At 45.7% G+C, this 57671-nt stretch carries 52 protein-coding genes (2 of these 52 only partly in view); 28 read left to right on the top strand and 24 right to left on the bottom strand.

Going from position 1 to position 57671, the window contains the following annotated elements; all coding sequences use genetic code 11:
• From F8R13_RS05645 to F8R13_RS05620, 6 genes are all read right to left on the bottom strand, one after another.
• Positions 1–741 carry the 5' portion of a ChaN family lipoprotein gene (locus tag F8R13_RS05645; protein ID WP_152832452.1) on the bottom strand. 249 nt of this gene lie to the left of the window's left edge, so 741 of the gene's 990 nt are visible here — the first part of the coding sequence; it begins with the start codon at positions 739–741; the stop codon falls past the left edge of the window.
• 16 nt (positions 742–757) lie between these two features.
• Positions 758–1390 (bottom strand): YSC84-related protein, encoded by a 633-nt coding sequence (locus F8R13_RS05640; protein WP_253806359.1) that lies wholly within the window; start codon positions 1388–1390, stop codon positions 758–760.
• A 35-nt stretch (positions 1391–1425) separates the two neighbouring features.
• Positions 1426–2520 (bottom strand): DNA replication/repair protein RecF, encoded by a 1095-nt coding sequence (gene recF / locus F8R13_RS05635; protein ID WP_152832450.1) that lies wholly within the window; start codon positions 2518–2520, stop codon positions 1426–1428.
• Positions 2521–2634: 114 nt separating this feature from the next.
• Positions 2635–3741 carry a DNA polymerase III subunit beta gene (dnaN, locus tag F8R13_RS05630; protein ID WP_152832448.1) on the bottom strand — a complete coding sequence of 369 codons (1107 nt, stop codon included), beginning with the start codon at positions 3739–3741 and terminating at the stop codon, positions 2635–2637.
• A gap of 378 nt (positions 3742–4119) precedes the next feature.
• The gene (dnaA, locus tag F8R13_RS05625; protein ID WP_152832446.1) at positions 4120–5493 is read right to left on the bottom strand and encodes a chromosomal replication initiator protein DnaA; all 1374 of its coding nucleotides are present in this window, start codon (positions 5491–5493) and stop codon (positions 4120–4122) included.
• A 558-nt stretch (positions 5494–6051) separates the two neighbouring features.
• Positions 6052–6834, bottom strand: coding sequence for a sulfite exporter TauE/SafE family protein (locus tag F8R13_RS05620; protein WP_152832444.1), 783 nt, complete (start codon positions 6832–6834; stop codon positions 6052–6054).
• A gap of 122 nt (positions 6835–6956) precedes the next feature.
• Between F8R13_RS05620 and F8R13_RS05615 the strand changes: the two genes are divergently transcribed.
• From F8R13_RS05615 to F8R13_RS05585, 7 genes are all read left to right on the top strand, one after another.
• Positions 6957–7262, top strand: coding sequence for an MGMT family protein (locus F8R13_RS05615; protein WP_152832441.1), 306 nt, complete (start codon positions 6957–6959; stop codon positions 7260–7262).
• 195 nt (positions 7263–7457) lie between these two features.
• A complete protein-coding gene (gene rpmH, locus F8R13_RS05610) occupies positions 7458–7592 on the top strand; it encodes a 50S ribosomal protein L34 (RefSeq protein WP_024852172.1) in 135 nt (44 codons plus the stop codon).
• A gap of 10 nt (positions 7593–7602) precedes the next feature.
• On the top strand, positions 7603–8184 hold the full coding sequence (rnpA, locus tag F8R13_RS05605; RefSeq protein ID WP_152832439.1) for a ribonuclease P protein component: 582 nt from the start codon (positions 7603–7605) through the stop codon (positions 8182–8184).
• A gap of 69 nt (positions 8185–8253) precedes the next feature.
• Positions 8254–9912, top strand: coding sequence for a membrane protein insertase YidC (gene yidC, locus F8R13_RS05600; RefSeq protein ID WP_152832437.1), 1659 nt, complete (start codon positions 8254–8256; stop codon positions 9910–9912).
• Positions 9913–9924: 12 nt separating this feature from the next.
• Complete coding sequence (locus F8R13_RS05595; RefSeq protein WP_152832435.1) at positions 9925–10269, top strand: hypothetical protein; 345 nt, start codon at positions 9925–9927, stop codon at positions 10267–10269.
• A gap of 92 nt (positions 10270–10361) precedes the next feature.
• Positions 10362–11750 (top strand): tRNA uridine-5-carboxymethylaminomethyl(34) synthesis GTPase MnmE, encoded by a 1389-nt coding sequence (mnmE, locus tag F8R13_RS05590; protein WP_152832432.1) that lies wholly within the window; start codon positions 10362–10364, stop codon positions 11748–11750.
• A gap of 96 nt (positions 11751–11846) precedes the next feature.
• Complete coding sequence (locus F8R13_RS05585; protein WP_152832430.1) at positions 11847–12275, top strand: tautomerase family protein; 429 nt, start codon at positions 11847–11849, stop codon at positions 12273–12275.
• 10 nt (positions 12276–12285) lie between these two features.
• On the opposite strand, the gene F8R13_RS05580 is transcribed toward F8R13_RS05585, so the two are convergent.
• The 5 genes from F8R13_RS05580 to F8R13_RS05560 all read right to left on the bottom strand — a co-directional run bounded on the left by F8R13_RS05580 (position 12286) and on the right by F8R13_RS05560 (position 17497).
• The gene (locus F8R13_RS05580; RefSeq protein ID WP_152832428.1) at positions 12286–13071 is read right to left on the bottom strand and encodes a class III extradiol ring-cleavage dioxygenase; all 786 of its coding nucleotides are present in this window, start codon (positions 13069–13071) and stop codon (positions 12286–12288) included.
• Between the two features lie 255 nt (positions 13072–13326).
• Positions 13327–14199, bottom strand: a complete 873-nt coding sequence (locus F8R13_RS05575; protein WP_152832426.1) for a tetratricopeptide repeat protein — start codon at positions 14197–14199, stop codon at positions 13327–13329.
• Positions 14200–14303: 104 nt separating this feature from the next.
• Positions 14304–15521, bottom strand: coding sequence for an MFS transporter (locus F8R13_RS05570; RefSeq protein WP_152832424.1), 1218 nt, complete (start codon positions 15519–15521; stop codon positions 14304–14306).
• Between the two features lie 14 nt (positions 15522–15535).
• Positions 15536–16126, bottom strand: a complete 591-nt coding sequence (locus F8R13_RS05565) for an isochorismatase family protein (protein ID WP_152832422.1) — start codon at positions 16124–16126, stop codon at positions 15536–15538.
• A 30-nt stretch (positions 16127–16156) separates the two neighbouring features.
• Complete coding sequence (locus tag F8R13_RS05560) at positions 16157–17497, bottom strand: sodium:alanine symporter family protein (RefSeq protein WP_152832419.1); 1341 nt, start codon at positions 17495–17497, stop codon at positions 16157–16159.
• Between the two features lie 282 nt (positions 17498–17779).
• Here F8R13_RS05560 and F8R13_RS05555 point away from each other — a divergent pair, with 282 nt between their 5' ends.
• The gene (locus F8R13_RS05555) at positions 17780–19078 is read left to right on the top strand and encodes a GGDEF domain-containing protein (RefSeq protein ID WP_152832417.1); all 1299 of its coding nucleotides are present in this window, start codon (positions 17780–17782) and stop codon (positions 19076–19078) included.
• 52 nt (positions 19079–19130) lie between these two features.
• Here F8R13_RS05555 and F8R13_RS05550 read toward each other — a convergent pair whose 3' ends face one another.
• A complete protein-coding gene (locus F8R13_RS05550; protein ID WP_152832415.1) occupies positions 19131–19763 on the bottom strand; it encodes an NAD(P)H-dependent oxidoreductase in 633 nt (210 codons plus the stop codon).
• A 143-nt stretch (positions 19764–19906) separates the two neighbouring features.
• On the opposite strand from F8R13_RS05550, the gene F8R13_RS05545 reads away from it, so the two are divergent.
• A complete protein-coding gene (locus F8R13_RS05545) occupies positions 19907–20281 on the top strand; it encodes a helix-turn-helix domain-containing protein (RefSeq protein WP_152832413.1) in 375 nt (124 codons plus the stop codon).
• 30 nt (positions 20282–20311) lie between these two features.
• Here the strand turns inward: F8R13_RS05545 and F8R13_RS05540 are convergent, their stop codons facing one another.
• Both F8R13_RS05540 and F8R13_RS05535 read right to left on the bottom strand, forming a co-directional pair.
• The gene (locus F8R13_RS05540) at positions 20312–20896 is read right to left on the bottom strand and encodes a transglutaminase family protein (RefSeq protein ID WP_152832411.1); all 585 of its coding nucleotides are present in this window, start codon (positions 20894–20896) and stop codon (positions 20312–20314) included.
• 8 nt (positions 20897–20904) lie between these two features.
• Positions 20905–21555 (bottom strand): FMN-binding negative transcriptional regulator, encoded by a 651-nt coding sequence (locus F8R13_RS05535; RefSeq protein WP_216642601.1) that lies wholly within the window; start codon positions 21553–21555, stop codon positions 20905–20907.
• A 244-nt stretch (positions 21556–21799) separates the two neighbouring features.
• Here F8R13_RS05535 and F8R13_RS05530 point away from each other — a divergent pair, with 244 nt between their 5' ends.
• The 3 genes from F8R13_RS05530 to rlmD are packed head-to-tail and all read left to right on the top strand — an operon-like array spanning position 21800 to position 24423.
• Positions 21800–22714 carry an SPFH domain-containing protein gene (locus F8R13_RS05530; protein ID WP_152832409.1) on the top strand — a complete coding sequence of 305 codons (915 nt, stop codon included), beginning with the start codon at positions 21800–21802 and terminating at the stop codon, positions 22712–22714.
• Positions 22715–22722: 8 nt separating this feature from the next.
• Positions 22723–23184 (top strand): NfeD family protein, encoded by a 462-nt coding sequence (locus F8R13_RS05525; protein WP_152832407.1) that lies wholly within the window; start codon positions 22723–22725, stop codon positions 23182–23184.
• A gap of 6 nt (positions 23185–23190) precedes the next feature.
• Positions 23191–24423: a 23S rRNA (uracil(1939)-C(5))-methyltransferase RlmD gene (gene rlmD / locus F8R13_RS05520; RefSeq protein WP_152832405.1), complete on the top strand. Its 1233-nt coding sequence runs from the start codon at positions 23191–23193 to the stop codon at positions 24421–24423.
• A gap of 92 nt (positions 24424–24515) precedes the next feature.
• Here rlmD and cynS read toward each other — a convergent pair whose 3' ends face one another.
• Entirely contained in the window at positions 24516–24956 is a 441-nt protein-coding gene (cynS, locus tag F8R13_RS05515) for a cyanase (protein ID WP_152832403.1), read from the bottom strand.
• 374 nt (positions 24957–25330) lie between these two features.
• Here cynS and F8R13_RS05510 point away from each other — a divergent pair, with 374 nt between their 5' ends.
• Genes F8R13_RS05510 through F8R13_RS05500 form a run of 3 tightly spaced genes read left to right on the top strand, consistent with a single transcriptional unit; the run spans position 25331 to position 28394 of the window.
• The gene (locus F8R13_RS05510; RefSeq protein ID WP_152832401.1) at positions 25331–25867 is read left to right on the top strand and encodes an OsmC family protein; all 537 of its coding nucleotides are present in this window, start codon (positions 25331–25333) and stop codon (positions 25865–25867) included.
• A 48-nt stretch (positions 25868–25915) separates the two neighbouring features.
• Entirely contained in the window at positions 25916–26992 is a 1077-nt protein-coding gene (locus tag F8R13_RS05505; RefSeq protein WP_152832399.1) for an acyl-CoA dehydrogenase family protein, read from the top strand.
• Positions 26993–27026: 34 nt separating this feature from the next.
• The gene (locus F8R13_RS05500; protein WP_152832397.1) at positions 27027–28394 is read left to right on the top strand and encodes an FAD-dependent oxidoreductase; all 1368 of its coding nucleotides are present in this window, start codon (positions 27027–27029) and stop codon (positions 28392–28394) included.
• 92 nt (positions 28395–28486) lie between these two features.
• Here the strand turns inward: F8R13_RS05500 and F8R13_RS05495 are convergent, their stop codons facing one another.
• On the bottom strand, positions 28487–30184 hold the full coding sequence (locus tag F8R13_RS05495) for a sigma 54-interacting transcriptional regulator (RefSeq protein ID WP_152832394.1): 1698 nt from the start codon (positions 30182–30184) through the stop codon (positions 28487–28489).
• Between the two features lie 46 nt (positions 30185–30230).
• Between F8R13_RS05495 and F8R13_RS05490 the strand changes: the two genes are divergently transcribed.
• The gene (locus tag F8R13_RS05490; RefSeq protein ID WP_152832392.1) at positions 30231–30434 is read left to right on the top strand and encodes a hypothetical protein; all 204 of its coding nucleotides are present in this window, start codon (positions 30231–30233) and stop codon (positions 30432–30434) included.
• 104 nt (positions 30435–30538) lie between these two features.
• On the opposite strand, the gene F8R13_RS05485 is transcribed toward F8R13_RS05490, so the two are convergent.
• The 6 genes from F8R13_RS05485 to F8R13_RS05460 form a co-directional block, all read right to left on the bottom strand.
• Entirely contained in the window at positions 30539–31375 is an 837-nt protein-coding gene (locus F8R13_RS05485) for an ABC transporter permease (RefSeq protein ID WP_371414906.1), read from the bottom strand.
• Entirely contained in the window at positions 31372–32622 is a 1251-nt protein-coding gene (locus F8R13_RS05480; RefSeq protein ID WP_152832390.1) for an ABC transporter substrate-binding protein, read from the bottom strand. Before F8R13_RS05480 ends, F8R13_RS05485 begins: the two co-directional genes overlap by 4 nt.
• Positions 32623–32642: 20 nt before the next feature.
• On the bottom strand, positions 32643–33434 hold the full coding sequence (locus tag F8R13_RS05475; protein ID WP_152832388.1) for an ABC transporter ATP-binding protein: 792 nt from the start codon (positions 33432–33434) through the stop codon (positions 32643–32645).
• 314 nt (positions 33435–33748) lie between these two features.
• Positions 33749–34990 (bottom strand): hypothetical protein, encoded by a 1242-nt coding sequence (locus F8R13_RS05470; RefSeq protein ID WP_152832386.1) that lies wholly within the window; start codon positions 34988–34990, stop codon positions 33749–33751.
• Positions 34991–35239: 249 nt separating this feature from the next.
• Entirely contained in the window at positions 35240–35992 is a 753-nt protein-coding gene (locus F8R13_RS05465; protein WP_152832384.1) for a TSUP family transporter, read from the bottom strand.
• Positions 35992–37164, bottom strand: coding sequence for an SO_0444 family Cu/Zn efflux transporter (locus F8R13_RS05460; RefSeq protein ID WP_172967706.1), 1173 nt, complete (start codon positions 37162–37164; stop codon positions 35992–35994). Before F8R13_RS05460 ends, F8R13_RS05465 begins: the two co-directional genes overlap by 1 nt.
• Positions 37165–37319: 155 nt before the next feature.
• Here F8R13_RS05460 and F8R13_RS05455 point away from each other — a divergent pair, with 155 nt between their 5' ends.
• The 12 genes from F8R13_RS05455 (at position 37320) to queF (ending at position 52157) form a co-directional block, all read left to right on the top strand.
• A complete protein-coding gene (locus tag F8R13_RS05455; RefSeq protein WP_152832380.1) occupies positions 37320–37751 on the top strand; it encodes a hypothetical protein in 432 nt (143 codons plus the stop codon).
• Between the two features lie 102 nt (positions 37752–37853).
• On the top strand, positions 37854–39170 hold the full coding sequence (locus tag F8R13_RS05450; RefSeq protein WP_253806358.1) for an efflux RND transporter periplasmic adaptor subunit: 1317 nt from the start codon (positions 37854–37856) through the stop codon (positions 39168–39170).
• Positions 39171–39182: 12 nt separating this feature from the next.
• Positions 39183–42359: an efflux RND transporter permease subunit gene (locus F8R13_RS05445; RefSeq protein ID WP_152832379.1), complete on the top strand. Its 3177-nt coding sequence runs from the start codon at positions 39183–39185 to the stop codon at positions 42357–42359.
• Positions 42359–43696: a TolC family protein gene (locus F8R13_RS05440; protein WP_152832377.1), complete on the top strand. Its 1338-nt coding sequence runs from the start codon at positions 42359–42361 to the stop codon at positions 43694–43696. The genes F8R13_RS05445 and F8R13_RS05440 overlap by 1 nt, the downstream gene beginning before the upstream one ends.
• 149 nt (positions 43697–43845) lie before the next feature.
• Positions 43846–44778, top strand: coding sequence for a cation diffusion facilitator family transporter (locus tag F8R13_RS05435; protein ID WP_152832374.1), 933 nt, complete (start codon positions 43846–43848; stop codon positions 44776–44778).
• The gene (locus F8R13_RS05430) at positions 44778–45368 is read left to right on the top strand and encodes a YigZ family protein (protein WP_152832372.1); all 591 of its coding nucleotides are present in this window, start codon (positions 44778–44780) and stop codon (positions 45366–45368) included. Before F8R13_RS05435 ends, F8R13_RS05430 begins: the two co-directional genes overlap by 1 nt.
• An 82-nt stretch (positions 45369–45450) precedes the next feature.
• A complete protein-coding gene (locus tag F8R13_RS05425) occupies positions 45451–46350 on the top strand; it encodes a hypothetical protein (RefSeq protein WP_152832370.1) in 900 nt (299 codons plus the stop codon).
• Between the two features lie 73 nt (positions 46351–46423).
• Positions 46424–47359 carry a hypothetical protein gene (locus F8R13_RS05420; protein ID WP_152832368.1) on the top strand — a complete coding sequence of 312 codons (936 nt, stop codon included), beginning with the start codon at positions 46424–46426 and terminating at the stop codon, positions 47357–47359.
• Positions 47360–47389: 30 nt separating this feature from the next.
• Entirely contained in the window at positions 47390–48307 is a 918-nt protein-coding gene (locus tag F8R13_RS05415) for a hypothetical protein (protein WP_152832366.1), read from the top strand.
• Positions 48308–48678: 371 nt separating this feature from the next.
• Positions 48679–50211 (top strand): hypothetical protein, encoded by a 1533-nt coding sequence (locus tag F8R13_RS05410; RefSeq protein WP_216642600.1) that lies wholly within the window; start codon positions 48679–48681, stop codon positions 50209–50211.
• A gap of 108 nt (positions 50212–50319) precedes the next feature.
• On the top strand, positions 50320–51240 hold the full coding sequence (locus F8R13_RS05405; RefSeq protein WP_152832364.1) for a CHAD domain-containing protein: 921 nt from the start codon (positions 50320–50322) through the stop codon (positions 51238–51240).
• Positions 51241–51314: 74 nt separating this feature from the next.
• Positions 51315–52157, top strand: a complete 843-nt coding sequence (gene queF / locus F8R13_RS05400) for an NADPH-dependent 7-cyano-7-deazaguanine reductase QueF (protein ID WP_152832362.1) — start codon at positions 51315–51317, stop codon at positions 52155–52157.
• A gap of 33 nt (positions 52158–52190) precedes the next feature.
• On the opposite strand, the gene F8R13_RS05395 is transcribed toward queF, so the two are convergent.
• Positions 52191–56819, bottom strand: coding sequence for a transporter substrate-binding domain-containing protein (locus tag F8R13_RS05395; protein WP_152832360.1), 4629 nt, complete (start codon positions 56817–56819; stop codon positions 52191–52193).
• On the bottom strand, positions 56791–57671 hold the 3' portion of the coding sequence (locus F8R13_RS05390) for an HD domain-containing phosphohydrolase (protein ID WP_371414905.1). 175 nt of this gene lie beyond the right edge of the window; only the last 881 of its 1056 coding nucleotides appear in the window; the start codon falls outside the window, past its right edge; it ends in the stop codon at positions 56791–56793. The genes F8R13_RS05395 and F8R13_RS05390 overlap by 29 nt, the downstream gene beginning before the upstream one ends.

The raw sequence follows: 57671 nt of genomic DNA, 5'->3' as shown, positions 1-57671 counted from the left end.
GGTACCATTGGTATGAATGACCTGAGCACCGGGATTTGCCTTTAGTGCTTGGAGAATCGACTCCGCCATGGTGTTGTCACGTAGCAATTGCGCTTCGTAAGCCTTTTGATTTTGTGTATGGGGTTTTGCCATGGATTGAAATTGGGCGAATTTCTTTTGGTAGGCGGCATTGCTCATAAATGGCTGGCTGGCGATCTGTTCTTTCTCTTCTGCAGTGAGTTTTTTCAAGTAGGGCTTGCCTTGTCTGCCGACACAGCGTACGGCTTGGAAAGGCGCATTGGCAGCAATCACAGGCAGGAAGTGTTGTTTTGCGAATTCGATTAGCGGGCGATAACTGCCGCTGTAGTTCGACCAGGCGTCACTTTGGTTGATGAAGGTTTTTTCGCCGATTTCGCCATCAAGGTATCGATCAATGGCTTGCTGATGGTCTCGATTGAACTGTTCCATTGACAGCACTTGATTCGGACGTAAATCATAAAGTGCGGACTGAAGCTCTGACTCCAAAAGATGGGAAGCTTGGTTGCCGTGAAATTCGCCAATGAAAACCACATCGGTATGTTGGATTTTCTGAGCCAGTTGGTTAACGGAAATCAACGCGCCGGTTTGACTGTCAACCAAATCAAAACTGTACAGGGTTTTTAGCTTGGGATAAGTTTGAGAAGTCGCATCGTTGTTTGCATAGGCAGGGTTGAGGTTTAGAAACAGTGCCAGCAAAACACCAACCGAAAAACGACTTGGCATAACGTTATGCATAAGGTTATTTTGGCTCGAAGCTAAACTTCTGTCCGCCAAGCGTTGCTTGATACATCAAACCACCCTTGGCGATGGTGAAGGTTGCCATACCACGATAGTAGTCAGCATTTCCGGTAGCGTTGTTACTACCGCCGCTCGCACCTGCGGTCGTTCCAGTGGTTCCGGCAGAAGCAGAAGCGCCGGCTGTGATGGCAACGACCGAGGCCTCTCCACCGAATTCAAAGCCGTCTCTGGTGAAATCGTCATAAGCATCTTTGTTTTTAAAGAAGATGATTTCACTGAAGACCTGACCGCCTAATTGGAAGCCGACAGTGCCTTGAACCAGGGTGCTGTTACCCACCCAGTTGCCGTACTTATAAACGCGACCTTTGCCATAGGCGCCACCGACGATGAACCCGGCCTTTCCGACAGTAGGAAATACCGCATAGCCATAAGCATTTTTGAAGAAGGGTGCGGTGGCATCAACTGCTCTAAAGGATTTTAACGCTTCGGTGTAGCTGTCATCGGCATAGGCTTTGCCGACACTTAATGACGTCAGTAGTGAAAATAAAGAAATGGTTAAGATGTTGCGTAAAGACATAGCGTGCTCTCTGTTGTTCGCTTTGTGGTTTATCTTTTGATATAGCAAATTATTCATGAAAACCGCCTAAATAGCAAAGACAATCCCTGACATTAGTCTTGAAGCAGTTCTGAGAATTGTCCATTTTCAAGCTGCCAAACTTTGGCATTGTCAGCATCTAGTAGTGGAATCAAAGCCTTATCTGTGCTGGTAAGAAGGTGTTGGATATCCAATGCCTGTAGCAATTTGAGTAGTGTCTCGCGATGGTGAGCATCCAACTCAGCCGGCAAGTCGTCAATCAGCATGATGACGGCTTCGTTTGCGGTTTTTTCGTAAAGGCTCGCTTGAGCCAGTAACAGTGCACAAACGAACAGTTTTTGTTGGCCTCGAGACAGTTTCATCAACGCATCTTGCCCATTAAAACGGAACTTAATATCCGCACGATGGCAGCCGTATTGGGTATGACCTTGTTGCAAGTCCTTAGCGAAGTTCGATGCCAAGGCTTGTGCAAAGGTGCCTGCTGATTTCGGCCAACCAGTACGAAAGTGGCACTCGGGCAAAACGGTCAGCTCCGGCATCAGTGCCTGACAAAACTCGGTGAGATAAGGAGACAGGTCCTCAATATATTTCTCTCGAATTTGATCAATGTCATGAGCGGTTTCAATCAACTGTGCATTCCAAAGCTCAATCTGTTCTTTGGGCAAACGTGATTTTAGGCCATGATTACGTTGTTTGAGTGCTCTTTGATAGTGTCGCCAAGCATTGATGAAAGGTTGTGATTGATGGAAGCAGCCCCAGTCTAAGTATTGTCGTCGAGCCTTTGGCCCTTCTTCCAACAGTCGATGGCTTTCCGGGGTTAAGAGTTGTACCGGCAACTTACTGGCAAGCTCGGCTTGGGTTTGTATCGCCTCGCCGTCTACTTTAATAAACACTTTTTCTTCAGAACGGGATAACCCGATGGCATGAACTTGTTGTTGTTGCTCGACCTTGGCAAATAACGTCAATTCAGAGGTGTCATGCTGAATCAGTTGCTGTGGCTTGGCGGTACGAAAAGAGCGGCCTGATGATAGCGCCCAAACCGCTTCGATCAAAGACGTTTTTCCCGCAGCATTATCCCCCACGATTAAATTCAGGCGAGGGCCGAATGTCAGTTTGTAAGATTTCAGGTTTCTGAAATGCTGTAGCTGTAATTCAAGTAGTTTAGCCAAGTGATGCTCACTTAAATGCTTGGAAAATCGGTCGTATCCGAAGGCTTAGAAATGTTGAGATAGTGGACATGACGAGCGGGCATTGAGAGAACCCGCTCGTTTGCTTCAAAAGGACTACAGGCGCATTGGCATGATGACATGCTGACAATGACAAGCTTCGTTTTGTGTTTCGACCATGCAGCTGCTATTGGCATCTTTCAAGTATAACGTAACGGTTTGTTCGTGCATTGAGTTGAGAACATCAATCAGGTAGTTCACGTTAAACCCGATTTCCATTTGTGTGCCTTGGTAATCAATAGCCATATCTTCGTGTGATTCGTCTTGATCGGAGTTCTGTGCATGAACCGCCAATAGGTTTGGTGCCAGAGACAAACGAATGCCTTTGAATTTATCATTCGACAAAATCGCCGAACGCTGAAGGATACTACGAAGCACTTCACGGTCGGTTTGTACCAATTGGTCATTATGTTGTGGAATAACACGTTTGAAATCCGGGAATCGACCATCGACTAGCTTACAGGTGAATACGGTTTCTTCGAACTGAACCGTCAAATAGTTTTTCGCCAAAGAGAAAGAAATCAAGCTGTCGTCATCACCGATCAGTTTTTGCAGTTCCAAAACCCCTTTACGCGGCAAAATTGCTTGAGTCGCTGTCAAACCTTCTGTTTCCAATAGGGTTGAACAAGTCGACAAACGGTGACCGTCAGTTGCCACTACCCGTAAAGTCTGGTGGCTGATGTCAAATAGCATACCATTCAGGTAGAAGCGGACATCTTGGCTCGCCATTGCAAATGCAGTGTTGTGAATCAATTGCTTCAACTGATGTTGCTGCATAGAGAAAGACAGTTCTGCTTGCGTTAAATCAATGGTTGGGAAGTCGTCAGCAGGCAGCGTCGACAGTTTGAAGTTTGAGCGTCCAGCAGAAAGTTTGCAGCGCATATCTTCAAATTCCAGCACGACAGTCAAGCCGTCTGGTAAAGAGCGAACAATGCTGATGAGTTTGATGGCAGGTAGAGTGACGTCGAAATCGCCATCACTGGTTTCCAGTTCTGTAGACGCTCGCGTTTCGATTTCTAAATCGGATGCGGTAACAGTAAGGGTGTTTTGGTTGATTTGGAATAAGATATTTCCCAAGATCGGCATGGTCTGGCGTTTTTCAACAACCCCTCCTACCGTTTGAAGGACTTTTAAAAGGTTTTCTCGCGATAGACTGATTTTCATCCTGTTTCCTATTTAGGTTCCTCAACAAAGTCGATACTGGATAATTTATTTTAGATTCTGTGAGCTCGCTAAGCTGGCAGGTTCTAGGCGTGGATTGCAGGTAAAGAAATATCTTTGCCAAAATCCACAACACCGAAGATGCTGGCTTAGCGGCACATCCGGAGGAGCGGCGTAAAATTTCTTTCAGCTTCGTTAGAGTTTTTTGTGATATTTCAATATCACTTCAAAATTCCGCCTCGCTGAAAACAAATTTTACGTTGCCAGAACCAAAATAAATTATCCAGTATCGACTTTTCATTATTATGCCAAAATATTTTTGAATTCCTATGCTTTCTTGCAAAGAATTCATCACAAATTCACAGTTTTATTTAAGTCTTGTTAATTCGTGATGATTCTTACCAAAGAACTGAAATCTTCATCCATACGATGATCCAATTCTCTCAGCTCTTTCATCTTACGTACGGCATGCAATACAGTGGTGTGATCGCGCCCACCAAAAGCATCGCCAATTTCCGGTAAGCTATGCGTTGTCAGCTCTTTTGAAATCGCCATTGCCATTTGGCGAGGGCGAGCAATATTGCGTGAACGTTTTTTGGATAAAAGATCCGCGACACGTACTTTGTAGAAATCTGCAACCGTCTTTTGGATGTTAGGTAGCGTCACCATTTTTTGCTGTAGCGCCAGCAAGTCCTTCAAAGCTTCTTTAGCGATTTCGACGCTGATCATTTGTTGAGTAAATTGAGCGAAAGCCCCTACACGCTTCAATGCACCTTCCAAATCACGGACATTGCCTCTAAGGCGTTTGGCGATAAAGAAGGCGACTTCGTCCGGTAGGATAAAGCCAAATTCAGATGCCTTTTTCATCAGGATAGCAACGCGCATTTCAAACTCCGGTGGTTCTACCGCGATGGTTAAACCCCAGCCGAATCGTGATTTCAAGCGGTCTTCCAACCCGTCTACTTCCTTCGGAAAACGGTCACTGGTTAGGATAACCTGTTTGTTGCCTTCTAGTAGAGTATTGAAGGTGTGGAAAAATTCTTCTTGAGACTGTTCTTTGTTGGCAAAGAATTGAATATCATCAATTAGTAGCGCGTCCAATGAACGGTAAAAACGTTTGAAGTCGTCTATTTTGTTATGTCTAAGGGCATTGACCATATCGGCAACAAAACGCTCGGAATGCAGATAGACGACACGCGCTTTCGGGTTTTTGCGAATCAGTTCATTGCCGATGGAGTGCATCAAATGCGTTTTACCCAGACCTACACCACCATAGATAAAGAACGGATTGTAACTTCCGCCTGGATTTTCAGCTACTTGTCGCGCTGCGGCCGCGGCCAGTTGGTTGGCTTTACCTTGGACAAATGAGTCAAAAGTGAAATGAGGGTTTAAGTTGTGCTGGATGGTTTTGGTAGTTGTATCATCTGATTGGGTATCAGATTTAGGCTTTGACGGTGCTCTTAAGGGTTGCGGAACGGAAGTGTCTTCAGCCACGTTCAGGCTTTCAATGGCGTATTCACCTGCCTCTAGTGCAACACGTGGCGTGTTGACCGGCGATACCAGCGAAATGGCATGTTCGATTTGAGATAGAAGATGTTTGTTGACCCAATCCAGAATAAATCCAGAGGGCGCAATCAAGCGTAATACTTCTCGATCTTCAACGGCTTGTAACGGATTGATCCAAGTGTAAAGCTGTTGGTCCGTTAAAACGTTTTGCAATTGCTTAAGCACTTGCGGCCAGAGAGGTGTTGTCAAAATATCCTACCTTTTCAATACTTTGTAGAAAGGCGAAAAAGCATTTCTAACGTATTTTTTGTATCTATTAGCGCATAGAAAACCCGACCACACTTAAGTGGCAAGCGTCTCTGTGCATGGGTTAGTCTGTGTTAAGTGGTATTGAGCGCACTTCTGAAACTGCGAAGTGACGAAAATGGATTGCATCAAACGTTTGTGCAATCTATGAATCAACAGCAAACCTGATATTGGGCGATGCGCAGCGGCATACAAGCAAGGGTCTTCGTTAATTCAAAAAGGAGCCTGTCAGGAGCTCTCTGTTTTATTTTGTTTCTTCTTATTTTGCTGGTTTCAATTTTTAGGCAATCACCTGTTAAACAGGGATAAAAAAATCGCTTAAACAGCGTTTGAAACCAGCGTGTTTTGAACACGGAAATCATTATAGCTGTGTATAACTTTAAAAAACAGTCCCTGCCTGTGGATAACTTGTGGAAAAAGCTTGTGGATAACCCTAAAAATTGACTGCTTAACTTATTGAAAATAAATAGTTTTTTGTTAAATTTGAAATTAAATTAAAATTTAATGCCAAAACATTTTTATGGCTAAGATAATTAAAAGTAATCCGAAGATTTTTTTCAGTCGTTTGACCGGTAATTTATGGGTCATACGGGCGCCTAAGGGAGCAGTGAAAAAACTGGCGATCACGATGCCTAAAAATGCAGGCCAATAAACAAAACCAGTTGAATATGCCGGTAAATTGGACGCACCCCATCCTGCAATCATGAATCCAATGGTTCCGGAAACGGCAACGGGAAGACTACAGGCTGAAGAAGTGGCAATAGCCTGTTTGATAGGAACATTGTGCCAAGACATATAAGGTGTATTGAGTGCACCGCCGCCAATCCCCACCAGTGTTGAAAAACCGCCAATCAATGCGCCCGCAATGCTTCTACCAACCGTGCCCGGCATTTCTCTATGAGGGCTAGGTTGGATGTCCAGCAGCATCTTCAATGCAATGAGGGTCGCGAGAACTGCAAAGACTTTTGACAACACCGAAGCGTCCATGAACTGCGATATCCAGCCGCCAAGCAGGCCGCCGATGAAAATGCCAGGTGCCAAGGTTTTAAACAAGTCCCAACGTACCGCATCATGTTTATGATGTGCCATCACAGAAGCAATGGAAGTGACAAGAATGGTTGCCAGGGACGTTCCTATTGCGATATGAACCAAGTGGTCACTTTGCATGTAGGCGGCAAACACGGTGGTCAGCACCGGTACCAGAATCAGCCCACCGCCGATCCCCAATAGCCCAGCAAAAAAACCGACAAAGGCTCCCGTTACAATATAAATTAGAAATTCCATATACTCGCGTTCCGGTCAAATTTGATGTCACTATTTTAAAGTATCGATAAAGGTTTGAGTTACTAACTCATGTCCGAAAGCGTAAAATGTCATCATGACTTATATATATAGGGAGTCAAAAAATGAAATCATTTGATGAACGCTGCTATGAACTGCTCAAGCAAGTCCCTAAAGGAAAGGTCACTACTTATAAGGCCATTGCCGAAGCCCTTGGAACCAAAGCTTATCGGGCTGTCGGTGGGGCAATGAACCGAAACCCTTATGCACCGAAGGTGCCATGCCACCGTGTTGTGAATGTTGATGGCTCATTGGGAGGGTTTGCATTTGGTCAAGCCGAAAAGGTCGCCCGATTGAAAGCCGAAGGGATTGAAGTAGAGCAAGGCAAAATCAAGGCATTCAAAGATCGTTTATATGATGCCTTCCAATGAATTTGTCCGGGAAAAGCTAGGATAAAGCGCAACTGGAAAGGAAATAACCTTTTGATTCCATTGGTAACTTCTATTTTTCAGTCAAAAAGGCAAATAAACCGTAAAGATGACACAATCGACTATTGTGTTTTGAATTTGTTTCCACTATAATGCGCGATTCTTTTCGAAAGAATTAATTGATAGGATTTTTGAATCATGAAACGTACATTCCAACCAAGTGTTATCAAACGCGCTCGTACTCATGGTTTCCGTGCTCGCATGGCGACTAAGAACGGCCGTAAAGTTTTGGCGGCTCGTCGTGCAAAAGGACGTAAGCGTTTGACTGTGTAATCATTTTTGAATGATTGAAAAGCGACATAATTCTGATGAGTTAAATACTGATTCGGACGAACCACAAGGTTTAACTCATCAAAATTTCCCCCCTCCAGAGGATTCGGAAACCCTTTCCGAACAAGATCTGCAAAACCTAAATAACCCAGCCCTGTTTGACCTCTCGTTAAATACTTTTCCCAAAGCATTTCGTTTGTTGACGCCAAAAGACTTTCAACATGTCTTTGCCGATGCAGAAAAGTTTGCCAATCGTCATTGGACACTTATCGTTCGCCCTAATCAGAAACCTTATCCCCGTATGGGTTTGGCAATTGCCAAAAAGCAACTGAATAGAGCGGTTTGGCGAAATCGAATAAAAAGATTGGCAAGAGAGCTATTTCGTCAACATAAACAGGCATTAAGCGGGTATGATATTGTGGTTTTGAGTCGTCGCGGCATGCAAGAAATTGATAACGTGACCTTGAACAAAAGTTTTATGCATTTAATCCGCAAAATCAGCAGCAGCGGACTAAAAGATGGCGTAATTCGTCCGGCTCCAAAACGCCGACCTCCTGCGAACGACAGTAGGAAGAAACATGAACCGAAAGGTTAGTGCTGCACAGAATACCTAATACTAAAATTTAATAAGTCATAGACGCAAGACAAACAGGAAAAAACTAAAATGAACATGCGATCTTTTTGGTGGTTAGCCTTAGCCTTCACCCTTTTGTGGATCTGGTTGCAATGGACGCAATTCCAACACGCAAAATCACAGCCAGCTGCGATACAGCAAACTCAACAAGCATCCGATAACGGTGTGCCAACCGCAAATCAAATCGCCGCGCCAAACGAAGTGCCTGCTACCAAAGGTGGTGAAGTGCCAGCGACTAAAATGGCTTTGCCTACCGGTCAACGCGTTAAGGTCAAAACAGACGTTTATAACATAACGTTGGATACTGACGGCGGTGACATCCGTGACGTTTATTTATTGAAATATGCCGCACAGGACGATCACAGCAAGCCATTCAAATTAATGAGTGACAAGGGTAATCTGTTCTATATCGCGCAAAACGGTATTGCTACGCAAGCGAATGCCAAACTACCTGCTCCGAACCATAAGTCGGTTTATCAGGTTGCGAAAACAGATTACGAGATGACTGGCAAAACGCTTACTGTGCCGATGGTATGGGAAAAAGACGGTATTAAAGTCACCAAGACCTATACTTTCGAAAAAGGTAGCTACTTGATTAAAGTCGACTATAAAGTCGAGAACCTATCAGGTGAACCTTGGTCTGGAAGCCTGTATTCACAAATCAAGCGCAGCTCAAATGACCCATACCATAACCGTATGATGTATACCTATACGGGACCGGTTTTGTATGACGGTAATGCAGAAAACAAATACAACAAACACAAGTTTGAAGATTTGAAAACGCAACCAGTGAATGGTCAGACTGCAACTGGCGGTTGGGGTGCAATGATTCAGCATTATTTCATTTCAGCAGTGATTCCAAATCAAAAAGCGCAAAACAGCTTTTATGCGAAGTCTCTAGGGCATGATGATTACTCAGTGGGTGTTGTTGAGCCGATGGTGCAAATCAAGCCGGGACAGTCTGCTGACTTGAGCACACAGCTTTATGTTGGTCCGATTATCCAAGATAAATTGAAAAATATTGCACCGGGATTGGAGCTGACGGTTGATTATGGCGTGTTGACCATTATCGCTAAGCCTATTTTCTGGTTATTGGAGAAAATCCACAGCGTAGTTGGCAACTGGGGTTGGTCGATTATCTTCTTGACGATTTTGATTAAAGCGCTTTTCTATAAGCTATCGGAAACCTCTTACCGCTCTATGGCGCGTTTGAAGAAGTTCCAGCCTAAAATGCAACAACTGAAAGAAAACTATGGTGATGACAAGGTTATCTTCCAGCAAAAATTGATGGCTTTGTACAAAGAAGAGAAGATCAACCCTCTGGGGGGGTGTTTGCCGATTTTGGTACAGATGCCAGTGTTCATCGCGCTTTACTGGGTATTGCTTTACTCGGCGGAAATGCGTCAGGCGCCATGGATGCTATGGATTCAAGACTTGTCAGCAAAAGATCCGTATTACATCCTTCCGGTATTGATGGGTATTTCCATGTGGGTGCAACAGAGATTGAACCCATCGGCGATGATGGACGAAATGCAGCAAAAAGTAATGAAACTGCTACCGTTTATCTTTACCGTCTTCTTCATGTTCTTCCCGGCCGGTTTGGTTCTGTACTGGGTAGTCAACAACGTATTATCGGTTGCCCAACAGTGGTATATCACCAAGAAGATTGCGGCAGGCGAAGAGAAGTAAAAGGAATACAAAATGCAATTATCTTATGAAAGATTGGGATTAGACGATCCAATGTACGGCAAAGCCGAATACAAGGTAATGGATGGCATGCAACCTGTATGTTACAAAACGGCAGAGGGTTATTTGCCGATTGTGACTGCTGGTCAGGCGGCTGCGAATGTTGAAAAAACGGAGTCTGCTAAACCGGCAGGTAAGCCGGAAGCCCAAACACTTTATGTATTGAGCTTCAAGGCAAACGGCGAAGCAGAAGAAATGACTTTCAAGTCAAAGAAAAAGTTAGAAAAGACTTTGGCTTTGTACAAAGAGAAGTCATTCATGTCCGATTTTGAAACCACGGAATATCAAATCGTCGCTTAATGCTGATGGTTTGCCAAATTAAAATCGCCCGAATTCGGGCGATTTTTGTTTGAGTGAAATATAATTAACCCATTCTCTTAACCGAACTCAATATGCATCTATCCAATCAAGACACCATTGCAGCGATTGCTACCGCACCCGGTCGTGGAGGGGTGGGGATTGTGCGCGTGTCTGGTTCAAAAGCCTTGTCCATTGCCGAAGCCATGTTGGGCAAAACGCCCAAACCGCGTTATGCGCATTACGGCGACTTTTTGGATGAAAACGGTAAAGCTTTGGATCAGGGTATTGCCTTGTTTTTTCCGAACCCTCACTCCTTTACCGGCGAAGATGTGCTGGAACTCCAAGGTCATGGCGGCCCGGTGGTGTTGCAATGGTTATTGGAACGTGTGGTTGCCTTGGGTGCGCGTTTGGCAGAGCCGGGCGAGTTTTCAAAACAGGCATTTTTGAACGACAAGCTTGATCTGGCACAGGCCGAAGCCATTGCCGATTTGATTGACGCGTCTTCCCAACAAGCCGCCAAATCGGCATTGCGTTCGTTGCAAGGTGAGTTTTCAGCACAAGTTACCGACTTGGTGGAACAGCTTATTCAGTTGCGTATTTATGTCGAGGCGGCGATTGATTTTCCCGAAGAGGAAATCGACTTTTTATCCGATGGAAAAGTCGCCGGTCAACTGCAACACATCCTCGATCAATTACACCGTGTTTTCCATTCTGCACAACAAGGTGTATTGCTACGCGAAGGGATGTCTGTGGTGATTCTCGGGCGCCCGAATGCTGGAAAATCGAGTTTATTGAATGCCTTGTCGGGCAAAGAGTCTGCGATTGTCACCGATATTGCTGGTACAACGCGCGACATTGTGCGTGAAGAAATCCAAATTGACGGCATGCCTTTACACGTGCTGGATACCGCAGGATTGCGTGAAGCGACCGATCAGGTGGAGCAAATCGGCATCCAACGCGCTTGGGCGGCGATAGAAGAAGCTGACCGTATTTTGGTGGTGGTTCAAGCTGGAGAAGAGATTGACCCTGAAGATCAGGCGATTCTCGATAAACTGCCTAAGCGTATTCCTTTGACCCTTATCCGTAATAAGATTGATTTGATTGGCTTGGAACCTAAATTGCAATCCACCGATGAACAAGGCGATGCCATGCGCCTGATGGGGCATGAAGAAACCGTTGTTTGGTTGTCCGCCAAGCAAAAACTCGGCATTGATTTGCTCAAACAACACCTGAAAACGGTGATGGGCTTTGCCCAAACGGAAGAAGGCGTTTTTATGGCGCGTAAACGTCATTTGGAAGCTTTGCAGACGGCATTACAGTTTGTCGAAACCGGTCAGCAACAGTTGCAGAGTTTCGCTGCCGGCGAATTGCTAGCGGAAGACCTGCGCCAAGCGCAAAACGCCTTGTCAGAAATCACCGGGCAATTCACCTCTGATGATTTGCTAGGCAGAATCTTTACGTCTTTCTGCATCGGAAAATAGCTAAAAATCTACCAGGTTGGGGGAGCGTCTTTCCTCAGTCACCTTTTCGTCATCTGTTTGGTGTAAGCTATTCAAAACAGTTAGTGGGAGTCAGTCATGCCTTTAATCCAAATTACCTTACCTGAAAATGCTTTAGCTGACGCACAACAGGCGCAGCTTGCACAGCAGACGACCGATATTCTGCTCAGTTTGGAGGGGATGGCGGCGAACCCTAAAGCCCGCCGTTTGACTTGGACATATTTGCAGACACATCCCCAAAACGCTTTTTTTATTGGCGGAGAAGGTCATCAATCACACCCTCATTACCGGTTTGATGTCACCGTTTTTGCCAACACACTCACCGCGGAAAAGAAAGAGATGTTGACGCGTCAACTCACTGATGCCGTGCTCGATTTGGAAGGTTCAGACAAGAACATGCTCAATGCCGCCCGGGTCTGGGTGATGATTCATGAAGTCGAGGAAGGTAATTGGGGCGGTGCCGGGCAAATTTATTCCATGGCGAATTTGAGAAAGTTACTCAGTTAACGTCCGCAGGTTAATGCCACAAATAAGAGTCCATGGACAAGGCGCCAAATTCAATGCCCCCTTCTAAAACACGAAAGTGATCGGTTTCTTCAACCGCCCCTAATGCAATCACCAAAGGCAAATAGTGATCGTCTGTCGGGTGGGCTTTCGTAAAGTCGCCAATGCGTTCCGCATGGTTCACCAAGGTGTCGAAATCCCGATTTTGCAAACGGTGTTTAATGTCTTGCTGAAAGCGTAGCACATAAGGTAAGGGATCGGTTTCATCCCAGCGCACATCGCGCAGATTATGCGTCAGGCTGCCGGAGCCGATGATGGCATAGCCTTCTTCACGCAAGGGTGCAAGTGCTTTACCGACTTGAAATAATTCAGGGTGCGAAAGGTTGTAGTTGATGGAGACTTGCACGATAGGCATATCGGCATTTGGGAAAAGATGCATCATCGGTACCCATGCGCCGTGATCGAATCCTCTGGCCGGATTTAAGTGTGCGTTCAGCCCGGCATCATTCATCAAGTGGGCAACTTTTTCTGCCAGGTTGGGGTCACCCGGAGCCGGGTATTCGATCTGATAGAGTTCGTCGGGAAACCCGCCGAAATCGTAGAGGGTGTCAGGGTGTGCGGCAGCCATGACTTCTTGCCCACGGGAAATCCAATGCGCAGACAGTAGGATAATGCCTTTCACTGAGGTGAAATCCGGCAAGGCCGTTTTCAGTGTTGCGCCGGCTTGCCCCGGGTGAAGTGCGTAGGTTGGCGCGCCGTGGCTGACAAACATTACGGGGGCTTTGGTAGATGCATTCATCGTGCCCTCCTTATTTAGGGAATGATAGAGACATCTATCTTAAATAAATTGTCCTGAAGATCACAATGCTTTGTACTTGTTTAAGGGTGACTAAAGCGTGAAAAGATGAGGTTATTCTAACTTGATTGGATATCGGCTTTAAACTAGGAATACAGTTGGTCGGGTAACTCCGAACCAGCGCCAGCATAGAAAGGAATGCGATAGTTACCGACCAGTTTATAATTTGCCACTTGGTTTCTTTCCTGGCGGATAGGTTTAACTCAACATCGATCCCAATCGGCGGCGAAATGCCTGTGCCATTTCCGGCTCATTCGACTCCAGCATATTGATTAGGCTGATAATCATTTCCTGTGCCGCTCCCTGTTTATAGTCAGGTTCTTCCACCAAAACCTCAAAGAGATTTTCCATGGCCTGGGGATAATTGTGTTCCGCCACCAAACAAAGCGCCAAGTCAAAACGCGCGTCGTGGTCATGTAAATTGTGTGATAAACGCTCCAGTAAAGCGGTTTTGCCTTCCGTCTTTGCTGCCAGCTGTTTGAAGGTGATTTGCCCGATCAGGCTGCGACCGGTATCGGATTCCTTATCGGCATTCGGTAGTTTATTGAACAGCGCAACAGCTTGATCCAAAAAGTCGATGTCCAGCATGACTTGAATCATATCCATTGCTACCAGCGTATTGCCCGGGTCTTTCTGAATCGCTTCAGTCAACAGTTGAATCGCGGCAGTCGTGTCGCCGGCGAGGTGCTTTTCACGTGCTTGGGCACGCATATCGTCCGATTCTTTGTAGACGCCAGATTCTCGCAACAATGCCACCAGTTCGGCTTCTTCCATCAACCCTACTTCTGTTCGCGAGAGCAGGCCGCCATTGAAGATCAATAGTGATGGCACATTGTTCACATCAAAACGTTCCGATATATCTGGATACATGCTGACATCCAGTGTGGCGAAAATGAATTGTCCGCTATAGGTCTTTGCCAATGAAGCGAGTACACGCTCCATCGTGATACAAGTACCGATACTTGGGTCCATGAACTCGACGAAAACCGGTAGTTTGTGCGAATTCTCTAAAACCAGTTGGTCGAAGTTGTTTTCCGATACTTCAAAAATGTAAGCGTTATATTGGCTCATGGCGATCACCCCGAAAATGTAAGATGAGAACATTATATCGTCGACTGGAAATCAGTTGGATAAGGGTTTGTTATGGTTATTATAACCCCTTCGCATGACCTGTTTCAGGTAGCAGCGACGGGACGTTTTTTGAGTCTAGGAGCGAATATCAGCATGAGTAAAGCAGCGATAATGCCCTCAATCATAATGGTATGTTGTGCGCCGATACCGTGCGAAACCGCTCCGGCCAAAAGAGCGCCTATGGGCTGCATCCCAAAAAATGCCATGGCGAAATAGCTGATCACCCGCCCACGCATTTCGATGGAGGAAGTCGTTTGTAATAGTGTGTTGGTTAGAGTCGTTAAAATCATAATGCCAAAACCGCTTATTGTGGCGAACACAAAGGCAACCATCAGGTTAGACGTTAAAGAAAAGGCAATCAGCCCGAAACTAATCACTGCCATGCCCAATATCAAAATGGTTTGGCGATTGGATGCCGTGTTTAGCGAAGCCAAAAATAGTGTACCAATTAACGATCCCACACCGACAAAACTCAATAAATAACCGAAAGTTTCTGCTGTACCCTCAAAGGTTTCTTTTGCAATGACAGGTAGGAGTGACAGAGCGGGAAGCACAAAAAAACTCATTAAGGCGAGTAACAGAATCAAGTTGGCGAGCAAAGGGTTTGCGCGAACATAGTTAAACCCCTCACCAAGACTCTTCAGCATTTTTTGTGTTTTTAATTGAGGAATGGAAGGCGGTAATTTCATTAACATCAATGAACCCAAGACGGCAACGAAGCTTAAGGCATTAATTAAAAAACAGATGCCTGCACCAAGGCTGTCCAACAAAATACCTGCGATTGCCGGACCAGCGAGCCGCGCCAAGTTGACCATTGAAGAGTTCAGCGCAATCGCATTCCCCAAATCATCAGGGTTGTCTACCATAAACTGTACAAGAGACTGGCGAGCGGGAACATCAAAGGCATTGATGACGCCTAGCACAAAGCCCAATAGTAAAATCTCGGTGATGGTGTAGTTTGTGAAAAGTACAACAAAAGTCATTGCGGATGCTTGTAGCATGGAAGCAATTTGGGTGACGAGCAAGACCTGGTACCGATTGTATTTATCAGCGACAGCACCGCCAAACAACCCAAATAAAAAGGATGGAAACTGCGTGACGAAAACGGCAAAACCCACCATGAATGCAGAGTGCGTTTCGATGTAAACCAGCCAATAAACCGCCGTTCGTTGAATCCAGGTTCCCATCAAAGAGATGGATTGTCCACCAAAAAACAAGCGATAGTTTCGACTTTTGAAAGCACGAAAAGTGGCGATTTCCATGTGGTAAATCTCAGTTATAGCGTGGGGAGTTTATCGATTATCTCTTGAGTTGTACCGACTTCTCCGATGCGGGGAAAGATGCGCGTTACCGTATGTTGATGCGCTTCCTGTGTGAAGTCAGACATGGCATCTATCGCAAAACTCAGGTTGTAACCAAGTACGTTGGCATCACGTGCAGTGCCTTCCACGCCAATGCTGGTGGCAACGCCGCCAAGGACAATATTGGTCACTTTCCGTTGTTGCAACACTTCATGTAATCCAGTGTTGAAAAACGCACTCCAGGAATGCTTGGTGATGAAAATATCGTTTTCCGAAGTTTCGATTTCATCGACGATTTTTAGGTAGTCTTCGCTTGGCGGTTGAGTACTGCTGATCGCATGGTCTTTACGGGTTTTGGTCCAGGGTTGTCCATAGCTGTTGACGTTGACAATGATGATCGGCAGTTCGTTTTTGCGAAAAGCGTTAATCAATGCACTGGTATTTTCCAGCGCCTCGGCGACACTGCTCATGCCCGGTTGGAGGGGTGTCTTGGACGCCGTTTGTAAGATGCCCTGTTGTAAATCGATCAGTACCAAAGCGGTGTGTTTATCAAGTGCCGTAATCATGGTCAGCTCCCTTGAATGATGGTGGTGAAGTTACTTCTGATAGGCGCGCGTCAGTTGTACGATGATTGGTGACAACACCAAGAGCGCGATCAGATTCGGAACCGCCATTAAAGCATTTAACACATCCGCCAAAATTAAGACTGTATTGAAGTAATCCGACAAGGCGGCGCCGGCGAACGCCGCCAATACCCAAAGTACGCGGTAAGGTTTGAGTAATTTCACGCCGACGATATATTCCACACAACGTTCGCCATAATAACTCCAGCCAATCAATGTGGTGAAAGCGAACAGCGCCAAACTGACAGCGACAATGACTGCGCCAAAATCCGAGCCCAATCCTTTGGTGAAGGCAAGAGAGGTCAATGCAGAGCCGGTTTCGCCGCTCTGCCAAGTATGCGTCACCATAATCACCAATGCGGTCATGGTACAGATCACAATGGTGTCGATAAAGGTGCCGAGCATGGCAATGTGTCCTTGGCGTACCGGACTTTTGGTTTGTGATGCCGCGTGGGCGATAGGGGCAGTACCTAATCCTGCTTCGTTGGAGAAAACCCCACGAGCCACGCCAAACTGAATCGCAAGGATAATACTTGCCCCGGCAAAACCGCCAGCTGCTGCGCTGCCGCTAAAGGCATTGCTGACGATCGTTGAGAAGGCACTAGGCAACTGATCTGCATGAACAAACAAAATAAACAATGCAAATCCGATATAGAGCACCGCCATCAATGGCACCAATGCGGTTGCCGTATGGGCAATGCGTTGAATGCCGCCAAACAGTACTAAGGACACCAAGCCCATCAAAATCAAGCCAGTGATTTGGTTGTTGAGGTTGAAGGCGCTTTCCATTGCTCCCGCAACGGCATTGGCTTGTACCATATTGCCAATACCGAAAGCAGCGATGGTGCCGAAAGTGGCGAAAGCAAACGCCAAGGGTTTCCATTTTTCGCCCATGCCATTTTTGATGTAGTACATCGGCCCACCGACATGGCGACCCTCTTCGTCTATTTCTCGGTAATTCACCGCCAGTACGGCTTCACTGTATTTGGTTGCCATCCCAACCAACGCCGTCATCCACATCCAGAAAATGGCACCTGGTCCGCCGATGAACAGTGCGGCAGCAACCCCTGCGATATTCCCTGTCCCTACGGTGGAAGACAATGCCATCATCAATGCGCTTGAAGGTGGAACATCGCCATCTTCAGTGGATTTTCGGCCTTTCCATACCAGTTTGAAGGCGTAGAACAGATTGCGCATCGGTAAGAATTTCAAACGAATGGTGAGGTAAATCCCTGTTCCTAGCAATAAGACTAGCATGACGGGTCCCCATACCCAGCTGCTTAGTGTGGATAACAGGTGATTGATGGCGTCCATAGTTGCTCCGGCTGACAGGTGTTCAAAGTCTATAAAAGTATTTACAAAATACCTTGTCACCAAGAGTTTGTCTAGAGAATGAGCCATGGTTGGCTGAATAATTTACTTATGTTTAGCTAAAAGGGGTTTTGTTATAAAATAAGAAGCATTACTTATTTTTACTTAAAGGATAAACGTTTGATACGTGCTTATATTAGCCCGACGATAGTTTTTTTATTTCTAGTCTACCTCTTGATCTCTTTTTTATATATCAAGACCAGTTGGAATCATTCGTATTCTTTCTTGCAACAAAAGTATCAGCAAAAGAACCAGGTCAATGCCGATATGGCAGCGAAAGCCTTGGATTATTATTTTGCGAACCTCAAAAAATCGCTACAAATCTTTGCCAAAACTCACCAGCAACAGTTAAATGATTTCAGCCAGCATGCAGAGGACGAAGACCGCTATCATCATCTTTTGGCTTCAATCAAAGAATTTTTCCCTCAGGTACGTTCATTCACGTTAGCAACATCCGACGGTACGCCAATTTATGAAAATATAGATGGGATGGTGAATCAGGTTTGTCTAAAAGACATTAAGACTTTTAGTCAAAACCCTCATGGCGATATTATGCGTTTGCACGCGAATCCCCTGTTTTATCACATTGATGTGATGGTTCCCTGGCAATATAAAGTGAACGGCAAAATGCAAAATGGCGTGTTTTTCGTCAATTACCCAGCCACGTTTGTGACACGTATTTTGAATACTTATCGCGAAAATGATGTTCACTTAATGCTGGTGCAAAAACACGACCCCTTAAAGATTGATTTTACCGACATGGGTGCGCGCCATTCATTCAGCAGATCATGGGCGTTAACGCAAAAAGAATTTGATGCTTTACCTAATCGCTTTCAATACCCTCTTCAGCACTCAAAATGGATATTGGTCAGCTATACCGATCAACAAACGCTTCTAAAAGAGCATCAGTTTTTATTGATGCAACTGGAAAGAGACATCGTACAAAATCTATTGATAGGACTTGTCTTGTTTGCCGGGCTGATTTTCTTTCACAACCAATCTTACAGAAGAAATCTTATTTTGCAGGAGTTGGCGCACAACGATCCCTTGACGGGGCTGCCCAACCGTACCCAGTTCATTTTCCGACTAAAGCAGAGTTTGTTGTTAGCCGAACGCGGACATTTCAAACTGGCGGTTTTGTTTATTGACCTTAACAATTTTAAGCCGGTCAATGACCAATACGGACATCATGTGGGTGATGAACTTTTGAAAGAAGTTGGTAAGCGCCTGCTGGCTGGACGTAGAGAATCCGATATCGTTGCACGCTTTGGTGGCGATGAATTTTTGATTGCCTTGAACGACATTTCGCATGGTGCCGTGTTGGACAGTATCATTCACCATATTCAGCAAAAGCTGGCTGAGCCAGTAATGATTGATGGGGTTGAGCATCAGATTTCTGCCAGTATCGGGCGTGCAATTTTTGATGATGATGCCTCCAATATAGAAGAACTCATCGATTTGGCAGACCAACAAATGTACAAAATCAAACGTGAAAGTAAAAACACGGATGTTTTGGATGGCTAGCAAAAATCTGCCAGGTTGGGGTTAAACCAAGCCCACCCGGCAGAGAAGCAGGTTAGCGGTAAGTCACCAACTCGCTGAGTGGTAAACGATATTTTGGACGTTTGACATCATTTGGTGCGCCCAGCGCCATGATGACGTGAAGCGTTTCTTTTTCTGCATCCAGCCCAAGTATGTTCATCACACTACCAATGTCGAACCCCTCAATCGGGCAAGAACCGATGCCAAACATCTGTGCCGCAGTCATCATGTTACCCAATGCGATATACGCTTGTTTCCCCGCCCAGAAAGGCATGGTTTGTTCATTGAGGCGTTCAAGGTAATAGCTGTAGAATTGCATCAGTCCTGCAAAGTTTTCGTCCGGTAAGCCCCAGCGTTTGAACTGATTCAACACATATTCCGAATCCGGCAGCATGTCATTTCGGCTGATGAAAATCACCAAATCACTGCAACTGTCTATTTGCGCTTGGTCGCCACAAGCCGGTTTAAGGGCTTCTTTTAAGGCTTGGTCGCGAACGACGATAAAACGGGTAAACTCAAGGCCGAAAGAGGTCGGAGAGTATTGTCCGGCTTCAAGAATTTTACTCAGCGTGTCATCATCAATCTTTTGAGTCGGGTCAAAAGATTTCACTGCATAACGCTCATGGATGGCTTGCATGAACGCCATTTGTTCTGGTGTCATTGACATAGTTGTATCCCTTATATTTTGTTGAAAATCGAAAAAGTGGTGTCATACTAACATCAATGGAACAAAAGAATAAGAATGCACTTTTTTGTACTATACTTACCAAAAAGTAACTATAAAATAAATTCTAAAACAGGATAGTCATTATGTCGGTATGTGAATCTTGCGGTATTCGCGTAAACAATCAGGTTTATAACTGCGCCTTCCAAGTGGCGATAGATGTGTTGGACGGTAAATGGAAAGGGTTGATTTTGTGGTATTTGCAGTTTGGCACCAAGCGCAATAGTGAGTTGCGCCGGTTGATTCCGAGTATTACCCAGAAAATGTTGACGCAAAAACTCCGCGAGTTGGAGGATGAAGGCATTGTATATCGAACCGTCTATCCTGTTGTGCCGCCCAAGGTGGAATACAGTCTCACCGAGCAAGGCGAAAAACTGATTCCAATCCTGAAATCACTTTACCAATGGGGTGAAGACTATATTGTCGAAAGGCAAGCAGAAGACAAAGCGCAAACCGCCTGAAACCAACGAAAATCTACCAGGTTGGGGGTGTTAGTCCAGTTTTTCCGGGTCTATATCCGGTAAATGTGCCGCGACTTCCAAATAGGTTTGGTAGGTTGTCAGGGCTTTAACCACTTGAGGTAGCGGGTCGGCATAGATTTCCGGTAAATCCATTTCACCTGCTACCTGTATCGGAAATGCCAGTTGTTCATTTGGTGGACAAAACTGTGCATTGACCCCCGGTTTATTGCCCCGCGGATCGATACGATACCAACCGAAATCTTCCAGAAAAACCGCATTCAAGCCATGCAGGCAAAAAGGTGGCGTTTCATCTTTGATTGTCAGCCTTTGATAGCAAAGTTCCGCCGGAATACCATTGGCTCTAAGCAGCGCCGCCAATAAATGACTTTTGGCATAGCAATAGCCTGTGCCGTATTTCAAGACATCCGAAGCCTTACAGGTGACCGGATTGCGTTTGAAATCCATACTGTGCGCAATGTCATCGCGTACGAATTCAAAACAAGCTTTGGCAACGGCGGTATCTTCTTTCAGATGGCTTGCCAGTTGTTTCGCTTTCGCCAAAACATCCGGGTGTTCCCAATCAATCATGTCGGTAGAGAGTAAATAGGCTTTCATAGTTTTTCCTAATCGTTTGATTTCATAAGCTCAGCAACCGCAATGTCTAAGCTGTTGGTTGACTGACTTAGTTGGTTGATGACATTCTTCCGATCAGTCTGTGAGCGGTTTTGACTGAGTTTGAATTTTGCATTGATGTCTTCAATGTTCATTTCGAACCCGACAATCATTTTTAACAGGTTTCGACGCTTTCTATCATCCAAATTTAGTTGCCAAGGTTTCGCGAAAGCTGCTTCATGGGTTTGTGTGAGCTGTTGCAACCTGTCGCGCAAGGCATCTTGGTCTTCAATTAATTTCGTTTTGCCGCTAATGTGAACGACCGCATAGTTCCAAGTTGGTCCTACGGCTTCATCTGGCACTTCATACCACGAGGGCGACACATAGGCATGCGGTCCCTGAAAAACCACCAATGCCTGTTGCCCTTCTGCTAAATGTTGCCATTGAGGGTTAGCACGCGCCATGTGACCGATAATTTTCCCTTTTCCGTTATCGTCAGGTTCAAACATTAATGGCAAATGAGACACAAAGGGTTGCCCTTGATCGGTTGTTACGATCATTGCGAAAGGGTTGTCTTGTATCAGCTGATAGATGGCCTGTAAATTGTTTTCAGAAAAGGCTTCTGGTCGATACATTTCATTCTCCAGTGGGGTGGATAGCATCACTGTTATTCTAGAAGATAGGGTATACTTTGTCTGGTTTTTCACTCAATACAAAAAGAGAGCTTTGCAGGAGTGGGACACGTATAAAAATGTTTAAAATCCGTCTGATTTTCGTTGAAAAACTAGCTAATAGCTAGCTATTAGCCGCGCTTTCCGCCTCAAGCAGACAAATTTTTCTTCATTTTTCTTAAGCGTCCCACCCGTGCAAAGCACTCTAGAATTAAAAAGTCAGAGGAGATTTGATATGAGTGGTGTGGATATTACCGGTAATCTGGCGATTATTGTTGGGCTGGTTGTCGTATTTTATATTTTGATGCAAGGCGTCAAGGTTGTTCCCCAGGCTGAAAACTGGGTGATTGAGCGATTAGGGAAATACAACACCACTTTAGAGGGTGGGTTGAATGCCATTATTCCTTTTGTTGATACCGTTCGCATTCGATACAACATGCAAGAACAAACCATTGATATTCCGTCTCAGCGTGTGATCACCAAAGATAACGTATCGATTAACATTGATGGTCTGGTTTTCTTAAGGATTGTCGATGCCCGCAATGCCACCTACGCTGCGCTGGATGTAAAGTCCATGATTAGTCAGCTATGTCAAACCACTTTGCGCTCCGAAATCGGTTCTATTGAATTGGACGAGACCTTGAGTTCCCGTGATGAATTGAACGCTTCTTTGATGCAGGCACTTAACAATGCCTCAGGCGAATGGGGCGTTAAAGTCACGCGTGTTGAAGTCAGTGATATTTCCGTGCCGGAAGAGGTGCAAAAGGCAATGGAGTTGCAACTGCAAGCCACGCGAGAAAGACGCGCCATTGAAACCAAAGCACAGGCGCAGAAAAACGCCGTTATTGCCGAAGCTGAAGCGCAAAAACAAAAGGCTTTCCTTGAAGCCGAAGCACTAGAAAGAACGGCGGATGCCGAGCGTTATCAACAAGAACAACAAGGGATAGGACAGAAGCTGGCGATTCAAGCGGTGGAAGAAGCCATGCAATCCAACCCGCAAGCGGCAGAATACCTATTGGCAAAAGAAAGAGTCAAAGCCTTTAGTGGTTTGGCGGCTTCTGATTCGCAAAACAAAATCGTCGTGCCGGTTGAAACTTCCGAGTTACTAGGCTCCATGACCTTGTTAACCGAACTGCTTAAGAAATCTTAGGAGTGGTCATGTTAGAACTTCTGATCGGGCAATCATTGAATCCTTCGCTACTGATTATTATCGGCTTGGTGTTGATGGTGGGAGAAGTGACGATAGTTGGCACTTTTGTGCTCTTCTGGCTCGCGCTCGCAGCCATCCTGATTGGCGCCTTGAGCTTTGTTTTGACAATCACCTGGCAATGGCAGTTGGTATGGATAACCGTATTGGGCAGTTTATTCACCTGGTTACTCAATCCCTATCTCAAAAAACGTCGCCATACCCAAGAGGAAAGTGCGTTTTCACCCAGTCAGGCGGCAGAAATGGGCAGGCTTCATCAAAATAAAGATGGCAGTTGGTCAGTGTTTTACAAAGGCACCTATTGGTTGGTGGCGTCAGGTTTTGATCCTGAACAAAAGCAAAGCGGTGATGCCATTCAGGTTTATGGTGTTGAAGGAACCAAGGTGGTGTTAACGCCACCGCAAAACGATTGATTTGATATGAATAAAAAGTCTATTGCTATTGTTGATTTGTCTCATGATGGACGCGGTATCGGTCGTGTAGATGGCAAAACCGTTTTTATCGAGGGGGCGATTCCCGGCGATAGAGTAACCGCGAGAATCACCCAGTCACAAAAGACCTACGATGAAGCGGTGTTGGTAGAAGTATTGTCTCCGTCCGAACATCGCATTGACCCTTTTTGTTCGGTCTATGGCGAGTGTGGTGGTTGTCAGTTACAGCATGCGGATATTGCTGCGCAACGTGAATGGAAAGCCAAGCATTTTCTGACCGCACTCACCAAAGCGGTGGACGCCAAAAAATGCAAAATCGTCGCGCCTTTGGTGGGAGAAGACAAAGCCTATCGCCGTCGTGCGCGCTTTGTTTACGGCAAACACAAAGCCGATAAAATTGCCAAATTCGGCTTCCGTGCCAAAGCCTCCAGTGAGATGGTGGATATTGAATCCTGCCCGCTGCTCACTACGGAAATGAACCAAGCGTTACACGTGAAACGTGAGCAATGTTTACCGCTCGCCAGCCGCGCACTGAAAGAAGTCACCTTGGTGGAATCTGTCTTGCCCGGCGAGCCACCACAAATGATTTGGTCGGATGACGAAACCATCACGCAAGCGCACTATGCATTGAACGAGTTGGTGTTCGATTTTCCAAAAGATGGCTTTATTCAGGTTAATGCCGAAATCAACCAGAAGATGGTGGCACAGGCAATGGATTGGCTCGAGTTGGAAGCAAGCAATGCCGTATTGGATTTGTTCTGCGGTGTGGGCAACTTTACGTTGCCGATGGCACAAAAAGTATCCAAAGTCATCGGTGTGGAAGGCGACCCCAACCTGGTAGATTTTGCACAAAAGAATGCTGAAAAAAATGGCTTGTCGCAAGCGACTTTCTACAAAGCCGATTTGTTCGAGTCAGCTAAAGATTTTCATTGGTTCCACAATCAAAAGTATGACCGTGTATTGCTTGATCCCGGCCGTCAAGGCGCGATGTCGATTTGTCAGCAAATGGGCAAACTCAATGCACAAATTATCGTTTATGTTTCTTGTAATGCTTCGACACTGATTCGAGATGTGCAGCTATTGGAAAAACAAGGCTATCAACTTCGTAAAGCCGGGTTTATGGATATGTTCCCACACACCTCCCACGCAGAAGTCATGGTGCAGTTGGCGAAAGCGAAAAAAACGGCGAAGAAAAAATCACCGGGCGTGTTCAAGCTGTAATGCTTGAATGAGTGCGCGAGTTGCTTTCTTCAGAAATAAAAAACCCCGCGAAAGCGGGGTGAGGAGCTTATGACAACTAGTAGTTTAGAGTCTTACCAAGACTTATAAGGTAGGAACTTACCGTTCATTGTGACGACCACACGGTCACCCGCAGGGTTTTCTTCTTTGTCGATGTGCATTGAGAAATCAATCGCACTCATGATGCCGTCACCAAATTTTTCGTGAATCAATTCTTTCATTGTCGGGCCATAGACACCAACGATTTCATATAGACGATAAATCAATGGATCGGTTGGCACCGCTTTTTCCCAACTTTTGTGCGGAAACGCCTGTAATGCACCAACAACTTCTTTAGGCAGTTTTAGAAATGCACCGATTTTTTCGGCTGGCTCAGGTTTCAAACTGTTCATTCCCAAACAAGCCGAAGTGGTAAATACTTCGCTCAATCCCGCTGCTTCAGCGATTTGTCCCCAGCTTACGCCTAATTCACTTTTAGCCAAAATGATGGCTTCCGTCATTGTAATTTTGTCCATAGATAGATTTCCTTTTCGTTATTGCAAATCTTGCAACTATCAAAAGAGCAACCGCTATACCAAAATGGATTATATTTTTTAACAGTTTGATTTTATTAACAAAAAATAATAATTGTTGAATTAGGTAGGGAGATTTTGGGTGGTTTTTATACGGCTTTGTAGAAGATTGTAAACAAATGTAAGACATTTGAAGTGAATTGTAAGAAATTGTAAGAAAAATATAGAGAGAATTATCAGGAAGATAGCTTATGTCATTGAAATAAAACAACAAATTTTGTCTGGCACAAACATGGTTATAAGGAGGATGAGTTTTAACAAAACACGAAAGAGAAAACTTAACCAAATTCAAATTAACCATTGTTTAGGAGATAAAAATGGCTGAAGTATATATTCCATCTTGTTTAAGACCGATTGATAACGACGGTTTGAAGCAATTGGGTGATCAAGGAAAAGCTGCACCGGACACAATCAAGACCCTTAAATCTAAAACGGTTTTAGAAGGTCAGTTTAAAAACTTGAACTATATCCGTGATCTTCCTGCGATTGTCGTGGATGAGCCACCTGGATTGTTGGGTGAAGATACTGCACCAAACCCATCTGAAATGGCGTTGCTATCTTTGGGTTCATGTTTGTCAGTTGGTGTTCAGGCAAATGCGACGGCTCGTGGCATCAACCTGACTAAATTGGAAATTTCATTGGAAGGTGACATCAATATCACCGCGGTATGGGGTACGGGTGACGTAGATCCAGATAAATTATTGGGTGTTCGTGAAGTGCGCGCATTCTTTGATATTGAAGCCGACTGTTCGGAAAAAGAGCTAGAAGATTTGGTTCAGCACGCAACCAGATGGTCGCCAGTTGCGAATACTTATATGAATAAGGTTCCAGTAACGCCAACTTTGGTGAAGTAATGGCAAAACCGGTTCGGCATTGCCGAGCCGGGATTTGAGGTGAATAAGATGATTCAACAAATTGTTAAAGATGTTTTAAAGCCTAAGGTTATTGAAATTGACCATGGTCTTTATACAACCGAAGTCTTGGAGAAGCTTGGTAAAGCAGGTGCGTTCAGACATCATATTGCGTCACAAAACAACGGTACGGTCGATGTGTTCGGCTCTATTCAAGATATGGCGACCGTTTCACGCGAGTGTATGACAACCGGTTTCATGATGTGGGCGCAGGATGTCTGTACCTGGTATATCGAAAACTCTGAAAATGACTGGCTGAAACAAGAGATTCTGCCAAAGATGGTCGATGGTGATTGTTTCGGTGCGACAGCCTTGTCAAACCCGATGAAGTATTTTGCGGGTATTGAAGAGCTAAAACTGTCTGCGGAAGAAGTGGAAGACGGTTACATCATCAACGGTACTTTGCCGTGGGTATCTAACCTATTGGAGAAAAGCGACAAGCATTATTTCGGTTCTATCTTCCATGTGCATGATTCGGAAGGGAACACCAAGGATGTCATGGCATTGATTCCATGTGACTTGGATGGTTTGACCATGAAACAAATGGTTGAGTTCGCGGGTATGGAAGGTTCAGGAACCTATTCTTTGCTGTTCGACAACGCATTCCTACCGAAAAAATATCTATTGGCTGACCCAATCAAACCTTATTTGGAAAAAATCAAAGCCGGATTCATCTTGCTACAAACCGGTATGGCGGTGGGTGTGATTCAAGGTTCTATTGATGAAATGCGTAAAGCGGATATGACCTTGCATGAAATCAACGAATACCTGGATGACCGCCCAGATGAATTGGAAGAAGAATTAGAAGAAGCAATCGAGCTGATTCAAGCACTGGCGGAAGAGCCTTTCACGCCGGGTGTGGATTACATGAAACAAGTATTGGAAGCACGCCTTTTGGGTGCAGAGTTCTGTAAGCGCAGTGCAGATGCGGTGATGCAACACTGTGGTGCTAAAGGCTATATTGTCGATGCGCCGGCTCAGCGTAAGCAGAGAGAAGCTTATTTTGTCATTATCGTTACCCCTTCTATCAAGCACTTGCGCAAAGAGATTGCGCGCTTGGAAGCGTAAACGAAGTTAAGTATTCGGTAAAAGGAGAAATATCATGTCCGAGCCATTTCGTAAATATCTTTGTAAAACCTGCGGTTTGATATATGACGAAGCCGAAGGCGATCCAGATAGCGGATTGGCTCCCGGCACGCGTTTTGAAGACATCCCAGATGATTGGTATTGCCCACTTTGTTTGGTGTCTAAATCAGACTTTGTGTTGATGAGCGATGCACCAAGGCCTAAGTCGGATGTCGTTAAACCGAAATCCAAAGTGGGTGGAAAAGAAAGCATTGTCATTATCGGTGCGGGTTATGCCGGGTGGAATGTTGCCGAGCAAATCAAACAGCATTTGCCGGATGCAGATGTCAGCATCGTTACCGGGTGTGACGGTGCCGTGTATCCAAAACCTGCGATTTCCATGGCGATGTCTCAAGGTCGAGACGCACAGGATTTGATTGAGTTTGCCGCAGAAGAAAAAGCGCTTGAACTCGGTATTGGTATCAAAACACGGGCAAAAGTGATGAGCATCAACACCGATCGTAAACGCCTGATGACGACAAGCGGTAGCATCAACTATAGTAAGTTGATTCTGGCAACGGGTGCCAGTGCCATTAAGCCGATGCTGTCTGGTGATGCTGTCTCAGATGTAATGACCATTAATGACCTGGCGGCCTATAAGCGTTTCCGTGGTGCAATTGAAGGTAAAAAGCACATCTCCTTGTTGGGCGGCGGATTGATCGCGGTGGAAATGGCGGAAGATTTGATTAGCCAAAACTACCAAGTGACGCTGTTGGTGAGAGGCGATACTCTAATGAGAAACCTGTTGCCATCGCAACTGTCTCATAAATTGGCGGCGGCGCTGGAAAATAATCAAATCGAGATTTTGTACGAAGCCCAATTAGAAGCGATTGATCATCAAGACGACGGTTACCGCTTGAGTTTGGATGACGGCTCTCAATTAACCACTGACTTGTTGGTGGCGGCAATTGGTCTGAAGCCGAACGTCGATTTGGCGAAGAAAGCCAAGTTGGATGTTTCACGTGGAATCTTGGTGAACCATCAGCTGCAAACCTCGGATGCAGACATCTATGCAATTGGTGACTGTATCGAAATCGACGGAGAGCTACAGGCGTTCTTGGAGCCGATTCGTCGTGAAGCGGAAACCATTGCCAAGCATATTGCGGGTGATGCCTCGGCAGAGTTTAAGGTGATGCCGCCATTGGTGAAAACCAAAACCCCATCTCTTTCTATTATTACCTGTCCGCCACTTAAGAAGGATGCACATGGCGACTGGTCTATTGTGTCCAATGACGAGAGCAGTTCAGAAGTCAGTTATCTGGTAGAAGAGCAAGTGAAAGGGTTTGCGTTATCGGGAGATAAGGTGAATCAGGCAGCGAAACTGTATAAAGCCCTGAGTGCTTAACAGCATTGCCCACATTGCCCCAAAAGAAAAAAGAGAGCTAAATGCTCTCTTTTTTTGTTTTTTTTGTTGATGAAACCTAAAAAAGAAGGCGTTTACATATCAATACCGAGCTTACTCATGCGGTAGCTGAACTGTCTCGGAGTCATATTCAGTAGCATTGCGGCGCGGGTTTTGTTGCCACGTGCTTGCTTCAACGCCATCATCAGGTTTTCCTTTTCATCATCCGAAACCTTCCAGTAAGCGCGTTTACCATCATTGCCCTGCCAGTTTTCCATACGCTCGTCATCACTAGGATAGGTGCTAAACCCACCGTTGGTTCCGTTTCTGGCAGGCGCTTCCCAGTTGGAGGTAATATTTTGAGGTGCTGCGTTAACTGCGGTCTCTGCCACTAGCGCTGGTGATGACAGCGAGGTATTGTGTGTAATCGCGCTCTCTTCGTGAATGATTTTTTGCACCAGCCCCAGGGTGACGAATTTATCGTCTTCAGCCAGCAAAACACTACGTTTGATGACGTTTTCAAGCTGACGAATATTTCCTGGCCAAGAGTAGGTTTCCAGGAAGGTGATGGCTTCCGGCTCCAGAATCGCATTGGTCAGATAGTCTTGGTTTGTTTGGTTCAAGAAATGTCTGATCAACGTGCGGATATCACCATGACGATCGCGTAGTGCCGGCAGTTCGATTGGGAAGACGTTGAATCGATAGAACAAATCAAGACGGAACGAACCTTCGTTGACCGACTTATAGAGGTCCTTGTGCGATGCAACGATCACGCGAACGTCTATTGGGATGTCTTGTGTGCCCCCAATGCGAGTGACCGCTTTATCTTCGAGTACCCGCAACAACTTGGCTTGCAAGGCGAAGTCCAAATCCCCGATTTCATCGAGGAAAAGTGTGCCGTGATTAGCCAACTCAAACTTCCCTTTTTTCTGCTGGGTCGCGCCCGTGAAACTGCCTTTTTCATAACCGAACAATTCAGCTTCCAGTAGCTCAGTTGGAATGGCGGCACAGTTGATGGCGATAAATGGATTGTCTTTGCGGTTGCTGGCACGGTGAATCATACGGGAGAATTTCTCTTTCCCCGTTCCAGATTCGCCTTTTAACATGACGGTTACCGGCGTGTTGGCAGCACGTGAGGCTTTATCCAACGCCTGAAGCAATAATGGGCTTTCGCCGATAATACCGTATTGGCTACCTTGCCCCAGGGCAACGCTTCGTAGCTGTTCGTTTTCTTGTTTGAGAATGAGGGTTTGGCGCTCCAGCATTTGATGCACCGCTAGAATCTCGCCGATGAATAGAGAAAGAATTTTCAAGAAGCTCAAGTCACGGTCAAACGAGCGTTTACGGTTTTTCAGACGGTTAAACGCCAATACGCCAATGCGTGTGTTTTTACGGATAATCGGTACCGCCAGGAAGGAGACCGACTCTTGAGGGAGGGTTTCACGGTCAACGGTACGGAAGAGATAGTCGGTTTCTTCGTCAATGTCGGGTACGACCACTGCGCGCCCTAGGTGCATGACTTTCCCGGTAATCCCTTCTTTCGCCCCAAAGCGACTGCGCTCAATTTCTTCTTGTGTCAGGCCGTAACCGTAAGCGGCATAAAGGGTTTCGGATTCCGGGTCTTGCAAGAAAACACGCCCGCGGTTAAGCCCCATTAAACGCGAACAAATACTCAAAATATTGTATATTGCGAAATCGGGATCATTGGCGTGCTCAATCTGTTGAGCCGCTTCTTGAATAACGACAAACTCGGAGTCGTTGGCTATATCGAATTCTTGTAATTGTGTCGTCATAGGCTTTCTTTCGTTTGGTATTGTTGCTTTTATAGGGGCTTCCGCTATGTCCATTTCATGTCATTTGTACGATCAATTTGAAATCGCCATCATGAAACATCAGCAGGTCAAACTGTCATTTCATGCAAACAAACCTGACTTTGTCGGGCATCTGAAGGATCTTCGGACGCGCGAGGGCAAAGAGTTTGTCATCACCGAATCCGGCGATGAGATTTGTTTGGATGACGTGACAGACATCACAGTCGTATAAACGCAAAAGGCTCAAGCCTCAAGGCGTTGCGACATATCGCCGCAAACCTGTTGGATTGAACCGGTTGTGTTGAGTTTATGGTTTTGGCTAACGTTGCCAAATGATTATTCCATGCGCCAGCTGTAGAGTTTGATGAGCCTTGCCGCGATGCTGTCTAGCATGTATCCGATGATACCGATGACTACAACGACAGCGGCTAGCTTGGCGTAATCAAGTGTATCACGCGCATCGTTGATGGCATAGCCCAGCCCGCTGGTGACCCCAAGGTACTCGGCAGGCACCAATACAACCCAGGCAACCCCTACTGCTAATCGAATACCGGCGAAAACGTCTTGAGCAATCGCTGGCATAATGACGCGCATCAACATTTGATAACCGTCTGCGCCAAGGTTTTTTGCGACCTTGAACCAAAGCGGATCAATACGTTGCACCCCATGCGCCGTACCGAAAACAATCGGCCACACCGCAGCGATGGTGATTAGGAAGACGATCGCGTTGTCCCAAGTTGCATAGACCAATACTGCGATTGGCATCCAAGCCAATGGACTGATCATTCGCAATAGCTGGAATGGCATGTTGGCGATTTGTCTAATGGTAGAGAAATAGCCAATGATAATACCGACCGGCACACCGAGGATAATCGCCCAGAATAAGCCGACAAGGATACGATACAAACTTGACCAGATGGTCTGCCAGATCTCACCACTTGCCACCAGCTCGTAAAGTGCTTCGAATGCTGGCGCAGGTGCAAAACTGGCAAAAGATTCCGTATCAGGATTGGAGGCGATCCAGATGCCCCCAAGCCACCATAACAACAGTAGTATCGCCATACCGAAGGTCGAAAAACTGACATTCTGCACCCAAACAGGTAGCTGCCGGAAAGCCGACGTGGCTTTATTGACTACTGAAACCATCATTGGTGTTGTAGTTGTTTCACTCACAGTTTAAATACCTCTTCACGTGTTGTTGGATGAGCTGGGTTAACGCCTTCGACTTTATCCCAAGCATCGAATTTATCCATTGCATTTTTCACATATTCGTAGTTCACCAAGTCTTTCGCTACAAATTTACTATCCAGCTTTTGCAGGAAAGTGGTGTCTCCGGCAACCAAAGTTGTTTTCAAGTGATCCACAATGAACTCGGTTGCAGAAGGATATGGCCATGGGTTGAAGTCAATGCGACCAACCTTCCAGTCTGGATGGTGAATGGCATCTGGATGCGCATACTCTGTTGTTGAGTAGTCAGTCATTGCTTTCAATACCACGTTTGCTTTCATCGGCAAGTAACGTTTACCTTCACGTGAGAGCATTTTGGCGACTTCTTCTTTGTTTTCCTGAGCGTACATCGCGCCTCTGACGACGGCATTCATGACTTTCTGTGACCATTCTTTTTTCTTTTCTGTATGTTCTTCGTGCATACAAACAACACAACAAGGATGGTTTTCCCAGATGTCGCCGGTAAAGCGAATCATTTTTGCGCCAGCCAACATTTCACCGGCAGCATTGAAAGGTTCTGCCACGATATAGGCGTCGATTTTTCTTGCAGCCAAAGCGGTCGGCATATCTGGTGGCGGCATGATTTGTAAGTTAACTTGATTTGGTTTCAACTTATCCGTCTGATCTTGAATAACAGGCTCTAGTCCGGCATTTTTCAATGCCATCTGTAGCACGATATTGTGCATGGAGTACCAGTAAGGCACTGCCACTTGCTTGCCTGCCAAGCCTTTGAAGTCTTCGATGCCGGTATGTTTACCGACCACAACACCGGAACCGTTGGTGTGCGCCCAACCGGTGATTTTTACCGGGAAGTTGTTGTTGTAGCGCATCCAAATTGGAATCGGCTTCAGGAAATGAACCAAGTTGAATTTCTTGGCAGCAAACCCTTCAATCAATGGCGACCAGCCGCGAATCAAAGTTGGTTTAGCGACTTTCAGACCTTCGTCTTCGAAAAAGCCCATTGCGTGTGCAACCAAAAGTGCACTGGCGTCAGTAATCGGGATATAACCGATACGGACTACTTCGTCTTCCGGCATTTCCATATTAGCAAATGCCGTGTTTGGCAAAGACATCGCAGCGGCCAATCCCCCGGCTGCAGCCATAGAGTCCAAAATGAACTCACGACGGCCTTTTACCGGGTTGAATACATAATCATTCGAGTCTTTATCGTTCCATTCACATAAATGACACATGGGGAATACTCCTTAATAAATTATTGATTTGCGACTTCAGCCATTTCTTTTTGTTTGGCTAAGTCGATTTGCTCGAATTGGTTGAATAGGGTTTCTTTCAACTCAATAAAATCCGCTGCGCTGCGGTCTCTCGGATAAGTAAGGGGAACATCCAGATCTCCGACGATTTCCCCTGGGTTATGACTCATGATGACAACTTTGTCGGCCATGGCGATGGCTTCCTCAATATCATGGGTAACCATAATCATTGTGATGCCTTGCTCATGACAAATTTGTGCTACTTCGGTTTGTAGGGCGGTACGGGTAAAAGCGTCCAATGCCGAAAATGGTTCGTCCAACAGCAGGATTTCCGGCTCTGTCGCCAAAGAGCGAGCGAGGGCAACACGTTGTTGTTGACCACCGGAAAGCTGTTGTACGTTCTTGTCTTTGTGCTCAGACAAACCGACCATGTCCAACAACTCATCTACTCGATCTTGTTTTTGTTTGTAAGTGCCAGCGAAAACCAATCCTAACGCTGCGTTTTCACGAACGCTCATCCAGGGATAAAGCGAAGGTTTTTGAAACATCATGTTCCATTTCGCACTGGGTTTAACCACGGTCTTACCACCGATGCGAACCGCACCGTCCGATGGCAACAGTAGGCCGGCAATCATTTGCAGCAAAGTAGACTTACCGCAACCGCTTCGACCGATCATCGCAGTTAGCTGACCTTTAGGAATACTCAGGTTGATATTGGTCAAAACCTGAGGAGCTTGCTTTTTGTAACTGTGGGATAGTTCTGCTATCCAAACGCTTGAAGAATGTGTCGTCATATTTAATGTGTTCCATAAATGAATTTTATTTAATATCTATTTAGCTTAGGAGATGCCAGCTATTATTTGTTCTTTTAAATCAAAGACATAAGTGAAATTTATCGTTTTTTGTTACATTCTGTAGACAGTTTTTGTAAACAAAGTTGCACAATTTGTTAGTAATTGTAAGGTTTTGGTGCAGACTGGCGAATTTCGCCAAAAGCGGTTTTGTTTGTCTTATTAATCAGCGGTGGCACCTGCTTTTTGCCTGTTTTTGATTGAGGCAAAAAAAAGCCCGCATTAAGCGGGCAAGACTTCATTGGTATGGTTAACTGTTAAAACTTGATTTCACCCCAAACCCAAAGTTTGTTGGTGTTTTTGTAAGTGGATGAATTATCTGCGCTGAAAGAAGCGTATTTAACGCCCGCGGTATAGACCTTGCCGAATTTTTTAGCCGCCAATAGATCGTATTCCGTACCGTACTTAGAGCCGCCTTTATCCGCTTTGAAATCGTGATAAATCGCCGCAAGTTTCATGCCCAGAGCTTTACCGGAAAGGTTAAGGTAAGTGTCTACCAAACCGTTAGCAGGGGTACCGCCAGCAGGCCCGATAAACATATCCGCCCAACCGTTATATAAATGTACCGTTCCTAAAGGTGTTTGGAAGGCATGCGTGCCGTTTCCGCCCAGCTTTTCCTGACCCAGTACGATAGAACCCGTTTTGTAGCCTAGTCCTAATTCAGCTCGGATATAGTCGCCACCGATGTTTTTGCTGTCGGCATATTTGCCCTGTGTTGCGTACTCGGCGTGGTAAATCGCCTTCATGTCTGAGCCGATACCGGTTTTCCCGGCGAATCGAATACCGGTGGTTTGGCTGTCTTTTTCCGCAGCGCCCAAAGTGTCCAGATCGTAGTCGATCAAGTAAGCGTAAGCCGTCAGTTTGCCGAAAGGAATCCCGCTGTAAACCGCCTGCAATGCATGAGTTTTCATGATGCGGTCAACTCCGATAGGGTTACGCGTGTCGGTGATGTAGGCATAGTCCAGCATCGTTTTTGGAATGATGGCGGTTTTTAACGTCACCCCTGTGTAAACCTGCTCGGTTTGACGCCAGCCGACATTTCCTAAGAAGCGCGTATCAAAAATGATGCGTTGCTTACCGGCCTTGATAGAAGTGCTACCGATCTTATAGGCTATCCATGCTTGGTTAAGAACGGTAATGGTTGGGTCTAGAACAACCGCTTTAGTCGAATCACCGCCAGCCCCTGGGCCTGCGCCAACGTAATAATCTTTTCGGTTACCAATGGCTTCTGTTCCAGACATTTCTACGAAACCGGTGAACCCTTTAAAATCGCCGGTTTGATAACCGACACGGGTTCTTTCGGTAAAGGCGGAAGCATCGTCTTTCCCTTTTTGGTTGACGCCTTCATAACGCAGACGGATGTCTACGTTTGCTTTCCCGCCAGTTAGTGCATCGGTAAATTCGTCGGCCATGGCGGTTTGCGCGCCAAAAGTTGCTAACCCCACAGCCGAGCCCGTCAGGATGGCGTGAATGTGTTTGACTAAAGTGTGTTTGTTCATAACTGTCTCCTATGTTGCGACTTTTCTTTTCGCATTCGTCGCGCCAATATTAGGAAACCTGAATAGAATCAATAAACTAGCTTTATAACGGCAATAAAAAACCTTAAAAATTAAGCTAAATCAAGTGGTTAGATGTTGTGTTTTGTTAACAATTTGTTTGTATTTGTAAACAAAGTTGACTGAAGTGTGGGTTGGCAATTTGATGAAAATCTGCCAGGTTGGGGGGTGAAAGTCGAATATTGTCGTCAATTACTGCAGTAGATATTTCGCCAACATTGCCAAACACATCAACGCCACCAGATAACGCAAGTGGGTAGGATTGACGCGAAACAGAAAATGCGAGCCCAGCCATGCGCCGATAACCTGTCCCAACATCATCACCGCACCCAGTAGCCACGCGATATGTCCGGCAAAGATAAACACGATCAATGAAGCGATATTGGTGGCGAAATTCAGCGTTTTTGCGGTGGCGGTTGCCTCAAGTAACCCTTGCCCTTTTAAAGACACGCCTGCCAAACCGAAGAAAGATCCGGTGCCTGGGCCGAACATACCGTCATAAGCGCCAATCACCGGGAGTACGAATCGTCGGTAGGTGTTGTCAGTGACTTTATGCGGTCTGTCCGGCTCATGTGGCGTCTTGGCGAACACAAAGTACATGGCGATGACAAACAGCACCACCGGGATCAACCAAGACAGGAATTGTGTATCGAGAAATTGGATGATGAGGGTGCCGATGACAGAACCGATAAAAGCCGCCAGCATCAAAGGTTTTATTTGTTGCCATGCCACGCGTTTGTGCTTGAGCATCATATAAGTTGCGGTGGCGGTTCCCATTGAGGCTTGGAGTTTGTTGGTGGCAAGCGCGGCCAATGGCGGTAAGCCGCTGACAATTAGTGCAGGCAGGGTCAGCAAGCCACCGCCGCCGGCTAGGGTATCGATCATCCCTGCCAGTAAAGCGATAGCGAATAAAAAGGAGAGCAACTCCAGCGAGAGTTCAGGCATTAGCGTAGGATTTTGTTACGGATTGATTGAACCCCAAAGGCGAACAAAATCACCACACTGATCGCACCGACCCAACCTGGCAGAAATTCATGGCTGTGCATCAGTTGTTGATGGAAATCCAAATGCCAGTCGCGCGCAATCCAATCCACAATAACACCCAGTGCAATACTGCTGACGGCAAGCGTCGCCACGTAAAGTTTCATGGCTTGGCTACCCAATTCTTGCTTTAGGATGCCTAAGGTCGCGATATTGGTGGAGGGGCCTGCCAACATGAAAATCAATGCTGCGCCCGGGGATAATCCAGCCAACATTAAGCCCGCTGCCACCGGCGTTGACGCCGAAGCACAGATATACACCGGGAAACTGGCAACGAACACCAGTGGATAAATCCACCAAGTGTTTTGGTACCGCAATAAGAAGTCATTGGGAATAAAAGTCATTACCAAGGCAGACAAAACCAGACCGATCAACAGCCATTTCTTCATGTCGTCCAGCATTTGGGTAAAGGCGTAATGTACCCCTTGCAAAACCGTCATTTTCGTCGAATCGTCAGGTTTTGACGTACCACAACAACTGCTGGTTTCCTGTTCTTGCGAGCAGCAAGGGGTTTCTTTTTTGTCCGTTTCCTTGGTGCTACTTGAGCAACAGCTTGCCGTGGTGTTTGATGCAGGTTTGTGTGCTTCAGGTGCTTTATGTGAACAACAACCTGCTTTAGTTGGCTGAGACGCTTGCGTATCCGTTCCAGTGCTTTGGGTATCGGCATCGCGCTTGGCGAACCAGCCGATGCTCAGCCCCGTAATGATGGCAGAAACTATGGCGGAAACAGGTCTGACCACCGCCATAAAGGGGCCAAGTAAGGCATAACTTAAAGAGATGGAATCCACGCCTGTTTCTGGCGTAGAGACCAGAAAGGCGGCAGTCGCACCTTTGGAGGCTCCCGAACGGTGTAATTGGGTAGCGACCGGAATAACCGAACAAGAACATAATGGCAAAGGCGCACCAATCAAGGCGCCTTTGATGACAGGGGTTGCCCCTTCGCCGGACAAGTGTTTTGCCACCCATTTGTTCGACACTTTTGCTTTGATGATGCCCGCAATGAATAAACCGAAAATCAGCCAAGGTGCAGCAATGGAAAGCGTTTGCCAAAGATTTTGCCAGAAAGAAATCAACATGAAGCACCTGTAAGAACGAGTTAAGAAATTAGGTTGCATTTTACGCTTCTAAAATCAAAACAACAAATGAGAATCATTTTTGTTATTAAAAAATTCAATGGGTTAGTGGTTTATTTTTAATTGCAAAATATAAGCGTTCTCTTAAAATCGAGCCTATGAAAAAGCGACTTAGACATTATTTCATGGCCTATATGGTGCTGTTCTCCGCCTTGTATTCTCATTGGGCGGCGGCTATCCCTTTGCCTGAAAGCGGTCAGAGTGCTCAAGCTTCAATGTCTTCAATGCAACATGGTATGCATCACCAAGGCATGGTGATGGGCGATATGACGATGCCTTGCCATCATATGCACATGACCTCCTTGCAGCAGCAGGATATGCCGAAAATGTCTTATGCGCACTATTGTCCTTATTGTCATGGCCCTTGTGACTACGATATGGATACCTGTCATGTTATCTATCCTGTCGCTGATTTAGTCATGCAGGAATTCCATTTTGCCGTGCCATCTGAGATGCCGGTTTTCACCTTGCAAACCACCCTACCGGTTGCGCCTACCAGCAAAACTATCCGCCCTCCAAAATCTACCTGATTGTGCTTCCTTGCGCCTGTTGAACGCTGAATGGCTGTTCACTGTGCGTGTGTTCAATCAATTTTAATTTTCGGGATGCTGTCTCGAAAAAAGGTGGATTCTATGAAAACTCGTAGACAATTTCTTTCCGGCATGATTGCCGCGGTAATGAGCGGTGTACCGGCATTGGCCCTAGCTGATACAGCGGTTTCTAAGTCAGCGGATGCTACTGCCGATGGCAAAAAACTCATGACGCTATCGCCAAGTAAAGGCGATGACAAGATTCTTTATAAATATGTTTGCCCGATGCATCCGCAGATTGTGCGTGACCATCCTGGTACTTGCCCTATTTGTGGCATGACATTGGTGAAACAAGCCTTCAAGGCCTCTGAAGAAACGCCCAAGATTTCTGTTGGGCAAGGTGGTGCTTCCGGTACCAAGCAAGGGTTCGCCATCCGAACCACCAAAGTGCAGAAAACCACGCTTTGGAAATATATTCCGACATTCGGGAAAGTCGTGGCGGATGAAAGCAAAGCGGTGCATATTCACCCAAGAGCATCAGGTTGGATTAGCGACTTGGCGGTACGAAGCAATGGCGAAAGCATCAAGAAAGGTCAGTTGCTTTACCGCATCTATTCACCGGAAATCGTCTCTGCCGAGCAGGATTTGCTGCTGGCGGTGCAGAATCGTAAACGTATTGGACGATCCGCTGACTCGTTGGTGCAGTCCGCTGAAATTCGTTTATCGCTCTTAGGGTTGGATAATTCCGTCATCCGACAAATCGAAAAAACCGGAAAAACCATCAATCAGGTACCGATTTATGCGCCGCAGGATGGCGTGGTCTCAAGCCTTATTGTGCAGGACGGCATGTATGTACAACCGCAAACCGAGTTGATGAGTGTCGCGGACTTGTCGAGTGTTTGGGTGGAAGCCGAAGTTATGCCACTACAACAAAGTTGGATTAAAGATGGGCTGACGGCGGATATTTCGACCGACGCTTACCCGAGCCGAAAATGGGAAAGTGTGATTGATTATATCTACCCGGTGACGGATGTAGCTTCGCAAGCCTTGAAAGTCCGTCTTCCTGTGGAAAACAAGGACTTGGCACTTAAGCCGAATATGTTCGTCAATGTGGCGATTTACGGTGGACCGAAACGTAATACCTTGGCGATTCCGTTGAGTGCTGTGATTGACGATGGTCATGAAAAACGCGTGGTGAAAGCGCTGGATAACGGCGAATTCCAAGTGGTGAAAGTCGTCACGGGGATGGAAACGCAAGGTATTGTCGAAATCTACTCCGGATTGGATGAAGGCGACCGTATTGTGGTTTCAGGTCAGTTCCTGTTGGATTCCGAAAGCCAGATTCAAAGCAACCTCAGAAAATTGATGTCGACCAGCAGTGCGTCCGAGAAATCGGCACACACTGACCATCAACATTAATCGGGAGGGGTTATGATTAATAAAATAATTGCCTACTCGATTCAAAATCGGGTGCTGATCCTGTTGTTGAGTGTCGCAGTCGCCATCACCGGCTGGGTGGCATTTCAAAAAACACCGCTGGATGCGATTCCTGATTTGTCAGATGTACAAGTCATCGTCAAAACACCTTATGCGGGGCAAACGCCGCAGGTGGTGGAAGATCAGGTCACCTATCCGATTTCCAAGCTGATGATGTCCGTTCCCAAAACCAAAGCGGTTCGTGGCTATTCGTTTTTCGGTGACTCTTATGTTTATGTGTTGTTTGAGGATGGCACCGATCCCTATTGGGCACGCTCACGGGTTTTGGAGTATTTGAGCCAGGTTAAGGGCGCATTGCCTGCCGATGTTCAGCCGACGCTTGGGCCGGATGCTTCTGGTGTGGGCTGGGTGTACGAATATGCCTTGGTTGATAAGACACACCGGCATGATTTGTCGCAACTCAGAACCTTGCAGGACTGGTTCTTGAAGTATGAGTTGCAATCGGTGCCTGGTGTATCGGAAGTCGCCTCTGTCGGCGGGATGATCAAACAATACCAAGTCACTATCGACCCAAATAAGCTGCGTGCCTATAACCTGAGTTTGCAACAGGTGGAAAAAGCCATTCGCAACTCAAGTGTTGAAATGGGGGCGTCGGTCATTGAGCAAGGCGAAGCCGAATATATGGTCGCGCTCAAAGGCTATGTCACCAAGGTGAGTCAGTTGGGTGACGTGCAGGTCGGGATTTTCTCCAAAGACAGAACGCCGGTGATGTTGAAGGACATCGCTCAGATTAAACTGGGGCCACAACCTCGTCGTGGTATTGCCGAACTCAATGGTGAAGGTGAAGTGGTAGGTGGTATCGTCGTGATGCGCTCCGGCGAAAATGCCTTGAAAGTGATTCAAGCAGTTAAACGTAAGCTTGCCGAGCTGAAGCCGGGGCTGCCAAAGGGTGTGGAAATCAAGGAAGTTTATGACCGTTCCGGTTTGATTAACCGCTCGGTAGACACGCTGAAAGACAAGCTGATTGAAGAGATTCTGGTGGTTGCGCTGATTTCTCTGGTGTTCCTGATGCATTTGCGCTCGGCACTGGTGGCCGTGGTGTCTTTGCCTTTGGGGATTTTGGGTGCGTTTATCATTCTCGAAAAACTGGGCGTTTCCGCCAATATCATGAGTTTGGGAGGGATTGCTATTGCCATCGGCACCATGGTTGATGCCTCTATCGTGATGATTGAAAACGCCCATAAGCATCTTGAAGCCTATCACCGTGAAACCGGAGAGATTGCAAAAGGTGAAGTGCATTGGCAGTTGATTTTGGAGGCGGCGAAAGAAGTCGGGTTGCCGTTGTTCTTGTCATTGCTGATTATTGCGTTGAGCTTTATTCCAATCTTCTCACTACAAGAGCAAGCAGGACGTTTGTTCACGCCTTTGGCGTTAACCAAAACCTTGGCGATGGCGGTCGCTGCCGGGCTGGCGATTTCGCTGGTGCCGGTGCTGATTGGCTACTTCGTGCGAGGCAAGGTTCCACATGAAACGAACAACCCGATTAACCGTGTGTTGATTGCCGGTTATCGTCCCTTGCTGGACAAACTATTGCACTGGCCGAAAAGCGTGTTGGCAGTGTCTTTGGTACTTTTCGTCACGGCATTTTACCCTTGGCAAAACTTGGGTTCGGAGTTCATGCCGGAGCTGGAAGAAGGTGACTTGCTTTATATGCCGACTACCCTGCCCGGGTTGTCGATTGGTGAAGCACAAACGCTTTTACAGGAAACGGATGCTTTGATTAAAAGCTTTCCGGAGGTGAAAAGCGTGTTCGGTAAAATCGGTCGTGCGGACACTGCCACCGATCCTGCACCTTTGACAATGATTGAAACCACCATTCAACTTAAACCTAAGTCAGAGTGGCCGCAGGGTATGACCTTGGAAAAACTGATTACGCAGTTGAACGACAAGGTGAAATTCCCCGGGGTGACGAATGCTTGGGTACAACCGATTAAAACCCGGATAGACATGCTTTCCACCGGGATAAAAACACCGATTGGTATCAAGGTCGCCGGTGATGACTTACACCAAATCGACAAAATCGGTCGTCAGTTGGAAGCGGTATTGAAGCAGGTGCCCGGCACTTTGTCGGCTTATTCCGACAGAGCGGAAGGTGGTCGTTATATGGACATTTTGCCAAACCGAAAAGCCATGGCACGTTATGGCCTCAGTATGGCGGAGTTGGCGGATATTCTGTCCACCGCAGTAGGTGGAAAGGTACTGAATACCACCTTGGAAGGACGTGAACGCTACACCATGAACCTGCGTTACCCTCAAGTCTGGCGAGATTCTCTGCAAAAACTACAGACCTTACCGATTGTCACGCCAAAAGGTCAGCAATTGGAGTTGGGTCAGGTTGCTGATGTGGTCGTTAAGCTTGGGCCGCCGATGATCAAATCCGAAAACGCCCGTTTGAACGGCTGGACGTTTGTTGATTTGAACAAAGGCGTGGACTTGGGCGAGTATGTTGCCCGTGCGCAGAAAATCGTCGAACAAAAGGTCAAATTGCCTGCCGGTTACAGCATTAGCTGGACTGGGCAATATGAATATCTGCTCAAAGCGCAGAAATCGCTTGAGCAAATTGTGCCGCTGACACTGTTAATTATCTTCCTGTTGCTCTACTTCATCTTCAAAGATGTCGTCGAGGCGGCGATGATTCTGCTGGTGATTCCGTTTGCGCTTTTAGGGTCGCTTTGGTTTCTGTGGGGATTGGGCTTCGCTTATTCGGTGGCGGTTGCAGTGGGGATGATTGCCCTTGCCGGAGTGTCCGCCGAGTTTGGGGTGGTGATGTTGCTGTATCTCAAGCAAGCCATCAATCATGCCAAAGAAGCCAATCAACTGAACTCGGTTCAAGACTTACGTGCCGCGATTATGCAGGGTGCGGTGCAACGGGTGCGCCCTAAAGCCATGACCGTGGCGGTGATTGTCATTGGGCTGTTGCCGATTCTATTTGGTACAGGCACGGGAGCGGATGTGATGAAACGTATTGCCGCACCGATGATTGGCGGCATGATTTCCGCGCCAATCGTGTCGATGATTTTGATTCCGATACTCACCTATTTGCTTTACCGCAGACGACTGTTCGGCAAACACGCCAATGAGATTGCTCCACAAAAAGGGGAGACACGTTAATGAAACCTTTATTGAAACAAGCCGTAAATCAAACCGTATATACGGTGGTAATCGCTTTGATGTTGGTTGCAACCTCGGCCTTCGCCGAGCCGCAAATGGCGGTGACAGCCCCAGAAAAAGTGCTGCAAAAAGATGCGCAGTTGATGCAGCTTTATCAAACCGCGTTAAGCAATAACCCCAACCTGGCAGTTTTTTCGGCTCAGGCACAGGGCGCTTTGAGCCAACAGAAACAGGCGGCGTCTTATGAAAAACTTCAGGTTCAGCTGCAGTCGGAGTTGAGTTACGCCTGGATGAAGAAAAAGGACTTCGGGCGTACCGCCAATCAGTTGAAGGCAAGCTATCCTTTGTATCAACCGGATAAAACCGATTTGACCCAAGTGGCGACTTTTCAACATGATGCGGCGCAATGGCAGCTTGAAGCCCAAAGACAAAAACTGATGTTGCAGTTGTCAGAGCTCTATTACCGCTATTGGTCTCAGCAGGCGCAAGTGGACTTTTTGGTCAAAGAGCAAACATCCATTGCTTCCATCATGACGCAAGTGCGCAAGCGCTTTCAGGTCGGTTATCAGGATTTGAACGACATCGCTGAGATTCGCGCAAGGCTGGATAACAACCGTGCCGATTTGCTGGCGGCGAAACAGGCGCTGGCGATTACCGAGTCGGATTTATCTGCGCAAGTGGGAGAATCAGTCGATTTGCATCGAATGAAAATGCCGGAGGATTTGCCGAATGATGCGTTGCTCAACAGAGCATCGTCCAGCCAGAAAGTGGATGCCAAGGTTCAACCGGATTGGTTGTTGCAGAATCCACAGGTGAAAGCCTTGGAGCAACAGATTATGGCGGCTAACCGACAAGTGGATTATGAGAAAAACAAGAACGGCGTTCAGCTAGATGCCTTTGGCGCCTATGTGTATAACGACAGTGATGGCAATTACTACGATGATATGCAAGGGGTCAAAGGCGGCTTGGAGCTGAAGTATCCCTTGTACCTCGGTGGACGAACTGATGCGGCGGTTTCTAAATCTCGCGCTCAAGTGTCTGCGGCACAAGCGCAAAAACGTCAATTGGTGTTGCAACTGGAGGCAACCGTCAGAAACAGTTTGCTCAGTTATCAAGCCGGTGTTGAACGCCTTGCAGCTTTGAAAGCAGCACTGTCATCTAACCAAGAAGCGGTAAAAGCCACGGAAAACGGTTTGCGTACCGGCACGCGGAATATTCTCGACTTGCTCAACGCACAACGCAGCCTGCACAAAGCGCAACGCGATGTGCCTTTGACCAAAGCGAAGATTTGGCAAAGCTGGTTTGAGTTTTATGGCGCTTTGGGTTTATTGAAATAAGTTTGAACGCGTAATTTCGCTTAGGCAGGCGTTGCCTTCTGTCTTAAAAAACCGAAAAACTGTCCGGAAAATCGAGGTGCCGGGCGGCTTTTTACGTTAAAATAGGCGATCTTTATTTTAAACCGAATAGATGATTGACCGCTTTAGCCATGGACAGAACCTTAGAAGTTGAAAAGAAAGCCATCAAACTTGTAATGATTGGTGACGTCTTGATGGCGGTGTTGGGTTTGAGCTTTTATTACCTGACACATTCTCAGGCGATCTTGATGGATGGTATCTATCCGTTCATCGACATGACCGCGGGGTTATTGACCTTGCGTGTTGCCACCTTGATTTCCAAGCAAGCCAATCAAAACCAGCCGTTCGGCTATGCCATTTATGAACCTTTGCTCAATTTCATCAAAGGGATCATGATTCTGGTGGTGGTCATTTTCGCGATTTATGCCTCTGTGCATGCCCTGTTGAACGGTGGGCGTCATGTTGTGGCGGATATCGCTGTTTTCTATGCTGTTGTCGCCTCTTTGCTCGGGTTTGTGTTGTCTTACTTCCTCCATCGCATGAACAAGAGCGTTAAATCCGATTTGATAGAGGTCGACTTACAAGGTTGGCTGATCGGGGGCGTGTTGAGTTTGGCGGTTGGGATTTCCTTCGGCTTCTCCATGTGGCTGTCGAGCACCGAATATAAAGATTGGGTGCCTTATACTGACCCGATTGTTATTCTTGTGTTGGTTATGCTGATGCTGCCATTGCCGATCAAGGTCGTGAAAGAAAACGGTTTGCAGTTGATTGGTCGATTTGAAAACTCCGAGATTTCCGATGATATTGAAGAGTTGGTGCGCCATGAGTTGAAAGAAGATCGTTTTATCGGCTTCGAGAAACGCTATCTTCAATTAGGTCGTTCCATCTACGTTCAGCTTTATATTCAAATGAAGCCGGATTGTGACTTCAACCTGCAAGAAGCAGATTTGTTCCGTACCCATCTTTACCACAAGTTGAAACAACGTTATGAATACCTCGCGGTGGATGTTATTTTCACTGCCGACCCTGTGTGGGCGAAGCGTAGCGTTGGAGACCCTGAGTAATGTCTTACCCGGTGCCCGCCGAGCTGACGCACGCGGAAATCGAAATCAAAAAAAGTCGTTTCATCGCCTATGCGCAAACCATCGAAACCCGTGAACAAGGCATGCAATGGCTAGACGAAATCAAAACACGCTATCCTGATGCACGACACCACTGCTGGGCTTATTTAATCGGCAATCCCGCCTGTGCTTCCAATGCCGGGATGGGCGATGATGGCGAACCTTCCGGTACCGCAGGAAAACCCATCCTGAACGTGTTGCAACACAAAGGCGTGGGCGATGTCATGGTGATTGTCGTGCGCTATTTCGGTGGCATCAAGCTCGGTGCCGGCGGGCTGACCCGAGCTTACGGGCAGGCGGCGCAAGCGGTGATGGAAATTCTACCCATCATTCAGCAAGTGGAAATGGTGTCGATAGAAGTGGTCTGCGATTTCGCTTTAGAAAAGCAGGTGCGCCACTTTTTGGAAGAAGCCGAGGGCAAATTGGTTTCTGTCGATTACACCAATCAAGTCACACTTCAATTACAGCTCCCTTTGGCGCATCAAGCAACATTCTGCCAGCGATTGGAACAAAATCGCTGCACCTATCGTTAATATCAACCTACAGAAATACCTACAATCTTTGGTACCATAACCTGCAATAACCCTCAGCAATATCAGAGTTAAGTAGGATTCTATGAAACCAGCAATGTTATCAGGCAAACAAAAGACATTAAAAATCTGCCAGGTTGGGTGGTTACTTTCATTGGCGTTGACGCTGACGTTAAGTGGGTGTTCTCAAAATAAACCAAGTGATAATAACCTTAAAGCATCAGGCCCTCTTAAATATTTGGTAACGCTTCAAGTCAATTCGTTACTTAATGATGACCAGAAAAAAAACTTGTTTCCAGGAATTCTACGATGGAACAAACAAGTTAGGTATCAGACATATTTTGCTACACCTTATAAGTTCAGCACAGAGCAAAATGCTCTAATTTTTAAGAGTTATGGCAAATTAAGAGCCTTAACAGGGCTAGATATACAAAAAGTAGATAACTGGAAGAAGACTAATACAGCATTACTATTTGCCAATGATTGGCGCTTTGAAATTGCCTACAAAGCCAAATGGTATAAGGAAGGAAACCCTGAACTAGCAAAAATGTCGGATAAGGAGTTTATTGATTATTTGTATAGTCAAACCACTGAATCAAAGCAAATAATTAGAAGTGAAAATGGTTTTTTATCTCATTACTTCTTGATCTCAAATTTTGTAAACCCTAAAGATTATTGCTATCTGCAAAATGCTTTATTAGAGGGGCTTGTTCCAGATAATAATGCAGAAAAAAGTCCTTTAAATAGAACCGTTTTTAACTATCGAAATGAGTGTGATATGGGACACTATTTTCCAATTGATAAAGCGCTTTTAGTGAGTTTTTATTCGCCGAAGTTAGAGTCTTTTTTTGGAGAGAATCTATCTACAGAACAAATGAAAATCTTTAAACAAAAATTAATTGATTTAACTGTCGATTACATTCAAGAGCACCATTACGCTCCAGCAATTTTAGACAGTAATGTTGATTTGTTAAAAGGGAGTTAATTCAGATGCCTGGGAAGAATCAACAGGGTCAGACTCGATTGATTAACAATATTTAGAGTTTAAGTAGGATGCTATGAAACCAGCAATGTTATTAGGTAAGCAAAATACATTAAAAATCTGCAAGGTTGGGGTGGAGAAGTGTTTTAGACAGCTAGAAGTTTTTAAACTTGTTTTTTCAATATTATTTATTTTGGTGCTTCCTATGAATCAAGCTCTTGCTGAAGATGCACAATCAGAAACTATTACCGAGGAAATGGTCGCTAGTTATTTAGATCAAGCGCTAAAAAGTCAGACAAAAGGCATTGTTCGCTTTGAAAAAGGGTATCTGGAAACTGCGTTGAATAGGAGTTTAGACCGTTATAAAGAGCTTCATGGTAAAACTGAATATCTTAAAGCGGGCTTGAGTGTTGCAAAAGTTTCCCCGGAACTTAAAGAAAAGCTGTTCGAGCACTTTAAAAGCAACTTGGCACGATACAGAAAACTAACCGGATTAAAGATTCGTTACATTCCCCAAGGCTCTAATGAAAGAAATGTGTATTTTGATATGGCAGTGGCGGGTATGCCTGTATACCAAATGAGTACATCTTCCGCGTATGTAAACCGCCTTTACCATGGAAAAAAAGGCGAAAAGCTTCAGCAGGCAATAGAAAGAGAAAAACAAAGGAACAGTATATACAAAACATCTCTATTTATAAGACGAGAGAATAGAAGCGTCAATATGGCTATAGGGTTGTTAGACTCGACACATCCCTTAATTGAAAAGAAAGGTGTTAATAGCGTATTGGGCAATATGAATCAGATGTTTTTCAATATGTTCACAGATACTATTAATGTTAGAGACTTGCCTAGTATCCTTGTTGTTCCGAATTATAAATATGGAGATATTCAACCTTTAGATGTTGCCTATCTGAAGGCGCTTTATTCAAATGAAATCCATTCCGGAATGCCGCTAGAACAAGCCAAACCAATTCTTAAAAAGCACATGATTTCCTATCTAGGAATAAGTTAAGTCGGCTCAAAGGCAAAAGACAGGATTTATATGCAAGCAACAAGACAGTCAGTTCAGAAAAAATTACACGAAATCTGCCAGGTTGGGTGGATAGGGTTCTGCTTACTTATAGGGTTTATCAGCACCGCTTATGCTGAAGAAACGAATATTGGGTTTAAAACTGGTGCCGAACGGACAGCACTAAAAGCTCAATACCCCATGTGTGATGAATTCATGAACGTGAAATGGATTGATAAAACTAAAAAGATCAAAGCGCCATCATTTGACTTTCAAAAAGACCAGATCACTTTTAACGGTGTTGGTGTAGTTAAATATCAGGCGGACATTAAGGGTAAAAGACGAACTGTTTATGCATTGGCTTTTGGTCGTGATATTCGGTTTAAAATCACCAAAAAGCAATATAGCAGCCCAGAGTTCTATCAGTTTGTCAGAAACTCTCTTATGGATTATAACGGTATGGCACTGCGTTTGCGGATTATCGCAACACAGAAACAGTGGACCAATTTTTTTCCAACGCACTCTGCAAGACTGACCAACCAGAATATCAATATTTGCATGATTAACCCAGATAATAGGGGCTTTTTTGTAGAATTTTTTACTCGTTGGCATCAGAAATGTCAAGATTCCTCCCATACCGAGACTATTTGTAAGTTATTAGCAAAACATGGTTATAGTAAGGAGCAGCAAAGCCGAGCAATGGATTTTGCTCCTAGGATAGACCTCAATCAGGACGGAATATATGATTATCTCTTTGGCAATAGCGTTATTTATTCAAATACGAGAACTGGACAATATAACTATTATGATTTAATGGATGATCAGACATTCAAAGAGGCAAACTGCAATAATGGGCCTCTTTTTTTTAAGAGCGGCAGTTTCTACTTTGATGGAAAGCCTGAATGTAACATCACTAAGCAATTGAAAAGTATAGGTCAGGATAGGTTGTAAAATATGGGTGCGTTTAATTTAGGGAAGAATGAAGACTTCTTAGCGAAAGCCTCGGAAAAACTTAGCCAGGTTCAAGGGCATGACATCTAATCTCACTGACATTACACTTGGTGTTTAAAGAGATTGAGAAGAATATTTATGAAGCAAGTCATGTCATTAGCCAATCAAAAGGCACTGAAAATCTGCCAGGTTGGGTCAATTATTGCTAAATTCTTTCCAAGAGTGAAAACTGACATTTTTATGATGTTTTTGTGATGAATTCAAGGATTGAATAGCATATTTCACAACTTTTCATTAGAATGTCTCTTTTGGATAAATTCGTACATTTACGAATCACAAAAAATCATTTTCTACTAAGGCGCACAAAAGATATGGAAAACAGAAGACTTTATGATGTAGGTGGCAAATTGATTAAATTTGCTTGGGCGGTAGAGATACTTGCCGTTTCGATAGGCCTTTTAATTTCCATTGTTGTGTCTTATTCCGTTTATATACAGCTCAATGCGCATGAGCGCGAAATGTCTGCCGGCAACATCTCGACGATTCTGGTCGCTGGTTTACCGTTTGTGTTGGTCGCTGTGGTTGAGGCGAGCAAGATTCCTATTGCCACGGCGATGATGTATGCCCGCCATTTTGCTTGGCGTGTGGGCTTTTTCATTGGCGTCATTATGCTGGCTACCATTACCTTTGAAACCATGTTGAACGGTTTTGAACGTAACTTTTCTAACTTGACCTTGGCGATTGACGATAATAAAAATGCCGCCTTGCGTTTGGATGAAAAGATCAACAGCTTGAACCAGCAAAAGAAAAGCATCGACACTTTGCATATGGATACGATTGATGCGAACTACCATCGAAACGTTTCTAATGCGAACCGTTATTTCACAGATAACCTATCCTCACAGAGAAAAGTGATGGAGCGGCGCTTGTCTGAAATCGACACCAGTTATAAAGACAAAATCGACCAAGAGGTGTCCGACCTACAAAACAAAGAAGCACAAGTTTATGCCGATTGGGATAAAGAACGTGATGCATTGCAACAACGTATCCGTAAGATGTTGAACCAGAACTTGGAAGGCTCAACGGAAGAGAAAGCACAACTTGAAAAAGAAGTGGCGAACCTGAAAGCCGAGATGAAGCAAAAGATGGCGGACGCGACTTTCTTGACACGTCAGTCTGTAGAGGACAAGTACCGTGCCTTAATCGACAAAAAAGAGAAACGTCTGTATCAAGTCAGTGATTTCTCCAGCGGGAAAGAAGCACTGAAAGAGCAAACCGGTACGGAAGAAATGCTTCAGGCACAGTTGAAAACCATGGGTGTGACTTATCAAAAACGTATCGACACTATCCATCAACGTATTGATTTCTTATCTAACCGTTTGAAGCAACGCTCGGAGGAAGATGAAGCTTTAAGAGCGAAGTACCGTCAGCAGTATCAGCAGTTTACCAATGAAGCGGTGCAAACCAAGGACAGCATTATCCATCGAGCTTTGAAAGAGAAAAAGAGCCAGTTGGAAACTTTTGATGAAATTCAGCAAAAGGTCAAAAAGATTGATGAGGATATTTTCGGTCTGCAACAACAGAAGTTGGAGATTGATCACAAGATTAATACCCTGATTACCCAAAACCAGATTTATCGTGTGGCGGCCTATATCAACGGCAATGAGTCGGCTCGCGATGTACCAAAACATTTGGTTGGTTTGGTTGCGTTGGTTTGGTTTACTTCACTGGCATTTATCTGTTCGGTCACGGGGGTATTCCTAGCGATTGCAGGTATTTACTTGCAACGTACTTATGGTGCGCCGGGGAGCCGTCCAGACATTGAGCCAGAAACGCCGACACTGGCTGAAGTGGAGCACGAAAGAACAGTGCACACGCCTAACGGAACATTGAATCCGGCATAAAGGCGTTACCCATAGAGAAAAAACATCTGTTGCGATAGAAAATTTCATTTGCATGTCAAATAGGCTCGGCATAATATGCAACTCTGTTAACAAGCAATAGCCAGGCTTATGGAAACCATTTCAAAAGATTTTACTCGCCGGGTGTTTAAAAACTTCGGCTTAAAATCGAAAGCTTCTGATGAAATGGCAGTCGCCTTTATGGCGTCCGTCTGTGAGGAAGTATCCGATGTACTGGCATTGGCTAAAGATGTCGAAAACCGTGAAGCGCCAAAATCCATTCATGCCATTCGCGTGACCTTTAAGCGCTTACGTGCTTACTGGCGACTCATCTCGCCAGCCATTCCCAAAGAAACATTTAAAGCGGCGAACGAGCGTATTCGCCAGACAGCAAAACGATTGGCGCAACATCGTGATTTACAGGTGATGTTAGAGTCGCTTTTGCAAATCGAATCCCTGATGATGGACGAGGGCGTGTCCGCTAAAACACAAGCCTACTTAGACAGATTGAAATCCGATTTTGAGTCGCAAATCGCCAAACAGGTTCAAGCTTTACCGGAGATAGATTGGGAGGTGGTCGAACAAGCCTTGGAAGAAGAGCTGGCGGCTTGGCAGGCACTTTCGATTGAGCAGGATTTTATGCTGACTTTGCAGAAAGGGTTTCTGATGACATTGAGTGCATGTCATCGTCATGCGTTGGCGGGCATTGCCGTGGGAGCGACGACTGAAGAGCGTCATGAGTGGCGTAAATGGGTCAAGCATGGTTATTACCAGTTGAAGCTGCTGAAGTCGCTGGGAACGGACAAGGGGCAAAAGGTGGTGCGAAAACTCGACCAGTTAGGCAATCTGCTTGGTAAAGAACATGATTTTGAGATTTTGTACCTGCATTTGAGAACCCTTAAAAAAGACCTGAAAGGGGATGAAAAAGGGCTGGATGCGCACAAAGTCTTGCAGAAATTCACCCAAAAACGTTTGTCTCACCTGAAAAAACAAGTCAACCATCTGCACAGCGAACTGCTCAAGTCCTGGTAGGGCAAGCAGGCGAGTAGCGAATGACTCGGGTATAATATTGCGCATTCCCTGTCTATTTAGAGCAAAATAACTTCATGTCCGATCATAACAAAAAAAACGCGTCAACAGCACAACAGAGTCTTTTGGGGCAGAGCACGCCTTACTGTCACCGCTATGATCCAACACTTTTGTTTCCGATTCCGCGTCAGGAAAATCGTGACGAATTGGGCTTTGATTTACAAAGTTTGCCGTTTGTGGGATTAGACATTTGGACTGCCTACGAAGTCTCTTGGCTTAATGCCAAAGGCAAGCCTCAGGTCGCCATTGTTGAGTTCGCTTTTTCTGCGGATGCACCGAATTTGATTGAATCCAAATCCTTCAAGCTGTATCTGAACTCCTTCAACGGCACACGTTTCGATTCGGCAGACGAGGTCATTGCTCTGTGGGAAAAAGACCTGTCGGCTGCGAGCGGTGGTGAAGTGTCTGTAGACATGCGTCCGGTTGATGCCGAAGAGTATCTGGGTAAATTGCCGGGGGAGTGTCTGGATGACTTGGATATTGAAGTCGATGCCTATCAAGTGTCGCCCGATTTGCTGGTGTGTGAATCGGAAGAGATCATCAGCGAAACACTGCACAGTCATTTGCTGAAGTCGAACTGTCTGGTAACTGGGCAGCCGGATTGGGGTTCGGTGGTGATACGCTATGAAGGCAAGAAAATCGAGTGGGAAGGTTTGCTGAAATACCTGATTTCTTTCCGTAATCACAATGAATTTCATGAGCAATGCGTCGAGCGTATCTTTACCGACATCCAAAAACGTTGTCAGCCCGAACATTTAACAGTCTATGCACGTTACTTGCGTCGCGGCGGGTTGGACATCAACCCTTATCGTTCAAACTTTGAAGACGAGTTTGATTTGACACGATTAAGCCGTCAGTAATCAAAATCTGCCAGGTTGGGGTTGCTAGCAGGTCTAGCGTCGGGAGCGGTTGGCGGTGGTTTGTTGAATCAAGTTGGACAGTTCGCTTGATAATAAGCCGAATTGTTTTAGCATCTGTTGCATGCCGCCGATATCGAAGCTGTCGACCTTCTCTTTCAACTGCGAAGAGAAGTTGATGAGTTCAGGCACGTCAAACAGCTCTCCGACTTCTTTTGCATTTTCCGCAAAGGCTTCAAAATCTTCAAGGTTATTGGTTTTCACCGCACGTTGATGTTTAGGTTCTAGTTGATCTTCCAATGCGGCGTTCAAATCTTGCAAGCGGCTGCGAGCGGTGTCTGAAAGTGTTAGTGGTTGTTTGACTTCGGCATCATCCACTTCAATTTCATCGTAAGCCAAATATTGGCAGAGCATATTGAATAAGTCATTTTTTAAGACAGGTTTACGTAAATAACCGTCGAAATGTGCGCGCTTGGCTTTTTCAAACTCGTCTTGCATTACCGATGCGGTGAGTGCGATGACTGGAATTGCCGGTTTTTCGGCTTTGATACGCTGCGCGGCTTCATAGCCGTCCATCACGGGCATACGAATGTCCATCAAAATCAGATCGAAGTCTTCAGCCATAGCTTTATCAAGTGCTTCCTGACCATTTTGTGCTTGAGTAATCTGCACTTCGGTATCAATGAAGTTTTGTGCAATCAGTTCGCGGTTGTCGGCAATGTCGTCGACAACCAGTATTCTGCCGAATCGGAAATTGATATTGTTCAAATTACGATGGGTTGCCATGTATTGTGGGCTATGAGTGGAGGCGATGTCCATTTGATGTAGCAGAATTTTGAATGTGGAACCTTTACCGGCTTTGCTTTCAACCTGAATCTCGCCTTCCATCATCTCCACCAAGCGTTTGGTGATGGAAAGCCCTAATCCGGTACCGCCAAATTTACGGTTGTCTTGGCCGGATTGCTGCTCGAAAACGTTGAATATGCGCGATTGCTCCGCTTCGGGAATGCCAATACCAGTGTCTTTCACTTCTATGAGCAGGTCAAGTTTGCTGCGAGGTTGGTCGAGATTAATGGCGCGTACCGAAAGTTTGATATAGCCGGAGTCAGTGAATTTGACGGCGTTGCCCAGTAGGTTAAACAGAACCTGACGCAGACGAACGGAATCCAGCAGGATGGCCTCCGGTAAATCCGGCGCAACATCCATGAACAAATCCAAACCTTTTTGCTGTACATTCATTGAGAAAATATCGGCGATTTCCTGGAATAGGTCTGTCGGATTAGTCGCCTGTTTGTGCAGGGTCATTTTGCCGGCTTCGATTTTTGACAGATCAAGAATGTCGTTGATAAGCATAAGCAAAGTATTTCCCGCGGACTGAATGGTGCGGATAAACGATTTAAGGCGAGGCTCTTTGATTTGGTCGTTGAGTAGTTCGGTAAAACCAATGATGGCATTCATTGGCGTGCGAATCTCATGACTCATGTTGGCAAGAAATTCGGTTTTGGCTTGGTTGGCGGATTCGGCCAACTCCTTGGCTTCATTCAACTGTTGCTCCATATGAATACGATCACTCAGATCAACATAAATGGACAGTAACGCCAGTCGATTTGCATAGTGAATCGGCAAAATGGAAAGCATCATTTGTACATCGTTACCATTGATGTCTTTCATGGGTACGATGCGCTGCTCGATCTTGCCATGGGTGTTGAGCAGGTCTTCAATTTCTTTTTGTTCTTCGGGTCTGCTGTAGTAGTTTTTCATCCTTTGGGTGGTAGGATTGTCGACATCAATGAGATAGTCTTTTTTGGCTTTTTGGTTTGCAGAGAGTAAATTTCCATCATAGTCGGTGACCTTGATGATCAAAGGAACGCTGTCAATGATTGCCTGAACCTGTTCTTGATTGCGTTTGATAGAAGCCTCGAGGTTTTTTTGTTCCGTTTGGTCTCGCCAAGAAACATAAATGGCGGGATGTCCTTGATATTGAATAACGGTCAGGACGACATCTACCCAAAACTCCTCTCCGTTTTGTTTGCGCATCATCCAGTCCAGACGGATTGTGCCGCGGTTGAAGCACTCTCTTAGGGTGTAGTTGATTTTATCTTCGGAAGAAATGGTGTCAGGTTGGTACTCTGGTGACCAATCCATCGGGGTTGTGCCGAGCAATTGTTGTTTGGATTCAAGCCCGAGCAACTCCAAGGCCGCATGGTTACAGGAGATAAATTGTCGATTTTGGATAATGAGGTGTGCATCGGCAGAGGTTTCGAAGAGATTTTGGAAGTTTTCTTTTTCTATCTGAAGATGGTCTTCAGCCAGTTTTCTCTGGGTGATTTCTTTCGATAGCTTCAGATTCCAGTAAATGATGAATCCAATGATCGCCAGAAAGATGGCGATGATTCGGATGACCATCCAGTAGTCGACTTTGGAAGCGAATTCGATTTTCGTCCAGTTGTTTAAAATCTTTGAACCGGACTCTGCCGTGACATTTTTCATCACTTTGTTAAGCAGACTGAATAACTCGGGCTCTCCTTTTTTAACGAAAAGGGTGAGCTTCATGTCGACGGGCGTTTTACCGACAATTTTAAGGGTGTTGAGCCCTTTTTGCTTAATCAGATAGCTGGCCTTGGGTAGCGATAAGATGGCTGCATCGAATTTACCAATGCCGACACCTTCGAGTGCTTCGTCAGGGGTATTGACTTCGATGAAGTTTTGGTCCGGAAAATCCTTATAAATCGCGTTGGTATAACCATAGCCTTTGACCAAAGCGACCCGTTGATTTTTTAGTTCTGTCAGACTATTGATGAACTGGGTTTTGTCGTCCATCACAATGACGATAGGGCTGCTCATATAAGGGGTAATTGGGTGATAGTTTTTTCTGAGGATGGCATCATCCATATCGCCCGAAATAATATCGACGGATTTGTGCTCGGACAGCTTGAGTGTTTGCTGCCAGGAGGTCACGTGCTTTGGTTGAATCTTCAACGGTATTTTATGTTCAATAGCTTTAAGGTTGTCGGCAACAATACCGATATATTTGCCTTCCTTATTGAAGGCTTCATAAGGTAACCAATTGGGGTCGCCGGCAAAGGTGATTGAAGAGTGCCTGGATAGCCAGGCTGTTTCCGCATCCGACAATTTGAGCGCCTTTAAGTTAAATACGGTTTGATCTTCCGGTTTGCTGAGCCATTGATCGAAAATATGTTTCTTCTCAATGGGTAACATGTCGTTCAACGCTTTGTTGATGATAGAGACCAGTTCGGGTGCATCTTTTCTGACCATAAAGTGTAAGGTTTGTGGTTCGTCACGCGTTGATGCGAATGGATGAATGGTCGAAATCCCTTCTTGCGCCAGCTTGAAGGAAAGGACGGAGTAGGTGTCATAAAGAATCTGTGCTTTGTTTTGTATGACCGCATCTAACGCCTGGTTGAGATTGTCTGTCTGTAGCAGTTGGATGCGTGGGAATTTCTTTTTCAGCAGTTTTATACTGGCATAATCTTTTGGAATCGCCAATACTTTGCCATTCAAATCGTTGAGTGTTTTTGCTTTTAGGTCATTGCGGATAAAGAAATAGTTCAGCGTTTTAAAGTAAGGGCGAGAAAACAGGGCGAATTTTAGTCTGTCTTCTGTTTTATTGGCGGCAGGAAGGAGGTCGACTTTTTTCTCCCTCAACAAAGAGAGGTTGTGTTGCCAGGAACCGGTTTGTATTTTAAACCTTAACCCGGTTTTTTTGCTGATGACGTTCAGATAGTCATTGGCGATGCCTTTGTAATCGCCCTGAGAACCGGTAAAATCAAATGGCGCCCAATCGGTCTCCCCGGCTACTTTAATCACTGGGTGGTTTGCCATCCATTGTTGTTCTTTGGCGGTGAATTGGTATTCACTGGATGCGATAAACCATTTGTTTAGAATAGCGTTCTTGTCAATTTGAGGAATGTCATCCAATGCCTTTTGCATGATTGACGCTAATATTGGTAATTTTTTGCTGATGGCAATGGAAGTGTTTGTTTGGTAACCACTGATTTGGGAGACAATGGATATGTTGGTCAGGAAGCTTTTCTTTATCAAATAGGTGGCAACAGCGATATTGCCAGCGTAGGCATCAACTTGTTGGGTGCTAACCGCTTCCAGTGCTTGCTTGTTGGAGTGCATGGGGACGACATGAATTTGCGGGTAGTGTTTTCGTATCCACTCTTCTAGGTAGGATGCGCCATTCAGTGCAAGGGTTTTGCCGTTTAACTGTTTTAAATTTCTGATTGAGCTGTTGGTAGAAACCACCAAAGCTAATGGCATGGTGGTATAGGGTGTTGTAAAAGTGAAATAAGCTTCACGTTGTTGAGTTTTGACCGCACAGGATAGTCCGTCCAGTTGTCCTGCTTTTGCCTGCGCCAGAATATCTGACCATATGCCTGTTTTGACACGAATGGTTAAGCCGGTTCTTTTGGCAATTTCTTTCAGTATGTCTGCTGCAATACCGGCATGTTCTTTCTTGGCGTCAGCAAACTCAAATGGGGGCCAGTTGAAGTCACCCCCCAAATGAACGACAGGGTGTTCTTTTATCCAGTGCTTTTCTTTTGGGCTAAGTTGTAGTGCTGCTTGTGCATGAAAAGAGAGGAGAAAAAGCCAGACAAATAAGCTGGCTTTAAGATTGTGCAATTGCCTTAAACTCATCCAGGTGCTCGGCAAAGATTTCGGTTAATTCAGGGTCGAAGTGCGTGCTGCTGTTTTCCATGATGTAGTTGGCCGCATCTTCCAAGCTCCAAGCTTCTTTGTATACACGTTTGTGGGTGAGTGCATCGAACACATCTGCCACCGCAACGATACGCGCGTAAATGTGTATTTGATTGCCGCTAAGTCCTTGCGGGTAACCTGTTCCATCCCATTTTTCATGGTGTTGTAGGGCGATGAGTTCAGCCGCCTTCATGAATTTACGTTTTGAAATACGCATGACTTCGGCGGCTCGAGTCGTATGCGTTTTCATGATTTCGAATTCTTCAGGGGTGAGTTTGTCAGGTTTGCAAAGGATATGGTGCGGAATGGTGATTTTTCCGATGTCATGCATGGGAGCGGAATGAAAAATGATTTCGACATCGTCAGAGGATAGGCCCGGGTAGTATTCGGCCAGTAATCTTGAGTATTCAGCTACTCGGCGAATATGGCGTCCGGTTTCATCCGATGTTGCTTCCATGAGCTCGGTCAGCACATAAATCATTTCTTTTTGGTTTTCTTCCAGTTCAGTCGTGAAACGTTTTTCTTTGCTGATGAGACTGTTTTGAAGTGCAATGTTGTGTTGTTTCAGGAGTTTTTTGGCGGTGAAAAGTTCGAGATGGTTTTTGACGCGGGCGATAAGTTCTTCAGCATGAAAAGGTTTGGTGATGTAATCGACCGCGCCAAGCTTAAAACCTTGGCTAATGGAGTCGATATCGACTTTCGCGGTTAGGAAAATCACCGGAATGTCTGATGTCATGGGGTTTCTTTTCAGGCGAGAGCAAACTTCAAAGCCATTGAGGCCGGGCATCATGA

This window comes from Hydrogenovibrio sp. JE_KL2 (assembly GCF_009296185.1).
Classification (GTDB): domain Bacteria; phylum Pseudomonadota; class Gammaproteobacteria; order Thiomicrospirales; family Thiomicrospiraceae; genus Hydrogenovibrio.
Note: the sequence above shows the minus strand (reverse complement) of the source record. Positions and strands in the feature narration are given on the sequence as shown.

Coding starts and splice junctions, on each gene's coding strand:
- cynS (WP_152832403.1), bottom strand. CDS start 24,956: ATGGACAAAATTACAATGACGGAAGCCATCATTTTGGCTAAAAGTGAA.
- F8R13_RS05585 (WP_152832430.1), top strand. CDS start 11,847: ATGCCTTTAATCCAAATTACCTTACCTGAAAATGCTTTAGCTGACGCA.
- F8R13_RS05440 (WP_152832377.1), top strand. CDS start 42,359: ATGAAACCTTTATTGAAACAAGCCGTAAATCAAACCGTATATACGGTG.
- F8R13_RS05540 (WP_152832411.1), bottom strand. CDS start 20,896: ATGAAAGCCTATTTACTCTCTACCGACATGATTGATTGGGAACACCCG.
- F8R13_RS05460 (WP_172967706.1), bottom strand. CDS start 37,164: ATGTTGATTTCTTTCTGGCAAAATCTTTGGCAAACGCTTTCCATTGCT.
- F8R13_RS05535 (WP_216642601.1), bottom strand. CDS start 21,555: ATGCTATCCACCCCACTGGAGAATGAAATGTATCGACCAGAAGCCTTT.
- F8R13_RS05620 (WP_152832444.1), bottom strand. CDS start 6,834: ATGGAATTTCTAATTTATATTGTAACGGGAGCCTTTGTCGGTTTTTTT.
- F8R13_RS05570 (WP_152832424.1), bottom strand. CDS start 15,521: ATGGAAATCGCCACTTTTCGTGCTTTCAAAAGTCGAAACTATCGCTTG.
- rpmH (WP_024852172.1), top strand. CDS start 7,458: ATGAAACGTACATTCCAACCAAGTGTTATCAAACGCGCTCGTACTCAT.
- queF (WP_152832362.1), top strand. CDS start 51,315: ATGTCCGATCATAACAAAAAAAACGCGTCAACAGCACAACAGAGTCTT.
- F8R13_RS05580 (WP_152832428.1), bottom strand. CDS start 13,071: ATGAATGCATCTACCAAAGCCCCCGTAATGTTTGTCAGCCACGGCGCG.
- F8R13_RS05410 (WP_216642600.1), top strand. CDS start 48,679: ATGGAAAACAGAAGACTTTATGATGTAGGTGGCAAATTGATTAAATTT.
- F8R13_RS05575 (WP_152832426.1), bottom strand. CDS start 14,199: ATGAGCCAATATAACGCTTACATTTTTGAAGTATCGGAAAACAACTTC.
- F8R13_RS05420 (WP_152832368.1), top strand. CDS start 46,424: ATGAAACCAGCAATGTTATTAGGTAAGCAAAATACATTAAAAATCTGC.
- F8R13_RS05560 (WP_152832419.1), bottom strand. CDS start 17,497: ATGGACGCCATCAATCACCTGTTATCCACACTAAGCAGCTGGGTATGG.
- F8R13_RS05480 (WP_152832390.1), bottom strand. CDS start 32,622: ATGTGTCATTTATGTGAATGGAACGATAAAGACTCGAATGATTATGTA.
- F8R13_RS05505 (WP_152832399.1), top strand. CDS start 25,916: ATGATTCAACAAATTGTTAAAGATGTTTTAAAGCCTAAGGTTATTGAA.
- F8R13_RS05565 (WP_152832422.1), bottom strand. CDS start 16,126: ATGATTACGGCACTTGATAAACACACCGCTTTGGTACTGATCGATTTA.
- F8R13_RS05425 (WP_152832370.1), top strand. CDS start 45,451: ATGAAACCAGCAATGTTATCAGGCAAACAAAAGACATTAAAAATCTGC.
- F8R13_RS05595 (WP_152832435.1), top strand. CDS start 9,925: ATGCAATTATCTTATGAAAGATTGGGATTAGACGATCCAATGTACGGC.
- F8R13_RS05430 (WP_152832372.1), top strand. CDS start 44,778: ATGTCTTACCCGGTGCCCGCCGAGCTGACGCACGCGGAAATCGAAATC.
- F8R13_RS05455 (WP_152832380.1), top strand. CDS start 37,320: ATGAAAAAGCGACTTAGACATTATTTCATGGCCTATATGGTGCTGTTC.
- F8R13_RS05615 (WP_152832441.1), top strand. CDS start 6,957: ATGAAATCATTTGATGAACGCTGCTATGAACTGCTCAAGCAAGTCCCT.
- F8R13_RS05500 (WP_152832397.1), top strand. CDS start 27,027: ATGTCCGAGCCATTTCGTAAATATCTTTGTAAAACCTGCGGTTTGATA.
- F8R13_RS05435 (WP_152832374.1), top strand. CDS start 43,846: ATGGACAGAACCTTAGAAGTTGAAAAGAAAGCCATCAAACTTGTAATG.
- F8R13_RS05640 (WP_253806359.1), bottom strand. CDS start 1,390: ATGAATAATTTGCTATATCAAAAGATAAACCACAAAGCGAACAACAGA.
- F8R13_RS05510 (WP_152832401.1), top strand. CDS start 25,331: ATGGCTGAAGTATATATTCCATCTTGTTTAAGACCGATTGATAACGAC.
- F8R13_RS05475 (WP_152832388.1), bottom strand. CDS start 33,434: ATGACGACACATTCTTCAAGCGTTTGGATAGCAGAACTATCCCACAGT.
- yidC (WP_152832437.1), top strand. CDS start 8,254: ATGAACATGCGATCTTTTTGGTGGTTAGCCTTAGCCTTCACCCTTTTG.
- F8R13_RS05450 (WP_253806358.1), top strand. CDS start 37,854: ATGAAAACTCGTAGACAATTTCTTTCCGGCATGATTGCCGCGGTAATG.
- F8R13_RS05525 (WP_152832407.1), top strand. CDS start 22,723: ATGTTAGAACTTCTGATCGGGCAATCATTGAATCCTTCGCTACTGATT.
- F8R13_RS05490 (WP_152832392.1), top strand. CDS start 30,231: ATGTCCATTTCATGTCATTTGTACGATCAATTTGAAATCGCCATCATG.
- F8R13_RS05470 (WP_152832386.1), bottom strand. CDS start 34,990: ATGAACAAACACACTTTAGTCAAACACATTCACGCCATCCTGACGGGC.
- mnmE (WP_152832432.1), top strand. CDS start 10,362: ATGCATCTATCCAATCAAGACACCATTGCAGCGATTGCTACCGCACCC.
- dnaN (WP_152832448.1), bottom strand. CDS start 3,741: ATGAAAATCAGTCTATCGCGAGAAAACCTTTTAAAAGTCCTTCAAACG.
- F8R13_RS05445 (WP_152832379.1), top strand. CDS start 39,183: ATGATTAATAAAATAATTGCCTACTCGATTCAAAATCGGGTGCTGATC.
- F8R13_RS05465 (WP_152832384.1), bottom strand. CDS start 35,992: ATGCCTGAACTCTCGCTGGAGTTGCTCTCCTTTTTATTCGCTATCGCT.
- rlmD (WP_152832405.1), top strand. CDS start 23,191: ATGAATAAAAAGTCTATTGCTATTGTTGATTTGTCTCATGATGGACGC.
- F8R13_RS05395 (WP_152832360.1), bottom strand. CDS start 56,819: ATGAGTTTAAGGCAATTGCACAATCTTAAAGCCAGCTTATTTGTCTGG.
- rnpA (WP_152832439.1), top strand. CDS start 7,603: ATGATTGAAAAGCGACATAATTCTGATGAGTTAAATACTGATTCGGAC.
- F8R13_RS05545 (WP_152832413.1), top strand. CDS start 19,907: ATGTCGGTATGTGAATCTTGCGGTATTCGCGTAAACAATCAGGTTTAT.
- F8R13_RS05530 (WP_152832409.1), top strand. CDS start 21,800: ATGAGTGGTGTGGATATTACCGGTAATCTGGCGATTATTGTTGGGCTG.
- F8R13_RS05495 (WP_152832394.1), bottom strand. CDS start 30,184: ATGACGACACAATTACAAGAATTCGATATAGCCAACGACTCCGAGTTT.
- F8R13_RS05550 (WP_152832415.1), bottom strand. CDS start 19,763: ATGTCAATGACACCAGAACAAATGGCGTTCATGCAAGCCATCCATGAG.
- F8R13_RS05405 (WP_152832364.1), top strand. CDS start 50,320: ATGGAAACCATTTCAAAAGATTTTACTCGCCGGGTGTTTAAAAACTTC.
- F8R13_RS05415 (WP_152832366.1), top strand. CDS start 47,390: ATGCAAGCAACAAGACAGTCAGTTCAGAAAAAATTACACGAAATCTGC.